Source organism: Pedobacter ginsengiterrae, assembly GCF_039537385.1.
Classification (GTDB): Bacteria; Bacteroidota; Bacteroidia; order Sphingobacteriales; family Sphingobacteriaceae; genus Pedobacter; species Pedobacter ginsengiterrae.
This window is the reverse complement of sequence record NZ_BAABAK010000004.1, coordinates 177275-234945: the sequence shown is the minus strand read 5'-3', so window position 1 is coordinate 234945 and position 57671 is coordinate 177275. Positions and strand designations below refer to the sequence as shown.

The following is a 57671-nucleotide window of genomic DNA, read 5'->3' as shown; positions in this document are numbered from 1 at the left end:
AAATTTACAGTTTTCTATTCTGGCAATCCTGTTATTGCAAAGCGCCCACCTTGGGATGGTGGATTCATTTTCAAAAAAGATTCAGCAGGTAACCCTTTCGTATCTGTTGCCTGCCAGGGTTTTGGAGCAAGCTCATGGTGGCCAAATAAAGATCACCAAAGTGATGAAGTTGACAGCATGAAAATTAGCATCAGCATACCAAAAGATTTACAGGAAACATCCAATGGAAGATTACTAAATGTTGTCGATCAGCCAAATGGCTATAAACAATATAATTGGTTAGTAAGTAACCCAATAAATAATTACGATGTTACTTTTTACATTGGTAAATATTCACACTGGACAGATAGTTATGATGGCGAGGCGGGAAAATTAAGTCTGGATTTTTGGGCTTTGCAAACCGATAGCGCTAAAGCTCGCCCGCATTGGGATGCTGATGTAAAACCAATGATTAAATGTTTTGAATATTGGTTTGGTTCCTATCCGTGGTACAAAGATGGTTATAAATTAGTTCAGGCACCTCATTTAGGTATGGAACATCAAAGTGCAGTTGCCTACGGTAATCAATTTAAAAAAGGCTATTTGGGTAGGGATTTAAGCGGAACGGGACATGGTTTAAACTGGGATTTTATTACGATCCACGAAAGCGGTCATGAATGGTTTGGAAACAGCATTACAGCTAAAGACATTGCCGATATGTGGATTCACGAAGGATTTACCAATTACTCTGAAGTTTTATATGTTGAATGTACTGAAAATAAACAAGCAGCAAATGAATATGTTATTGGTTTACAAAAAATAATATCGAATGATATTCCCGTTATTGGCCCTTATGGTGTAAATAAAGAAGGATCTGGCGATATGTATCCAAAAGGTGCAAATTTGATTCATACCATCCGCCAGCTGATTAACAACGACGAAAAATTCAGACAAATATTACGCGGATTAAATAAAACCTTTTACCATAAAACAGTAACGACAGCAGAAATTGAAAACTATATTACCAAACAAAGTGGTTTAAGCCTTAGTAAAGTTTTCGACCAATATTTACGTCACACCAATATCCCTGTTTTAGAATACAAAGTTAACAAAGGCGAACTTTCTTATCGTTGGATTACCGATGTTAAAGGATTTGACATGCCTGTTAGGGTTACACTTAAAGATGGTTCGTATACTTTAATTAAACCAACAAACAATTGGAAAACAATAAAAGTAGATTCGAGCATTACTGCTGAAAACTTTAAAAACGACCCACTTTTCTATATCAAAACAAAAAAAGGCTAGTATTTATAAAGTACGTGCTTGGTTATTTGATCAATTTTTAAAAAAATTAAACAAGAATTGCAAAGTGGTGCAACTTTTCGAAAAAACCATCGTCTTATAAATAAAACCTAATTAACCCGTTTTAATTTTCGAAAATTAGAACGCTAATATTCTACAGTTATGAAAAAAGTATTATCAATTTTATGTGTGGCTTTATTGTTCACATCATCATTCAGCGCAATAGCTAAAACTGAAATTACCATTAGCTCATCTAAAAGAGCCGACGACAGAGATGTAAGAAACTTTAATGGTGTGGCAGCGGGCGGACCAATTAATGTGGTTATTACCTTAGGTAATACCGAAAGTTGCAGATTAGAAGGTGACGCAGAGGCATTAGAAACATTAATTACTGAGGTAAAAGGAAATATACTAATTATCCGCCCTCAAAACAGCTGGAAAAGTTGGGAGAGAAAATACGAGAACAAAGAGATTACAGCTTATGTAACTACAAAGTCGCTCAAAAGTTTAACCATGAGTGGTTCGGGTAGCATGGTTGTAAATGGTGCTGTTAATTCGAAAGATTTATCTGCAACATTAAGTGGTTCAGGAAGTATTAAAGCAACTGCCGATGTTGACAATTTTACTGGCGTAATCAGTGGTTCTGGAAATTTAACTGTTTCAGGCAAAGCTGATGATGCTACCATCACATTAAGCGGTTCTGGAACCTTTGCTGGCCGTGGTTTTTCTGTAAACGATTTATCTACTCAGGTTAGTGGGTCAGGTACAGTAAACATTAAAGCTGATAGAAAAATTGATGCCGTAATTAGTGGCTCAGGAAATGTGAATTACTCAGGTAATGCGAGTGTAGATAAAACAGTTGTAGGTTCAGGAAAAGTTCGCAAAATATAATTCAGATTAACACACAAATGAATTAGAAAGCGTTTCGAATTACTCGGAACGCTTTTTTTATGGATAGGGAAAATATAAATTGCTAATTTTAAGTACTAATAAATTAACATGTTAACCAAAACCCTAAAATCGCTTTTTATAAGAGATTTGAATAAACTTAAAACAGAGATAACGACTTATAAAGCCGAATCAAACATTTGGATTGTAGACCAGACCATATCTAATTCAGCTGGAAATCTTTGCCTACACTTAATTGGAAACCTAAATACTTACATTGGTGCTACTTTAGGTGGTACAAATTATATACGCAATCGACTGCTTGAGTTTTCATTAAAAAATATACCGCGGGCAGAACTTATTCAAAAAATTGATGAAACCTTAACTGTTGTTACCACTACTTTAGATTTGCTTACAATCGAACAAATAGAAAATGAATACCCATTATTGGTTTTGGAAGAAAAAACATCAACAGAATTTTTCCTGGTTCATCTTACAACACACCTAACTTATCATTTGGGTCAAATAAATTACCACAGAAGGCTTCTAGATTTGTAAGTGTAGCTTTATAAAATTTTATAGATTGATTTAAAGGAAAACCTGATTCAGCAAATAAAAATCTATTACAGAGATTTTAAATCAAAAAAGAAGGCTTATGCCTCCTTCAAATATTTTTTTTAGAATTGTACACCAATTACCCACATATTTTCCAGGTAATTAATTTTCTGGCTTGCTTTATCTAAATCATCCCAACCTGTGGTGTGTACGTTAGTTAAATTCGTTGCGCCAAACTTAGTCGTATTTTGAAGGTATATATTTTTCCATACATAAAATTTCAAACCAATTTTAGCCGAAACGCCATATCCAGAAATACTAAAGTGATTGTTTCTCCCTTGTCCAAATAAACGAACATCAGAACGTGGAACCATTAAACCCGCACCTAAACCAGTTTCTAAGGTTAACGAAGTATTTCCACTTGGTGCAACCCAAATATCGTCATAGCGCTCTACTTCTACATTCGCATAGTTAAAACCATCTGTATGTTCGTAAGTAAGCATGCTTTCCTTAACATTAATCATTTGTCCGTTGTAATCGCCAGCTAATGCTCCTGTTGGGGCATTATCATGAGAAATATTTGGACCAATATGACCAGATATTGCCACCGTTTGCGGAATATCCATAACATATTTCATGTGATCCCAACCGATTGAAATGCTGTAATTATCTTTAATAAAATAACCTAAACGAATATTGTATTGAGGAACAGTTATTAATCCAGGGTTTAAATATTGCCAGCTCAACTTCGATTGACGATCATGTGCTACAACATCTTTTAAGGTAAAATCATAATTAGGACCTTGAAATCTGATATCGCTCTTGCCATACCAAGAGCTATTGTAGCCCCAGTGAAAATAAAAATCACCTTTGCGACTGTCTTTTCTTTTGTGTTCAGGATTGAATAAACTTTTTGAGGTCGGTGCAATATCAGTTGAAGAAGTTGTAACTTCCTGGGCTTGCATCCGCTTGCCAAACAATAGCGCTAAAAATAATATCGAAACTTTTTTCACGCGGCAAATTGAGCAAAAACCACTGTCATTTACAACATCTTTAACATTTTGTAATAGTTGGGCTACAAAAAATGACTTTGAAACATTAAAACCTGGTTAGAATCTTGTATAAAACGCCAATTGAACAATGTTATTAACGGTGTTATTTGTGAGTCCGTTTACGGTTTGATTCATATAACCAGCTTCTATATCCATTTTTTTAGAAAATCGATATCCCAAAGCCAAATAAGCCCTATTCTGATCAAAAACACTATTATTTAGCTGCTTCTTATTTTGCAGGTTAAGAAAAACTTCATTTTGTAAAGCTACATAAGCACCTTTTGTAAAAGTTGGCTGCGTTTTTTGTAATGGCTGTATCAACCTAAAAAAATAACGGAAACGCTGAGAAAAAAGATCTTCATTTCCAATTCTTTCGATAAACCGCTGTTCTACTCTTAATCGATGACTTGCAAATACCGAACTGATTTTATGGTTATAAATATATTGCTCAAAAATACGGTGCTCATTTAAAGATATATATTCATCGGTTTCAACTCGTTTAACACGGGTAGTTTGCCAAAGATAGCCCAAAGCTACATTACTATTTTTATTGATAAAATATTGTAATGCAGGCCGTACCAAGGTGTTTCTAACATGCTCCCAATCATCGGCAGATCGAATTTGCACATCGAATTGCAAACCCCATTTTTCGTTAAATTTAGTATTGTTAAGAAAGAAAAACCAGCCTGTATTTTGGTGTTGGGTTTGTGCATAAAGCTTTCCGAATGCCATTAGTAAAACTGCGGCAAGCAATAGTATTTTTTTCATAAAGAATTATCTGGTATTATCTGTGTTTGCTAAATTAACAGAATTTAGATAAAGCTTAATATTTAACTTTAAATTAATACATAATTTAAAAGCCAAACAACTTTTTGAATGCATATTAAATTGTCTTTATTTAAATTTCATTTACTGTTAAGCGATTAAAAATTTATCTTCGTTAAAGATTTGAGCATTTCGTTTAATTTAAACGGTGAAAATTTGCTCTGGTTTTAAAATTACAAAACGTAAAAAAGAACAAAATGATTATTGAACCAAGAATGAGGGGCTTTATCTGTTTAACATCGCATCCAGATGGTTGCGCTCAAAACGTAAAGAACCAAATTGAATATGTAAAATCTAAAGGCGCTATTAACGGCCCTAAAAAAGTTTTAGTAATTGGTGCATCAACAGGTTTCGGTCTGGCATCAAGAATTACTGCTGCTTATGGCTCTGGCGCATCTACAATTGGTGTCTTCTTCGAAAAAGCACCCTCTGAAGGTAAAACAGCATCTCCAGGTTGGTACAATAGCGCAGCTTTCGAAAAAGAAGCACATGCTGCTGGTTTATACGCAAAAAGTATTAACGGCGATGCTTTCTCGAAAGAGATTAAAGAAAAAACCCTTGCAACCATTAAGGCCGATTTAGGTCAGGTAGATTTAGTAATTTACAGTTTGGCCTCTCCTGTTAGAAAACACCCTGATACTGAAGTTTTACACCGCTCTACTTTAAAACCAATTGGATCAACATATACCAACAAAACTGTCGATTTCCATACAGGTAATGTAACCGAAATTTCTATCGAGCCTGCAAACGAAGACGATATTGCAAATACAATAGCCGTTATGGGTGGCGAAGATTGGACAATGTGGATCGACGCTTTGAAAGCAGAAAACCTATTGGCAGAAGGTGCCACAACTGTAGCTTATTCTTACATTGGCCCAGCTTTAACCGAACCAGTTTACCGTAAAGGAACAATTGGCCGTGCTAAAGATGATTTGGAAGCAACTGCATTTACCATTGCCGATAAATTAAAAGATATTAACGGTAAAGCTTACGTTTCGGTTAACAAAGCATTGGTTACACAAGCAAGCTCTGCGATTCCAGTAATTCCTTTATACATCTCTTTATTATACAAAATAATGAAAGAAGAAGGCATTCACGAAGGAACGATCGAGCAAATTCAACGTTTATACGCAGAAAGGCTATATACAGGTGGCGAAGTTCCTGTTGATGAAAAAGGAAGAATCAGAATCGATGATTGGGAAATGCGAGAAGATGTTCAGGCTAAAGTTGCAAAACTTTGGGAAGAAGCAACAACAGAGACATTGCCTTCAATTGGCGATTTACCTGGTTATCGTTCAGATTTCTTAAGCTTATTTGGTTTCGAAATTGATAAAGTAGATTATCAAAAAGACACCAATGAAATTGTAGCAATTGAAGGATTGGTAGATTAATTTTAAAGTAAAACATTTTATCAATTGAGGCTGGCTTTTAGCCAGCCTTTTTTTATACCGCACTAAAATGAAATTCGAACTACAACCTACTCTGGAAAACGACTTAATTAAAATTGTTCCATTAAAAGCCGATGATTTTGAAAACCTTTATGCCGTAGCATCCGACCCTTTAATTTGGGAGCAACACCCCAACCAAGACCGTTATAAAAGAGAGGTTTTCGAAAATTTCTTTAAGGGCGCGATAGAATCCAGTGGTGCTTTCTTAATTTACGATAAAAAAACCGGACAAATTGTTGGAAGTTCGAGATATTATGAATTAGATGAAGAGCAAAATTCGGTTGCAGTTGGCTACACTTTTATAGGCCGCCAGTTTTGGGGAAAAGGCCACAATGCAGCACTAAAAAAATTGATGTTAGATTATGCTTTTCAATCAATAGATAAGGTAATATTACACATTGGGGCAACAAATTTTCGTTCGCAAAAGGCTACCGAAAAGCTCGGTGCCATAAAAATTGCCGATTTAGAAGTTGCCTATTATGGCGAACCCCTAAAATGGAATTTCGTATATCAAATAGACAAACAAAAGTGGAACGGTAAATAATTGATAAGCAGACCTTAGCGGAATAAAATCGTATTTCTGCTTTAGTATTCTTATATTTGTATAATTCTACAATTCACTCACCTTTCTAAAAACAAAACAATTATATATATATGGCTAAATCTCAGGCAACATACAGTAAAAAAGAGAACGAAAAAAAACGATTAAAAAAACAAAAAGACAAACAAGAGAAAAAAGAAGAGCGTCAATCTAATGCAAAAAAAGGTTTAGCTCTAGAAGAAATGTTTGCGTACGTTGATGAGAATGGTAACATTTCGTCTACTCCACCGGATCCAAAAAAGAAGAAAGTATTCAACATTGAGGATGTACAAATCGGTATAACAAGACAAGAAGATATTATCGATGAAAATCCGGTAAAAAAAGGTACAGTTACTTTCTTTAACGACAGTAAAGGTTACGGTTTTATTAAAAACACCGAAACTCAGGATAGCATTTTCGTACACGCAAACGGTTTGGTAACACAAATTAAAGAAGGCGATAAAGTTACGTTCGAGGTAGAAATGGGCCAAAAAGGACCAACTGCTGTTAAAGTATCGAAGGTTTAATTACCTCAAAAAACGCTCCAGTTGCTTTATTCAAAAAAGCAACAAGATAAAAATTCTGCAGAAAATTTCTGCTGCGCCAGGTTTTATAACCATTTATAATTCCGTCTATTTAAGCATAAAACCTAGCGCAATTTTTTCTTTTCAGAGAAAAAATCTACAAATTTTAATTTCAAACATCAGAAAATCAGGCTTCTGCTCGCTTCGGTTATTTCAATCCCGCCATCGCTTATAGTCCTCATTTCGCTTCGCTTTCATTCCGGGCTATTCCGCTCTATCGGGTTTAAGTTGCAGTGGCTATAGTTCTTTTTCTAAAAAAGCAACAGGCCATTTAAGTTCCATCGTAAGAAAATAAAAACAAAAAAGGGATATGCAAATTGCACATCCCTTTTAGCAACTCATAAATGAAAATTGCTTCATTCCTCGCAATAACGAGAAATGCTTAGTAACGGTATTCGTCTGACTTAAATGGACCTTCTACTGGTACCCCGATATAATCAGCTTGGTGTTGATCTAAAATATCTAATTCTACACCGATTTTAGCTAAGTGTAAACGAGCAACTTTCTCATCTAAATACTTAGGTAAAACGTAAACTTTGTTTTCGTATTTATCTGTGTTAGTCCAAAGTTCTAATTGCGCTAAAGTTTGGTTGGTAAATGAGTTACTCATTACAAAACTTGGATGACCAGTTGCACAACCTAGATTTACTAAACGACCTTCAGCTAATAAGATAATATCTTTACCTTCGATAGTATATTTATCTACCTGAGGTTTGATTTCAACCTTAGTTGAACCATATTTCTCGTTTAACCAGGCTACATCGATTTCGTTATCGAAGTGACCGATATTACAAACGATTGCTTTATCTTTCATTGCTAAGAAATGCTCGCCACGAACGATGTCACGGTTACCAGTTGTAGTTACAATAATATCTGCTTCTTTCACAGCTGTAGCGAATTTTTTAACTTCATAACCTTCCATTGCAGCTTGTAAAGCACAAATTGGATCAATTTCAGTTACAATTACACGCACACCTTGTGAGCTTAAAGATTCAGCTGAACCTTTACCAACATCGCCATAACCACAAACAACAGCCACTTTACCAGCCATCATTACATCAGTTGCACGACGGATTGCGTCAACCAATGATTCACGACATCCGTATTTGTTATCGAATTTAGATTTAGTTACAGAATCGTTAACGTTGATTGCAGGTAAGTGCAATGTTCCGTTTTTCATTCTCTCGTATAAACGGTGTACACCTGTAGTTGTCTCTTCTGATAAACCTTTGATTGCAGCAATTAACTCAGGGTATTTATCAAAAACCATATTAGTTAAATCGCCACCATCATCCAAAATCATATTTAATGGTTGTTGCTCAGGTCCGAAGTGTAAAGTTTGCTCAATACACCAATCAAATTCTTCTTCGTTTAAGCCTTTCCAAGCATAAACCTGAATACCAGCAGCAGCAATTGCAGCAGCAGCATGATCTTGTGTTGAGAATATATTACAAGATGACCAGGTAACTTCAGCACCTAAAGCCACTAATGTTTCGATTAATACAGCCGTTTGGATGGTCATGTGCAGACAACCTGCAATACGAGCACCTTTTAGCGGTTGTGTTGGACCGAATTCTTCACGTAAACTCATTAAACCTGGCATTTCTGCTTCGGCTAATTCGATTTCTTTACGGCCCCATTCTGCCAGTGAAATGTCCTTAACTTTGTAAGGGATGTAAGTTGTCTCTACTGATGACATATTATAATTGTTTAAATTGTTTTAAATCAATAATTTGCGAAATATAAAATCTAATTTATATGCTATTTGCATACGTTTTCGAAAAGTAATTATTTCTAACGCACAAAATTACACAATACTTTAGCTAATATCAAAAGCTTGAGTATTAATTGACTCAATGATTATTTGAGGTTGATTGTTGTGCGCTCTAAGCCACCTTTGCTCGCTTCGCCAAATCATTAATTTTTAACAGCACTATGGGTTCAATGCTACTATTGTCTTCTGCCACAAACAATCCGTTGGCTTCGACTAAATGACCTTTTTCTATGCCATCGATAAATATTCGGCATTTAGTTTTGATTTGGCTAATCTGTCTAAGGATGACAACGCTCCCATTGATCAAAATTATTCTTGTATTACTTTTTGTAAACATAAAATTATTTTAGGTAGATACCCAGATCTTTGCAACTCGCATACCGTAATTTCATCGAAAACTCAACCAATTCAAACAGAAAAAGAATAATGCAGCTTAACACGCCTCTTAGTGTATAATATACACAACCAAAAGGAGTTGTTTTATCAAAACCTCATTCTTGCGTTAAGAACCCCAATTGTCTTCCAGATATACATTATTTGTGCCCCTGTGTCATAAATAATAGAATAACGAAATAAATTTTGTCTCAAATCAGAAATTGGATGGCAATTGGGGCAAATGGTCTTTTTGTCCGTTTCAGAAAGCAGTTTTTTATCATTTAAAAAAAAGAAACTGGCAATACTTAATAAAAAAAAGAAGGCTAACATTATTGTCAGCATTTTTCTGGATTCATTAGGCAAATTGTTCATACATTAAATTTAGAACTTCCAATTATTAACTATTAGAGTAAAATCACCCTTTTTTAAAGGGTAAATGTGCCAATATTTAAAGTGAAAAATCTCACCATAACAACCAATATCCATAAGAAATAAAATATTGATTTACAGTTTATTATTTCTTAAATTCAAGTAACCAAATTAAACTAATTATGAAAACTGTAAAACAACTACTTGACACAAAACAGGTAAGAATAATTTCTGTTACAGAAAATACTTCTGTTTTAGATGCTCTAAAAGTAATGACCGAAAAAAACATTAGCGCTTTACTTGTAATGGAAGGTTCAGAATTATTAGGAATTTTTACAGAACGTGATTACGCCAGAAAACTTATCCTTCAAGGTAAATCCTCAAAAGATACTTTGATTAAGGAAGCAATGACCGCCGATCCGATAACGATAAATCTCGCAGATACGATTGATAAATGCATGGAAATTATGACCGAGAAACACATCCGTCATTTACCGATTGTTGTAAATGCAGAAGTTAAAGGAATGATATCGATCGGAGATTTGGTTAAATTTATTATTGAGGATCAAAAACAAACTATTTCCCAGTTGGAAAGCTATATCAGTGGATAGGATGAGGTGAGTTTTACTGATTGTTAGAGTTTAAAGTTAAAGCCCGTCATTCCGATTAAAAAGAAGTCTAGTAAAGATTTCTCTGCTTCAATTGAAATGACGGGTTTGAAGTACAATAAGCAAAAAACTATTTCCACCTCCACTCACCAGCAATGGTTAATGGCTCTTTTAAGTTTTGAGATTCTAAAAATGCTCTTAACTCTTCTTCTCCCTGCACACCAACTGGAATTTTCGGTGTATTGGCTAAGGCATACGTAAGCATTGCACTATAACGAACCGTATTTTTTAAACCCTGTTCATCTACCAATTTAAAACTATCACCATCAGAATGATAATATGGGCCAGAGTTGTTTGGTAGTTTACCACCAGCACCACCGCCTGTTGGAATACCTTCTAACATAAACGGCTGATGATCGCTGTGTAAACCTGCGCCTGCGTTAAATAAATTTTTAAATCCCGTATCAATTTTCACAATATCTGCTCCCCAGGCTGTAAATAAAGTTTTCATTTCAGCTCTCGAAGTGGAAAATCCTTTCGGATCGTTTGTCATATCATAATTAAGCATAAACTTTACCTGACCAATATTTCCTGCCTTTTTTGCTTGCTCTACATAAGCTTTTGAACCTAGTAAGCCCTGCTCCTCACCCATAAACAAAACAAACTCTACAGTGCGTTTAGTTTTTAAATTTAGTTTTTTAAAAGTACGGGCCATATCCATAATTGCGAAAGAACCGATACCATTATCTATAGCACCAGTTGATAAATCCCAGCTATCCAGGTGCCCACCAACAACAATTTTATCTTTTGGCATTTCGGTTCCTTTAAAAGTTGCCACAACATTTCTGGCCTTAATTAAGCCCGAAAAATTAGTCATGGCGATGTGCGCAACCTGTACCTGAGTTTTTAATTTTTCTTTTAATGCTAAGCCATCTTCCAGGCCAATACAAACCGCAGGAATAGGAATTAATTTACCTGTAACCGATGCTGTACCCGTTAATAAAACACCATTTTTTACGGTATTGATGATAATTACACCAGTTGCGCCATACTTTGTAGCAATAGCTGTTTTTTCTGAACGATGTAATGATTTTGTTCCAGCTGGCGAGCCTGGTAAAACACCTAGATAGATCAGTGCAATTTTACCTTTAAATTTATCAGGGTTAGCTAGATAATCAACTTCAAGCCCATTACCTGCATCAACAATATCTCCGCTGATATCTGCACTTACTGGCGAATGAGCTAGTGTAACAGCTTTCATTTTCGAAAGACTGTTTTTAGTAGCGCCGATTTCTACATCGATGGTTTTTCTTGCCCAGCTTTCTACTTCAAAAGGTTGAAATTTAACTTCGCAACCATAAGATTTTAATAAATCGAATGCATATTGTTCGGCCTTAGCACCATTAGTCGAACCCGTTAAACGGTGTCCGATGGTTTCGGTTTCGTATTTAAGGGTTTGGTAGGCTTTTGAGTTTTGCTGAACTTCAGTATTAATTTTGGTAAATACATCGGCAAATTTATCTTGTGCATTGGCTAAAGATGCGGCACAAATAATGGCAGCAGAGAAAAGGTACTTCATAAGAAAGTGGTTTGGTTGGTTGATTTTAATTTGATGAAATTACAAATTATTAAGGAACCCAAAGCGCTGTAACGTTTATTTTGCTTTCTATGCATTTTGCAGCTTGGCATAAGAATTACCAATTCTTATTAAACAAACCTGATAGAAACGAAAATACTTTTGTTGTCGTAACCTGAGTTTACCCAAAACCAAAGGCAAAAGATTGAAGAGAATAGCAGGACTAACGCATAAATGGAACGCAGTCTTTGCTTTTCTAATATTTTTTAAAGTATTAAAAATTTACTTTAAATGTTCTCAAATTCTTATATTTCGTTATAATCCCTATTCAGTAACAGGCTTTTTTTCTTCCTCATCTACAGGAGTTTCAACCGTTGGATCGGTAATAATTTCTGCATTACCGTCATCATCTTTTTTGGCAAAGAGTATTGGATAAAGCATCCAAAGAGCCCCAACCATAACCAAAATACCTGCTAATACTTGTAGGTAACGTGCTCCGCTAACTTCTGATGCATCTAAAATGAGATACAAAATATAAGAAACCACACCAGCGATAAGGACAAGTACAGCTTTTTGCAATTTGAGAAGCTTGATCATAAGGTTTTCCTTTTTAATTTGATGATATGAAGTAGAACAAAAACTAACCCAATTAGTTCTAGCAAACCGCAGAAATAAAAGCTGTATAAAACGAAATCGCGGTTGGCAGGGTTAATTACTGCCACTACAGGTAAGGCGATTACCGCCACAACCATTAATGTTAAACCTATATTAAATAATTTCACGTTAAAAGTATTTACATCTAAACTACCAAATTTGAGCGAAAAACTTTAACTTTGCATCCTTAATTTTTTGAGGTACTTGATTGATGTATAGCGAATTTAAACAATTAGACCTTGCCAAAATAGGGCAAGAAATACTGGATTTTTGGAAAAAGGAAGACATCTTTGAGAAAAGTATTTCTTCTCGCCCAAAATCTAATCCGTTTACTTTTTACGAGGGTCCACCGTCTGCCAATGGTATGCCAGGGATTCACCACGTAATGGCCCGTGCTATTAAAGACATTTTTTGCCGCTACAAAACAATTAAAGGTTACCAGGTTAAAAGAAAAGCTGGCTGGGACACGCATGGCCTGCCCGTTGAACTTGGAACCGAAAAAGAATTGGGCATTACCAAAGAGGATATTGGTAGAACCATTTCTATTGAAGATTACAATGAAGCCTGTAAAAAAACAGTAATGCGCTACACAGATGTGTGGAACGATTTGACTGAAAAGATGGGCTATTGGGTAGATATGGATAACCCGTATATTACATACAAATCGAAATATATGGAGTCGGTTTGGTGGCTTTTAAAACAGATTTACGATAAAGGATTAATCTATAAAGGTTACACTATACAACCTTATTCGCCAAAAGCAGGAACAGGTTTAAGTTCTCACGAGGTAAACCAACCTGGTGCCTACCGCGATGTTACCGATACTACAATTGTTGCTCAGTTTAAAGCATTGACTGATACTTTGCCAGCCTTTTTACAAGGTTTCGGCGATATCTATTTGATGGCATGGACGACAACTCCATGGACTTTACCATCGAATACAGCGTTAACGGTCGGCCCAAAAATCGACTATGTTTTAATTAAAACTTTTAACCAATATACTTTTTTGCCAACGAATGTTATTCTGGCTAAAAACCTGGTTGGAAAACAATTCAGCAAAACTTTCTTCGAAAGTAATGAGGCTGATGATTTTGCTAATTTCAAAGCTGGCGATAAGAAAATTCCTTACCAAATTCTTGCTGAATGTAAAGGAACTGAATTGGTTGGCATTAGATACGAACAACTTTTAACTTACGCTTTACCATACAACAATCCTGAAAATGCTTTCCGAGTAATTTCAGGAGATTTTGTAACTACCGAGGATGGTACTGGTATTGTACACACTGCTCCTACTTTCGGTGCTGATGATGCTAAGGTTGCCAAAGAAGCTATTCCGGAAATTCCCCCAATGTTGGTGTTGGATGACAATGATATTCTTGTTCCGCTTGTAGATTTGCAGGGTAAATTCACTAAACATGTTGGGCCTTTTGCAGGTAAATATGTTAAGAATGAGTATTATGATGCTGGCAAAGCACCCGAAAAATCGGTTGATGTAGAAATCGCGATTTTATTAAAAGAAGAAAACAAAGCTTTTAAGGTTGAGAAATATGTACACAGTTACCCACACAGCTGGAGAACTGATGAGCCACTTTTATATTACCCTTTAGATTCGTGGTTTATTAAAGTTACTGATATTAAGGACAAAATGTTTGACCTTAATGAAACCATTAACTGGAAGCCGAAAGCTACTGGTGAGGGTCGTTTTGGTAACTGGTTAAAAAATGCCAACGACTGGAATTTATCGCGTTCGAGATATTGGGGCATTCCTTTGCCAATTTGGAGAACAGAGGATAAAAAAGAAGAAGTATTAATTGGTTCGGTTGAAGAACTTTATAATGCCATCGAAAAATCTATCTCGGCTGGTTTCCAAAAAGAAAATCCTTTTAAAGGATTCGAAATTGGCAACATGTCTGAAGAGAACTACGATCTGATTGATTTGCATAAAAATGTAGTAGATCAGATTACTTTGGTTTCTCCATCAGGCAAACCAATGACTCGTGAAACCGATTTAATTGATGTTTGGTTTGATTCAGGTTCAATGCCTTATGCACAATGGCACTACCCTTTCGAAAACAAAGAAACCATTGATTCAAACGAAGATTTCCCTGCAGATTTTATTGCTGAAGGTGTAGATCAAACCCGTGGTTGGTTTTATACATTACATGCTATTTCTACGCTTGTTTTCGATAAGGTAGCTTACAAAAATGTGGTTTCAAACGGATTAGTGCTCGATAAAAACGGGCAGAAAATGTCTAAACGTTTAGGAAACGCTGCAGATCCATTCCAAACCATTAACGAATATGGTGCCGATGCAACACGTTGGTACATGATTTCGAACGCAAATCCTTGGGATAACTTAAAGTTTGACATCGAAGGAATTGCTGAAGTTCGCCGTAAATTCTTCGGTACGCTTTACAATACTTATGCCTTCTTCGCATTATATGCTAATATTGATAAGTTCGAAATCGATAAAAATAACCTAAGCAAGGTTGAAGACAGAACGGAATTAGACCGTTGGATTTTATCGTTATTGCAAAACTTAATTAACGAAGTTGATGAAAGTTACAATACTTACGAACCAACCAAAGCTACCAGAGCAATTCAGGCCTTTGTTGATGAGCATTTAAGTAACTGGTACATCAGACTAAGTCGCCGCCGTTTCTGGAAAGGCGAAATGACTGATGATAAACGTGCTGCTTACGAAACGCTTTATACTTGTTTAGAAACTTTAGCACAGCTGATGAGTCCTGTTGCACCTTTCTTTGCCGATTGGTTGTACAGAAACTTAACCGTTACCGATAAAACTGCTGAGCAATCGGTTCATTTAACTTTATGGAAAGAAGGCGATGCAAGCTTAATCGATACCGATTTAAACGAACGTATGCTTTACGCTCAGGATATTTCTTCGATGGTTTTATCACTACGTAAAATTTCGAAAATTAATGTTCGTCAGCCTTTAGAAAAAATCTTAATCCCATCGTTAAATGGCGATTTCGAGCAAAAAATTTCAAAAGTTGCCGATTATATTCTTTCAGAAACAAATGTTAAACACATCGAATTTATTACCGATACGCACGGCATTGTAATGAAAAAGCTTAAACCTAATTTTAAATCATTAGGTAAAAAAGTTGGTAAGGATATGAGCCTTGTAAAAAGCGCATTGGAAGAGATGAATCAGGACGATATCCAGCGTTTGGAAACGGATGGCTTCATCAATGTTTTCGGCAGCAATGATGTTCAATACAAGATCGATTTAAACGAAGACGTTGAGGTTTTTGCAGAAGATATTCCAGGATGGCAGGTTACTAATTTAGGCAGTTTAACCGTTGCCTTAGATGTAACCATTTCTGAAGAATTGAAACAGGAAGGAATTTCTCGCGAATTGGTAAACAGAGTTCAGAACCTACGTAAAGAATTAAACTTCGAAGTAACCGATCGAATTAAAGTTTCATTACAAAATGATAACTTAATAGCTAATGCAGTTGCTAAAAACAAGGCTTACATTTGCGCTGAAATTTTAGCAGACGAATTTGAATTAACGGATACTGAGATAAACGCAAACAAAATCACTATCGATGATGTTGAGTTAAGCATTTCAGTAACTAAAATATAAATCCATATATTAGAAAACTAAATTAAAAACATGGAAAACAGTAACAAAACACGCTACTCAGACAGTGAACTACAGGAATTTAAAGAATTAATTCAAGATAAATTACGCAGTTCTAAAGAAGAACTTAATGCTTTAACTTCATCATTAAGTAACCCAAATGCAAACGGAACAGAAGATACGTCTGGTGCTTACAAAACATTAGAAGATGGTTCTGCGACGATGGAAAAAGAGCAAATCAATCAATTAGCTGCCCGTCAGAAAAAATTTATTGATAACCTGGAAAATGCATTAGTTCGTATCGAGAACAAAACTTACGGAATCTGCCGCGAAACTGGTAAATTAATTCAAAAAGAACGTTTACGTGCGGTTCCTCACGCTACTTTAAGCATGGAAGCTAAATTAAAGCAGAGTTAATGAAAGGCTATACAAAACCTTTATTAGTTATATTTTTGGTTTTACTTGCCGATCAGGCACTTAAAACTTGGATTAAAACCAACATGTACCTTGGTCAGGAATTTAAAATCATTGGCCAATGGTTTATCATTCATTTTACAGAAAATAATGGTATGGCCTTCGGTATGGAATTCGGTGGTGAGTTTGGAAAACTAGCTCTATCATTGTTTCGTATTGCTGCTGTGGGTGGTATTGGATACGGTTTACACTATTTAATTAAGCACAAATACCACCGTGGTTTAATTTTAAATGTTGCCCTTATTTTTTCAGGTGCTTTAGGAAATATCATCGATTCGGTTTTCTACGGAAAAATTTATGGTTATGAAACCTGGTTTCATGGTCGCGTTGTAGATATGCTATACTTCCCAATTGCCGAAGGACATTTTCCGAGCTGGATACCAATTTGGGGTGGCGATGAATTCGTTTTCTTCAGACCCGTTTTTAACCTTGCTGATGCTGCGATATCCGTTGGTGTAATACTTATACTGATCTTCCAAAAAAATTACTTTAAAGAAGATGTAAAAGATGATGTAAGCATTAACAGCGAGATTGTAGAGGATTAAGGGGAATTACGATTTCAGATTGACGACTTACGATTTCTTAGCCTAAATATTATATGCCCATTTCTTAATTGAAGTGGGCTTTTTCTTTAATATATAAAGTTGTCATTGTGAGGCACGAAGCAATCCTAAAGCATTAGTTATTAAACCTATTTATCAAATTGCTTCGCCACTAGCTGTGACAATTGTAGTAATTATTTCTTGAAAGCAACCTTCTACCAAAATCAAGGCCACTTCCCGCTATCCTTACTGCCAATGAAACCTGTACTTTAACCAAGTTTTATCGAAAAATTCACGTCAGAATTACATTGCATTGGCATTCATACTATCGGGTTTAGTAACTTTGGATACCATAAGAAACAAAAGCCGCAAAACGCCTAGAAATGATAAATTTTCTTGATATATCTTATCTAAAAACAGGAACCGAAAGACAAAGAAAAGCTTATCAGGTTTTAACTGAACGTGCAATTCTGGAAAACCTCGCTCAATATAATCCAATTTTAACTGGTACAATCCCGATTAATATAGACATCGAAAACAGTGATTTAGATATAATTTGTTCCGCCCAGGATGATAAAAAATTTGAAAATGACTTGACATACCATTTCAAACATGAGCGAGGCTTTAATATTACGAAAAACAAAAAGTTTAACGCTCTAAAAGCAAATTTCTTTATAGATGATTTTGAAATCGAAATCTTTGGCCAAAATATTCCAACAAAACAGCAAAATGCTTACCGCCATATGCTAATTGAGCATAAAATACTTCAAGAACAAGGCGAAGATTTTAGAATGCAAATCATTGAATTAAAAAAACAAGGACACAAAACAGAGCCAGCCTTTACCAGGTTATTGAATTTGCAAGGAGATCCTTACGAGGCGCTGTTGAGGATGCAGATTTAAATTTCTCTATCATTTAAAACGAGAGTGAGATTAATCTTTTGGATGCGGCAACTTTGAATATTATGTAATATTGAAACAAGAAGCATCAGCAACTAATGAAACAGATTCTTCGTTCCTCTGAATGACAAATTATTACCCATTTCAATCCTTAAAAAACAAACAAATCAAATAACCTACAAAGTAGGCCAGCAAATCATAAACAGTAAAATAAGTACCTAAAACTGTACTCCAAAACTTATTATTCTCCAAGCCAAACCAATTAACATAATGCAAGCCTTGCAAAAACTCAATTACAAAAGAAAAAATCAACACACCTAGAGCTAGCTTTTTATTATTTGTTTTGAGAAAAATCCTAAAGAAAGCATATATCAGAACCACTACCAAAACATCCCCTCCAAAAGGACGAATAAAAGCATCATTAAGGTATTTGGCAATCAAAACTTCAACAACGAAAATTGTGATAAAAATGATTAGGAATTTTAGATTGAAAGTAAATTTCATGCGCTAATATAATAGTTGTATCGTCATTTTTAGCAAAGCCAAGAAATCTTAGGAATAAGATAAAAATTATCGATTCGGCATTTTCTCACTTGAAATGACAGCTTGAAAAGCTAATGAATAATGGTGTATGTGTTGATCATTTTGGGGCACGAAGCAATGACGGGTTTACATTTGTATAAAAAAAGCCCTAACAAAAAATGTTAAGGCTTGTAGTATGAATGTTCTTAAGATATTACTGGGATTAAACGCCCAATAATAATCTAGCTGGATCTTCTAGTAATTGTTTTACACGAACCAAGAAACCTACTGATTCACGTCCGTCGATAATTCTGTGGTCGTAAGATAAAGCAACATACATCATCGGACGAATCACAACTTCACCTTTTTCAGCAACAGGACGCTCAATAATATTATGCATACCTAAAATGGCCGACTGTGGCGCATTAATAATAGGTGTAGACATCATCGAACCAAAAACACCACCATTAGTGATTGTAAATGTACCGCCAGTCATTTCTTCGATTGTTAATTTACCATCGCGAGCCTTAAGAGCTAGAGCCAAAACAGATTTTTCAATTTCAGCTAAACTCATGCTCTCTGCATTACGAATAACTGGTACAACTAAACCTTTTGGAGCTGAAACTGCAATCGAAACATCAGCAAAGTTATTATAAACAATCTCCTCGCCATCAATACGAGCATTTACAGCGGGGAAATCTTTTAATGCCTCAGTCACCGCTTTGGTGAAGAAACTCATGAAACCTAAACCAACACCATGTTTTTCTTTGAAAGAATCTTTGTATTTACCACGTAAATCCATGATTGGTTTCATGTTAACCTCGTTAAAAGTAGTTAACATTGCTGTTTCATTTTTAACAGCAACCAAACGTTTTGCTACGGTTTTACGTAATGGCGACATTTTTTCGCGACGCTCAGAGCGTGCGCCTGCAGGAGCAGCAACAACTGGAGCGTTAGCTTTTGGAGCTTCAGCCTTTTTACCAGCCTCAGCATTTACAGCATCATCTTTAGTAATACGACCATCAATGCCAGTACCTTTTACAGCAGCAGCATCAATACCTTTTTCAGCAAGAATTTTACCAGCTGCAGGAGATGGAGTTCCTGTAGCGTAGCTTTCACCAGATTTTTCAGCAACTGGTGCTGCTGTTTTATCTTCAGTAACTACTGCCTTTTCTTCTGTTTTAGGAGCATCAGCTTTTGCAGGCGCTGCGCCACCATCTTCAATTTTACAAACTACTGCGCCAATAGCTAAAGTATCGCCTTCAGCAGCTATGGTTCTTAAAGTTCCAGCTTGCTCTGCAGTTAATTCGAATGTAGCCTTATCTGATTCTAACTCAGCAATAACTTCATCCATTTCAACAACATCGCCATCGTTTTTTAACCATTGCGATAAAACAACTTCGGTTATCGACTCACCAACTGGTGGAACTTTTATCTCTAAACTCATATTTTTAAAATTGTATTTTCTTTGATGTTTTGTCTAAATTCAATATGTAAGCTATTGATAGGAAACCTTCAACCCTACACCTTTTCACCCTCAACCTTAATCGGCTTCTGCTAGGTTTTTACTCGCTTTTTTAGTTGCACTTTTAACTTCTTCCTGTTTTACAGAAACTTCTAATGCCTTCGCTAAAATATAAGCTTGTTGATTAGCATGTTGTTTTGCAAAACCTGTTGCAGTACTGCTGCTTTCTCTTCTAGAAATTACATCAATACCTTTTAAACCAGTTTTATACAATTTGCGGAATAAGTACGGCCATGCACCCATGTTTTCTGGCTCTTCTTGTACCCAGAAAATCTCATCTGCATTTTTATATTTTTTCGTAATCGCTTCCATCTGATCAACAGGTGTTGGATATAACTGCTCAACGCGAACAATTGCAACATGTTTAACTTTATCCGTCTGTTGTTTTTCAAGTAATTCGTAATAGATTTTTCCACTACAGAAAACTACACGAGTTACATCTGCAACTTTAACATTTACATCATCAATTACTTCTTTGAAACCCCCTTCTGTAAACTCTTCTAATTTAGAAACACAAGCTGGGTGACGCAATAAACTTTTTGGTGAGAAAACCACTAACGGTTTACGGAAATCGCGTTTAAACTGGCGACGTAAAACATGAAAGAAGTTTGCAGGTGTAGTACAATTCACAACTTGCATATTGTAATCTGCACAAAGCTCCATAAAACGTTCGATACGTGCCGATGAATGTTCAGGACCCTGACCTTCGTAACCGTGAGGCAATAACATTACCAAACCATTTTCTCGTTGCCACTTCGTCTCTGCACTCGCAATATACTGATCTACAACAATTTGTGCCCCATTAAAGAAATCACCAAATTGTGCTTCCCAAATGGTTAAAGCATTCGGGTTAGCCATTGCATAACCATATTCGAAACCTAAAACTCCATACTCTGATAAGTGTGAATTATAAATATCAAATGGTGCTTGCTGATCTGAAATGTTTGCTAATGGTACATATTCTTCTTCGCTATCTTCTAAAGTTAAAACCGCATGACGGTGAGAGAAAGTACCACGTTCTACATCCTGGCCACTTAAACGAACTCGCTTACCTTCTGATAACAAAGTACCATAAGCCAATTGCTCGCCCATTGCCCAATCAAAAACATTAGTTTCATTAACCATTTTACTGCGTTCAGCAAATAGCTTTTCAATCTTTTTGAAGAATTTTTTATTTGTTGGTAAAGTTGTAATACGTTTACCAATTTCTAATAAAGTAGATTTTTTAACTGCTGTAATAGGAGAAGTTTCGAAATCTTTTGGAGTTGCCATACGCAGGTCTGCCCATGCACCGCCAAATTTAACTTCAGTGTCTCCAGCAACAAATTCTTTTGCTTCATTTAAACGTTCTTGTAAAATTCCACGGAAATCCTTTTCCATTTCTTTTGCCAATCCCGCTTCCAATTTACCTTCTTTGGTTAATTGCTCAATATATATTTCCCTTGGATTAGGGTGTTTTTCAATTGTTTTATACAATAAAGGCTGCGTGAATTTAGGCTCATCAGACTCATTGTGACCGAAACGACGGTAACATAAAATATCAATGAAAACATCATTTTTGTATTTCTGACGATATTCCATTGCCAGATTAATAGCATAAACCAAAGCTTCAGGATCATCGCCATTTACGTGAAATACTGGCGATAAAGTTACTTTAGCAATATCTGTACAGTATGTACTTGTACGGGCATCTTTATAGTTTGTAGTAAAACCAATTTGGTTGTTAATTACCAGGTGAATGGTTCCACCGGTTTTATAACCTTCCAAACCAGCCATTTGAATTACTTCGTAAACAATACCTTGACCAGCAACAGAGGCATCACCATGAATCAAAATTGGAGCTAAACGACTGTTATCGCCGCCATATTTGAAATCGATTTTAGAACGACTCATGCCTTCTACCACACCATCAACAGTTTCTAAGTGCGATGGATTTGGGCAAAGACTTAAGTGAACGCTTTTACCTGCATTAGTAGTTACATCGGTAGAATAACCTAAATGATATTTTACATCACCTCCAAAAGGTGTTTCTGGATTATAACTCTTACCTTCAAACTCAGCAAAAATATCTTTGTAAGTTTTTTGCATGATATTCGCTAACACGTTTAAACGACCGCGGTGCGCCATACCAATTACAAATTCTTCAATTCCCAATTCTGCACCTTTTTCGATAACCGAATCTAAAGCTGGGATTAAAGCTTCTGCACCTTCTAACGAGAAACGTTTTTGTCCTAAGAACTTCGTCCCTAAAAAATTTTCGAAACTTACAGCTTCATTTAGTTTTTTAAGGATACGTTTTTTCTCCTCGATTGAAAAGTTTGGCGTGTTACGTGCGCTTTCCATTTTACCCTGAATCCAGTTTAAAACTTCTGGTGTACGTAAAAATTTAAATTCTGCACCAATTGAATGTGCATAAGTTTGTTTTAGGAAAGCAACAATATCCTTCAATTTTGCTGCACCGATACCAATTTCAACACCAGAGTTGAAAACGGTTTCTAAATCTGCATCAGATAGGCCAAAATTAGCCAAATCTAATGTTGGTAAATGTTTACGTCTTTCGCGTACCGGATTGGTATGCGTAAACAAGTGACCGCGACTACGATAGCCATCAATCAGATTTAAAACATTAACCTCTTTTAAGAATTGTTCTGGAGTTTCTACGGTTACTGCAGTGGTTTCAGATCCTCTTCCAAAATCAAAACCTTCAAAAAACTTTTGCCAACCAAATTCAACTGATTCAGGATCCTGCTGATACGACTGATATAAAGAATCTATATATTCGGCGTTTTCGCCATTAAGATAAGATAAACTACCCATTATTAACTGTTTACTATAAGCATTACAAAATTAGAATTTTACCTTATATAATTGGTAAAAAACTATATTAAAATGAGATTTTTTGAATTATAGAATTATTATTGATAATAATTGAATTCTTGATCTTTAAATGCAAGAACAATACCATCCCGAAGAAGATTATTATATTATTCAAATTCACTCAATCGATTATTTTTAAGAAGCCCAAATTGTGGCGTAATTTCCTTTTGGATCAAGATTTTTTATGTTTTTATCCAAATCAAAAGCACTCTTCGTTTTTTGATCGTTCCCTACACCTGCCATATTTGCCCAATTACCCCAATTGCTTGCCGGATTATAATCAATTAATTTTTCTTCAAAATATGCCGCACCTAAAATCCAGCTTACTTCTAAATTATTTATTAAGAATAAAGCCGCAGTTTGTCGGGCAATATTAGATATATACCCCGTTTGATTTAATTCATTCATAACTGCGTCAACTACCGCGAACCCAGTTTGCCCAGTTTTCCAGTTATTGAAATTCTCAACTGCATTAGCCTCATCTACCACGCCCTGACTACCAAAACCATTAGGTTTAAAAAAAGTATTACCATATTTTTTAAACATAAACCGGAAATAATCTCTCCAAAGCAAACCAAGTAATACATGGTTAAACATGGCCTTGGTGCTTGGTGTGCTTTCCATTTTTTTGATTTCCCAATAAACTTTTCTCGGCGATAAAGTTCCCATTGCCAGCCAGGCTGATAGTTTTGAGGCAAGAATTAAGTTTTTTGTGGTAGCAGCTTGTTTCATGGCTATTATAACCTTTTGCAATGTGCTTATCCCCTCACTTTCACCCCCAACAAACTCAAAATCAGATCGTATATCCTTTTCTTTAATAGCTAAACCTAAATCGGCTAAACTTGGAATATTTCCCCAATCAATTACTTCAGCAACGTTAATTCTATCGGGCGCTAAAAAACAGGGTTTAATAATTGCATCGCGTTCAATTTTCTTTTTAAACTGATTAAATGCATCCGGAATATCTTTAATCGGGAAAGGTAAATCCTCCTTATTGTATAAAGTATGACCAATAAAGTGTTTAAGATTAATACGCAGCTTCCAAAGTCCATTTTCTACCAATGTTGATACCTGGGTTTCTTCATCAGCAACTTCGCGGTGATGATAAACTTCGTTAATTTCATATTCCTGAGCCAAAGCTGGAATAATTTCTTCGGGTTCGCCTTTAGCAATTAAAAGATTGCCTCCAATTTGTTTTAATGAATTTCTTAAAGCACCAACGCTTTCGAGTATAAATTGCGCTCTGATGCTCCCAGTTTTTAATGTGCCGTATTTAGTTTCTTCAAAAATACGTGGATCAACAATGTAAACTGGCAAAATTGAATCTGACTTAGCAATTGCCTCCACCAACATTTCATTATCGTGTAAGCGAAGATCGTTTCTAAACCAAACTAGAATTTTTTTAGACATCGTTATGTAGAAAAGTGTGTTAAAGACCGTAATTACAAATTTATTGTATTTTTTCTCCGCATCAAAAACATGTCGAATTCTTTACAAATCCTCAACAAAATATTATTTTCTTATGGAATCTCATTTGCTGGCGCATCATTGCTCTAAAATTTAAACTTAACACAAACACAAAATGAAACGATTTTTAACGATATTCTTATTCCCCTTAAGTGTTTATGCTCAACAGCAAATAAAAAGTAAAGCCGCTTTAGAAAGCGTAACAGTTTACAATAATGGCGCACAACTAACGCATACTGGAAAAGTTAATCTCCCATCAGGAACATCAGAAATTGTAATCAATAATATTTCGGGTCGTGTTAACGAAAGTTCTATACAAGTGGGAGTTTCTGCAGGTGTAACCATTTTAGCTGTTCAGTTTAATCGCGATTTCTTAAATACTGATGCTGCAAATCCCGAAATAAAACTTTTAAACGACAGCATTAAAACAGTAAATACTGAGCTTTCTAAAACAAAAAATGCAAAAACCATTGAAGAACAAACTTTGGTTTTGCTAGATGAAAATAGAAAATCTGGCGGTTCCAATACAGGTACTAATGTTGCTGAGTTAATTAAACTTGCAGAGTATTATCGGGCAAAGAGCACCGAAGTCCGTAATTCTATATTGGCAATTAGCGCAACCGAAGAGAAACAAACCCGAAAATTAAATGCTTTACAACAGCAATTGGCAGAGTTAAGAAACAATCCCAATCAGCAACTCGGCCAGTTGGTTTTACAACTCCTGGCAAAAGAAAACGTAAATGCGAATTATAATATTACTTATGTTACGCCAAACGCTAATTGGTTAGCAAGCTACGATGTTAAAGCTATTAATACTTCAACTCCTTTGGGGATTGTTTACAAGGGTGCAATTACACAAAATACTGGTTTAGATTGGAAAAAAGTGAAGCTTTCCTTATCAACAGGAAACCCGAATTATAATATTACCGCACCTACTTTAAATCCTTGGTTTGTTTCAGTTTATTCGCCTGCTCAACAAAGCCTAGCAGGAAGTTCTTCGGGTGTAAGAATTAGAGGAATGGCATCGCCTCTTGGAGAAGCGAATATGCTGAACGATGTTGTAGTTGTTGGATATGCAAAAGCCGAAAAAAAAGCAATCGCAGCATCCGTTTCTACGGTAAACAATTATACATCAGTTAACGAAAGTCAACTTGGCGTAACTTTCGATATCGATATTCCGTATGATATTAATAGCGACAATAAGCCTCATACTGTTGCTTTTAAAGAATATGAAGTTCCAGCAAAATATAAATATTATGCAGCTCCAAGATTAAGTTTAGATGCTTATTTATTAGCAGATGTTTTAGATTGGGAAAAGCTGAATTTACAGGCGGGCAATGCAAATATTATTTTCGAAGGAACTTATACGGGGAAATCCTTTATCAACCCAGCAAATATTTTGGATACTTTGAGTTTAAGCATGGGTAAAGACAAAAAAATCATCATTACCAAAGAAAAACAAGAAGATTATAGTAGCACAAAGTTTATTGGCAGTAATAAGAAACAGGCATTTACTTATCTGATAAAAATTAGAAACACAAAGAAAGAAGCTATTGAATTGTCTCTTAAAGACCAATATCCATTATCAACACAAAGTGATGTAGAAATTGAATTATTAGAAAGTAGTGGTGCAGAAGTAAATAAAGAAACCGGAATGCTTTCGTGGAATTTAAAGATAGCACCAAACGAAACTAAAACTATTAAACTAAGTTATTCAGTAAAAGCACCAAAAAGCAAAATTTTAGCAGGAATGTAATCTTCGAGGCGATCAGGTTTCCACGTAAGTATAATAGCTATTTTACGTGGAAACTTTGTTTAATGCAGAATTGATTTTTACAAATTTCTCTCTAATTATTACAACTCTAAATAATACCACAGCTCAAACCCTTTCGTATCTTTAGTGTTTTAAAAGAATGGTGAAAAAGATTCTAATTACGGGAGCGAGCGGACTTGTGGGCACTGAACTTAAAAAGCATTTGATTACCAAAGGCTATAAAGTAAACACACTTTCCCGAAAAAAAACCAATGACCCAAATAACTATGTTTGGGATATTTTTAAAGGCCAAATTGATTACAATTGCCTAACGGATGTAGATTCTGTTGTACATCTGGCTGGTGAGCCTGTAGCAGATAAAAAATGGACAGCAGAACAGAAAAAACTAATCATTGATAGTCGTGTAAAATCTACGGAATTACTTTATAAAGCCATTAAAGCATCTGGAAATCATAACATTAAGTCTTTTATTTCGGCATCGGCGGTTGGTTATTATGGCGATTGCGGCGATGAAATTCTTACAGAAGAAAGCCCGAATGGTTTTGGTTTTTTAGCTAAATGCTGCAAACTTTGGGAAAATGCTGTAGACCAAGGCAAGAAACTGAGCCTGAGAATAGTAAAACTTAGGACTGGAATTGTAATAAGCAAACGTGGTGGTGCATTACCGCAATTGGCTTTGCCTGTAAAATTATTTGTAGGTTCGGCAATTGGTTCGGGCAAACAATGGGTGCCATGGTTGCACCACGAAGATATGGTTGAAATGTATATTGACGCTATAGAGAATCCGAAAATAGAAGGTAATTACAACGCCTGTGCTCCTTTTCCTGTAACTAATTCCGCTTTAACAAAAGCGATAGCGAAACAACTTCATCGCCCGTTTTGGCCAATTAAAGTTCCAAAAAGAGTTGTCGAATTATTACTGGAAGAAAGAGTTGAAGCCGTTTTAATGAGTAATAATTGCTCTGCACAAAAACTTCTTGACGCTGGTTTTAAATTCAAATTCACCAGAATCGAAGATGCATTAAAAGACATTTACAAATAAGTTTATCAATGAACTGAATATCATAATTTTCCCAATTAAACAATTTACTCGCTTTACCTAATAAAAATGCACCCTATTAATATTTTATGGCTTCGCCGCGATTTACGTTTGGAAGATAATGCAGCACTTTACCATGCCCTAAAAAGTGATTATCCAGTCCTACTGTTATTTATTTTTGATAAAAACATATTAGACAAATGCGCTAAAGATGATGCCCGTGTAACCTTTATCTATCAAACATTAGAAAACATCAAAAAAGAACTTCGAGCTAAAGATTCTGACTTGTTAGTTAAGTACGGTACTCCAGAAAAAATATGGACAGAAATATTAAAAGATTATGAGGTAAAAGAAATTTACACCAATCACGATTATGAGCCTTATGCTCGCGAACGTGATGATAATATGGCTGAGTTTTTAACTAGCGAAAAAATTGCGTTTAAAACCTATAAAGACCAGGTTATTTTTGAAAAAGGCGAAATTTTGAAAGCCGATAAATCGCCATACACGGTTTTTACACCTTTTTATAAACAATGGCAGGCTAAGCTAGATGGTTTTTACACAAAATCTTATCCTACAAAAAAGTATTTCAAAAACCTGTTTAAAACAAAAAACCTTTCATTTCCATCTTTAAAAGAGATGGAATTTGAAGAAAGTAAACTAAACTTCCCTGAAATTAGCTACAAGAATAAGCTGGCAGATTATGGGCAGGAAAGAGATTTTCCTGCTAATGATGGAACAACTCATATTGGATTACACTTAAGGTTTGGCACTTTGAGTATTAGAAAAGCTGTGCAAGACGCCATTAAGGAAAAATCAAATGTTTGGCTTTCGGAATTAGCCTGGCGGGAATTTTATATGATGATTCTTTGGCATTTTCCATACGCTGCTTTCGATTCGTTTAAAAAGCAATACGATAAAATTAAATGGCGAAATAACGAGGCAGAGTTTAAGTCTTGGTGTAAGGGTAATACGGGTTATCCGATTGTAGATGCAGGTATGCGTCAACTAAACGAAACTGGTTGGATGCACAATCGCGTTCGTATGGTTGTGGCCAGTTTTTTATCCAAACACTTGTTAATAGATTGGCGTTGGGGCGAGGCTTACTTTGCCGAAAAATTGCTTGATTATGAAATGGCAAGCAATGTTGGTGGTTGGCAATGGGCAGCAGGTTCGGGCAACGATGCAGCACCTTATTTCAGGGTTTTCAATCCCGAATTACAAACCAAAAGATTTGATTCGAAATTTGAATATATTAAAAAATGGGTACCAGAATATGGTACAAAAAAATATGCCCAACCAATAGTTGAGCATACATTTGCACGCGAAAGAGTGCTTAAAGTTTTTAAGGAAGCGCTTAATTCGTAACGCTCACAATTTCAATGTCGAAATCCAGAACAGCATTACCAGGAATTGTGCCATTACCAGCTGGACCATAACCTAAATCTGATGGAATAAATATTCTAACTTTTGTTCCTGCTTTAAAATTTCTTAAAATATCCCAGCCTTTTATAGTTCCAGACAAGGGTAACGATGATGCTGTACCTTCCGTAGCGTCAAAAACACTTCCACTTAGAAGTCTGCCTGTGTAATTTACCGACAATGTACTTGAGCTTGAAATCGGGTCTACACCTGTCCCCTGCTGTGTAACAATATATCTAACCCTTGACAAATCTCTGATGGCAGTTAAACTATTTGCTTTTAAGAAATTATCAATTTCCAATTCGTCTATTTCATGTCTGGTCGACTGAGTATATATTCCTAAATCAACACGAATATTTTCATTTGATTCAACTCCAAGTGAGGGTATTCCATTTTTACCGAAGGCCATGTTTGAAGGTATAATCACCGTAGCAGTTCCACCTCTTTTTAATTTTGACAAAACCTCTCTTACTGGAACAAAATCAAATGGTGAAGAGTTTATTGTAAATCTATCAGTATAACCTAAAAAAGTTCCTGGTATCATAACATCCGATGATTGATTAAGAATTTGGCCATTCAAGGACTTAAAAGTGAATGAATAAAAAACAGAATCAGAATTTTTTAAATCTGCACCAGCACCTGGAGTTAATACATTATAATAGTAGCCCGAAGGATCTTTAGTAAATGTTAGATTATTACGTTTAATGTAAGCTTGAATAGCACTCTCATCTACCGATTGAATAGACTCATACTCCTTTTTACAAGATGTAAATAATATAGTAGCCAGTAAAAAAGTAAACAGGCTAAGTTTTGTAAAGTTCTTCATTAATTATTGTACGTTTATCAATTGTATCGTAAAATCTAAAACCGAATTTGCAGGTACAGGCCCCGTAGCCTGGCTTCCATAAGCTAAATTAGACGGAATAATCAATCTAATTTCACCACCTTTCTGAATAAGTGGAATACCTATTCTCCAGCCTTCTATTAACTGCGCCAGCTGAAAGGTATTTTCAACACCATTACCATTATCAATTACAGTTCCATTTAATAACCTGCCTTCGTACTTAATTGTAATTTTAGTACTCGATGGATAGGTAAATGATCCTGAACCAGGTTTAATAATTTGATAATATAAGCCAGAGGAATGTTTTGTTGCACTAATATTATTGTTTTGAATAAACTCCGCAATTTGTTCATCAGCGTTTTCATCCTTTTTGCAGGAAGTAAATAATACTGAAATAAGCAAAAAGCTAAAAGCAGCAAATTTTAATAAATTTTTATTCATTTAGTTTGGGATATCGTTAAGAGTGATCGTAAAATCCAATATTGAATTTGCAGGGATTGATCCATTTGCGGCATTACCATACCCATAATATGAAGGGATGAAAAGCCTAATTTGCCCACCTTTTTGTATATAAGGAATTCCAATTTGCCATCCAGGAATAAGTCCTCCCAATGTAAATTGTGGTGAAGTCCCTTTAGAAGCATCAAAAATTGTCCCATTAAGTAATCTACCTTCATAATCTACTTTAATTTGGGTAGTTGAAGTATAGGTAACATTTCCAGCACCTGCAGCAATAATTTGATAGAAAACGCCATATTGCTCGTTTTTTAAGACTGCAATATTATTTGCTTTAACGTAAGCTCTAATTGCTGTAGTATCTGCCTTAAATTGCGGAACAGGATCATACACATCACCTACATCTGTTTTTTTACAGGCAACAAAACATCCAGCAATGCATACCAGCAATAAAAAGTGCTTAATCTTAATCATAGTCCGCAAAAATAAGCTTTTAATACGGATGCCACAATTTTTAACCAAATTTAACAAATAGACAAAGTTAAAAAGACCAAAGATAAAAGACTATTAACCACCAATGATACCAATTCGGTTTTTATACCGCATTAGTTCTTTCAGGTTTTGTCTTTTTGCTTTGGTCTTTAATTTTTGAGCTTTAAAGCCTTAAAAAATATATTTATTTGCTTCAATTAATTTCTGAGCGACTCTTTGACGAGCATCTTTAACATTAAAAGGTTCTACCTTGGTAAAACGACGTAAACCCACCAACATCATGCGTTGTTCATCACCATCGGCAAATGCCCAAAGTGCTTCTTTACCCGCTTTGGCAATGCCATCAACAGCCTCAACCATATAAATTTTCAATAAATCTAACTGACCCGCTGAAGCTTCTTCGCCGCGCAACGAAACCAATTTCTCGGTTCTTAGCAAAGCTGATTCCAGTACATAAACATAGCCTGCCATGTCTGCAATGTTCATTAAAATCTCTTGCTCTTTACTTAAAGTCATCATTAGTTTTTGAACCGCAGCACCAGCAACCATCAAAGTCGCTTTTTTTAGGTTCGCTAAAACTTTTTTCTCAGAAGCAAATAATGTAGTGTCTTCTTCGCCAAAATCAGGAATGCTCATTAATTCGGCAGCAACAGCAGTGGCTGGCCCCATTAAATCCAATTCGCCTTTCATGGCTCGCTTCAACATCATATCAACGGTTAGCAATCGATTAATTTCGTTCGTTCCTTCGAAAATTCTGTTAATACGAGCATCACGATAAGCCCTGTCCATTGGTGCGTCTGCACTGAAACCCATTCCACCATAAATTTGAACACCTTCATCTACAGTATAATCCAACGCCTCAGAACCCCAAACTTTTAAAATGGCACATTCAACCGCAAACTGCTCTACAGACTTTAATCTTGCTTTACCTGATTCCATTCCACCTGCAACCAATTGATCATAAGTATCATCAATATTTTGTCCTGCACGATAGTTCGCTGCATCAACAGCATAAAGCTTCGAAGCCATTTCGGCAATTTTGAAACGAATAGCCCCGTATTTAGAGATCGAACGGCCAAATTGGCTACGTTCATTTGAATAATTAATTGCTGTGCTTAATGTTGCTTTTGAGGCACCAATTGCCGCAGCTGATAATTTTATACGACCAATGTTTAAAATGTTAACTGCGATTTTGAAACCATTTTCCCGATCACTCAACATATTTTCAACTGGAACTTCGCAATCGTTAAAGAAAACCTGACGCGTTGAAGAACCTTTGATTCCCATTTTATGTTCTTCTGGATTCATGGTAATGCCACCAAAATCTTTCTCTACAATAAAAGCAGTTAAGTTTTTATCATCATCAATTTTTGCAAAAACGATAAAAATATCTGCGAAACCACCGTTGGTAATCCACATTTTTTGCCCGTTGATGATGTAATGTTGACCGTCAGCACTTAAAACGGCTTTGGTTTTTCCAGAATTTGCATCTGAACCTGAATTAGGTTCCGTTAAGCAATAAGCTGCTTTCCATTCGCCAGAACCCAATTTTGGAATGTATTTGGCTTTCTGTTCTTCGTTTCCGTAATAAAGGATTGGCAAAGTACCAATTCCGGTATGCGCCGAAAGCGCCACTGCAAATGAGTGCCCAGCACCAACTACATCAGCAACCAACATCGAAGTGTTAAAGTTTTTACCAAAACCTCCGTACTCTTCAGGAACAGAAACCCCAAGAATCCCCAATTCGCCAGCTTTGGTTAAAAGCGTTGGCATTAACTCTGGGTCTTCCTGTTTATCAATTTTATCTAAATTTGGATAAACTTCAGCTTCTAAAAAATCGCGACAAGTTTGCGCAATCATTTGTTGCTCTTCATCAAATTCTTCAGGAATAAAGATATCCTGGTAAACCGTTTCTTTAATTAAGAATTCGCCGCCTTTAATTGTTTTTTTTTCAGTTGTTTCCATTTTAATAGTATCTAGTAGCGAGTATCAAGTGAATCGCTTAATTTTATTTTATGGCCTTTTCTTTTGCCTAATACGGTCGTCATTGAGTGGCATAAAGTTATCCTAAAACCATCGTTATTATCAGCATAAAGCATTAAGATTGCTTCGTAACTCGCAATGACGATATGCCTAAAACAGCTCAAAAATCCCTGCTGCGCCCTGCCCGGTACCTACGCACATGGTAACCATACCATATTTTTTATTCTGTCTTTTTAATTCGTTAAGCATTTGTACCGATAATTTAGCCCCTGTACATCCAAGCGGATGGCCCAATGCAATTGCTCCACCATTTACATTAATGATATCAGGATTTAAATCCAATGTTCTGATAATTGCTAAAGATTGTGAAGCAAAAGCCTCGTTCAATTCAATTAAATCAATATCGTCTTGCTTTAACCCCGCTTGTTTTAATGCTTTCGGAATTGCCTCAATCGGACCTATCCCCATAATCCTTGGCGGAACACCAGCCACTCCATAACTTACTAACCTCGCGATTGGCTCTGCATTTAATTCTTTCATTTTCTTTTCAGAAACCACCAAAACAAATGCAGCACCATCAGATGTTTGCGATGAATTACCTGCTGTAACACTTCCAACCGCATCAAAAACTGGTTTCAATTTTGCCAGTTTTTCTAACGTCGTATCAGCACGCGGACCTTCATCTGTATCCACTACATAAGAGCGTGTTTTCTTTTTCAAGTTCTCATCCAGGTAATTTTCATTCACTGTAATGGGCAAAACCCCATCTTTCAAATGACCATTTTTAATAGCCTGAATCGCCTTTTCATGAGATTTCAAAGAAAACGCATCCTGGTCTTCGCGACTCACGTTATATTCTTTTGCAACCGCTTCGGCAGTTAAACCCATCCCCCAATACCAATCTGGATTGTTCTTTGCAACCTCCGCATTCGGCACTAATTTCCAGCCACCGAAAGGCATTCCACTCATCACTTCCACACCGCCTGCGATGATGCAATCCGCCATTCCAGCTTTAATTTTCGCAACCGCAGTCGCAATCGTATCTAAACCCGATGCACAATAACGGTTTACCGTAACACCTGGAACTTTGTCCGTATCCAAGCCCATCAGCGAAATCATACGGGCAATATTTAAGCCCTGTTCTGCCTCTGGTGTAGCATTACCTACAATTACATCGTCAATTTGTTCCTTATCTAAATTCGGAACCGATGCTACCAAAGCTCTAATCACTTCTGCAGCCAAATCATCAGCTCTCGTAAAACGGAATACGCCACGGGGCGCCTTGCCCACTGCTGTACGATATCCTGCTATAATATATGCTTCCATTTTATTTAGTATTTCTTATGGCGCTAGCCAATATTATGTTTTTATTATACGCATTTTCCTGACTCTTGCCATCATTGCGAGGCACGAAGCAATCTTAATGCAGTAGAAAAACCCTTAGTTGTAAGATTGCTTCGTGCCTCGCAATGAGGAAGTGGCTAAGCAAACCTCATATCTACTATCTAATTCCTCAACGGTTTCCCCTTGGTTATAATCGATTGAATACGTTCTAAAGATTTTCGCTCACCCGCAAGTGATAAAAACGCTTCTCTTTCCAAGTCCAATAAATATTGCTCGCTTACTTCTGTAGGGGATGATAAATCGCCACCACACATTACGTAACCTAATTTTTCAGAGATTTTTTTATCGTGTTCAGAAATGAAATGCCCAGCATACATACTATTTGCACCTGCGTAGACAATTCCTAAACCTTGCTTACCCAATACTTTAATATCTGTACGTTGAACTGGTTTTGTATAACCAGCCTCAGCCAATTCAATTGCCTTGGCTTTTGCGTCGGCCAATAAACGGTTGCGGTTCATCGATATGGAGAATTTATCTTTTTGTAGATAACCCAATTCGTAAGCCTCATAACCAGAAGTAGAAACTTTCGCCATACCAATCGTTAAGAAACGCTCTTTCAAAGCATTTTGAACAATCTGATCGTCCTTATATTCATCAGAAGCACGTAAAGCGAATTCTTTGGTTCCACCTCCACCTGGAATTACTCCAACACCGAACTCAACCAAACCCATATAGGTTTCAGCCGATAACTGAACATGGTCTGCATGTAAGCTAAACTCACAGCCACCGCCTAAAGTTAAATTGTGTGGCGCAACTACAACAGGAATTGATGAATAACGAATGCGCATCGAAGTGTTTTGGAACATTCTGATGGCCATATTCAACTCATCCCACTCCTGCTCAACCGCCATCATGAAAATCATACCCACATTGGCACCAGCAGAGAAATTTGCACCGTCGTTACCGATTACTAAGCCACGGTAATCTTTCTCGGCCATATCGATAGCTTTATTAATTCCAGAGATGACATCCCCACCAATGGTATTCATTTTGGTATGGAATTCTACATTCAGAATGCCATCGCCTAAATCAATAATCGAAACACCAGAGTTTTTCCAAAGGGTTTTATTCTCGCGGATATTATCCAGAATGATAAACTCATCGGTTCCTGGTAAAGCTTTGTAAGATTTTGTTGGAATATCATAATACTTCTTAACACCACCTTCTACTTTGTAAAATGCATCATTTCCAGCATCAAGCATTTCCTGAACCCAAGCCGCAGCTTTATTTCCGTACTGCTCCATTCCCTCAATCGCTTCTTTCACACCAACGGCATCCCAAAGCTCAAACGGACCAAGTTCCCAACCAAAACCTGCACGCATCGCGTCATCAATACGATACAATTCGTCAGAAATCTCAGGAATCCGATCTGATACATATTCAAATAAACCGAAAGAAGAATGGCGGAATAATTCGCCCGCTTTATCTTTTCCTTTGGCGAAAATCTTCATGCGTTCACGAAGATTTTCAACAGGCTTGGTCATTTCTAAAGTAGCCGATTTTACCTTTTGCTGAGGTTTATATTCTAAGGTTTTTAAATCCAACGCAAGGATTTCGGTCTTTCCTTCAGCAGTTTTAGTTTTTTTATAGAAACCCTGTTTGGTTTTATCACCAAGCCATTTGTTCTCCTCCATTTTTTTAACATACTCAGGAAGTTTAAACAGCTCATGCGCTTTATCTTCAGGACAATTATCATATAGTCCTTTAGCTACCTTAATCATGGTATCCAAACCAACCACATCCGAAGTACGGAAAGTTGCCGATTTCGGTCTGCCCAAAGCTGGACCAGTGAATTTATCAACTTCTTCAACAGTTAAATCTAGTTTTTCAACCAAATGTAGCAGTGCCATTATGGAATAAACCCCAACTCTGTTTGCAATAAAAGCAGGCGTATCATTACATAAAACCGTGGTTTTACCTAAAAATTTATCACCGTAATGCATCAAGAAATCAACAATCTCAGGTTTGGTATGTGGCGTTGGAATAATCTCCAATAATTTTAAATAACGAGGCGGATTAAAAAAGTGTGTTCCGCAGAAATACGCTTTAAAATCTTCACTTCTACCCTCGGCCATTAAATGAATTGGAATACCCGAAGTATTAGAAGTAATTAATGTACCAGGTTTACGGAATTGCTCCACCTGTTCGAAAACCTTTTTCTTAATGTCTAAATTTTCGACTACCACTTCAATCACCCAATCAAAGGCGGCAATTTTCGGCATATCATCGTCGAAGTTCCCCGTCTTAATTTTGTTTAATACTTTTTTAGAATAAACTGGAGATGGATTTGTTTTAACAGCAGTTTGCAAAGCTGTATTAACAATTCGGTTTTTTACTACCAGATTATCTAATGCTAGTCCTTTTGCCTGTTCTTCTGGGCTTAGTTCTTTCGGAGCAATATCTAAAAGCAAAACCTCTACACCAATATTGGCGAAGTGGCATGCAATACGCGACCCCATAATACCTGAACCTAAAACGGCAACTTTATTAATGCTTCGTTTCATATTAATCAACAGTATATGCTACAGTTATATCATTTAATTTTATCAACAATGTGATGAAAGTTTCTTTTTCCTTTTTAGAAAAATGTTCATCAAGATATTCATTGAACTTTCGAACAACGCCTTTGGCTAATTGTTTCTTTTCCTTCCCAAAATCAGTTAGAAACACTTTTACTGAACGTTTATCTCCTGCAGAAGTTTCGCGATAAATAAGCTTGGCATCTTCCATATTATTTAACATGCGAGAAAGACTTGTTGCTTTAACACCAAGCAACGCAGCTAAGTTCGAAACTGCTGTGCCATCAACATCATCAATATTAATAAGCATATAACCAATTGCCTGTGTAATACCAAAGCCTGCAGCCATTTGGTTGTACTTATTAAACATGTTTTGCCAGGCAAACTTAACGTGATAATCTAATGTTTGTTGTTGCTTCATTTGGTTAAATTTATTATGCTTGCATAACAAAGCTAATGAATGTATTTTGTTAATGCAATAGCAAAATGAAGAATTTTTGTCAAAAGATTCTTATAATTGAACTGCACAAATGAAAACACTTAGCTATGCTACTTATAAAAAAAATATTATTAATTTTTCCTGTTCTCCTAATCGGCGTAATTTGCAAAGGCCAGGTTTCTTATTTTGGAATTGAGGCAGCGCAAAAAGCAAAACTAGATGGTTTTAAAACAACCACCACACTTTTCACATTACAATATAACGATTATCCGGAATTGGAAAAATTTAATGAAGCGATTAAAAAAGTTTGGACAATTACTCCTTTTAAAATAATTAAGCCTAATGAACTTGCGAAATACGATATAGCTTCTTCCAGCTACTCGTTATTTTATTTTGATGGTTATAGCGAAACTATCGATAACTCCACAAACGTAAACGTTTTTTATGCCCTAAAACTCATTACTCCTTCAGAAAAACCTAAGCAAAAAGAAGAAAGCATATTAGCCACAATAAACTTATCAACCGATGCTTTTACAGATTTACTTGTTAAAGAAATAAGTGGAAGAATGGCTGCAAGAAGAGGGCCTAAATCCGATCTTTTAAATCAATTATACAACAACTCGAAGTTTTACAATTGGTCGCCTGGCTTTTTAGCTGGTTATTTAAAACAGATAAATGATGGATTAAATACGCAAAGAAGTCAATACTTAGATTTTCAATTTTACAATAAAACACGGTTACCTCAACTTTCAAAAGAAACCTTATATGTACCCGAGTATATTAGGCAGCTATTCAGTCTTGCCCGTTCTACTGGGACAAAAAATAATAACAATGAGGTTGCCCAGGAGCCATACACCTACAAGTTAAAATTTGCTTCTTATTCTGAAATGGATAGTTTAATTTTAAACAAAAACACACCAATTAAATACCTAATATACACACAACGCTCTAACGATAAGATCATTAGTGTTTATGATAGCAAGGATAGTCAAATTATTTATCAAAAATTCGTCCCTCAGTCTACAAATTTTGAAATGAACGATTTAATCGAGATCAAAAAGATTATCAAATCTATTCCATAAAAAAAGCGATGTCGATTAAATCGACACCGCTTTTGCAATATATTTTAAACTGACTAGTAAAGCGTAAACTCTACACGGCGGTTTTTCTGACGACCAGCTGCAGTTTTGTTTGATGCAATTGGCTGACCCATTCCGTAACCTGTAGCTTCGATACGAGATGCATTAGCACCTTGAGCAACTAAGTAAGCTTTTACAGATTCTGCTCTAGCTTTAGATAAACGTAAGTTTAATTCTTTTGAACCAGTGTTATCTGTATGACCTGCTAATTTCAAGCTGAAGTTTTTCTGAACTAATAAAGCTGCAACTCTGTTTAACGATGCAAAAGATTTAGCACGAATAGTAGCTTTGTTTAAATCGAATTCTAAGTTTTTAATTGCTTCATTAACAACTTTACGATCTTCTTCTGTAACAACAACTTTTTCAACAACTTTTTCTGGAGTTTTTAAAGGACAACCAGAACCATCTACTACAGTACCTGAAGGTGTTCCAGGGCATTTATCTAATTTATCAGCAACGCCATCACCATCTGTATCTTTCAACAAATCAGCCATTTCTGAACGCAATTTTGCATTTTCAGCTTTTTGAGCATCTAAATCGCCTTTTAATGCGTTTGCAGCATTTTTAGCAGCTAAAGCCTCATCATAAGTTGCTGCAACTGGATTATGGAAAGCTAATTGTTTTCCTTTACCTAATGCAAACTCTAAACCAGCATAAGCATAGTTGTATTTATCGTTATTTCCGTTTTTATATAACCCATCTAAGTTATCTCCATCAACAAAGTTGATAGTCCAACCTAAATCGATATTAACACCATCAGATACTTTAAATTTAGCACCTAAACCAACTGGAATAATTAATTCGCTAATTGCTTTACCACCAGCATAAGCAGATGTTCCACCTGCCGTAGTAACAGTTGGTTTGTAACCTGCTAAACCAGCACCAACAGATGTATAAAGCTGAATTGCATTTTCCTTTTTAAACATATCGATATTAAACATATTAACAACCGCATTTAAGCTTGCTGAATAGTTTAATTTAGTATCGAAAGCAGAAACAGTACTTGTGTTAGTGAAACCACTATCATAAGCTTCGGTATTATCACCTTTTAATTTACCTGCAACTCCATCCAAACGAAGAGAGAAATAATTTGTAATTTGTTTTTTGATATACAATCCGTAACCAAAACTAGTTTTGTTATTACTGAAGTCGTTTCTTCCACCTAGCGGAGAAAGTGGGGTTAACGCTCCTGCGTTTACACCAATAGACCAAGTTCTGAACTGGGGTGTTGTTGTTGCTGGTTCCTGAGCCATAGCAGCAGTACCTACAAATAAACCGGCTAATGCTACCGGCAAGGATTTAAATAAATTTAATTTCATATCTTTTCTAATTAACGTTAACAAGCGTCACACACCTCTAACAACTGTCATACCAAAAAGATTTTTATTAGAAAATAATTTTAAACTTATCAACAATTAGTAACCAATTGCTTTATCATCGCCTCGTGGATCTGCACCTCCCTGATAAGACCCCCACTTTGTTTTCAAAATCGCATCTACCCTTCCAATGGCACCACGGGGAACAATTTTATAACCTTTAGCTTTTAGTTTTTCAGTAGTTAAACTATCCAGAGCGTCTTTTTCTGCATACACTTCGTCTGGCAACCATTGGTGATGGAATTTTTTAGCCGCAACAGCTGATTGCATAGGCATTTCAAAATCTATAACATTTATAATTGTTTGAAACACAGAAGTTATTATCGTCGAGCCACCTGGCGTACCAACCACCATAAATAATTTATTATCTTTTTCTACTATACTTGGCGTCATCGAACTCAGCATCCTTTTATTTGGCGCAATAGCATTAGCCTCACCGCCGACTAAACCATACATATTTGGCGCTCCAGGTTTAACAGAAAAATCGTCCATTTCGTTATTCATCAGAAAACCAGCACCTTTAACAGCTACAAAAGAACCATAAGAGCCATTTAAAGTTGTAGTAATTGAAACGGCATTTCCATCTTTATCTACAATTGAGAAATGCGTTGTTTCTTCGTGTTCCTTACCCTTAACAACGCCAGCTAAAACAGAACTACTTGGAGTTGCTGTTGTCCAGTTGAAAGTAGACATTCTATTTTTATTGTAATCTGCACTTAGCAATTCGTTGTGAGGAACGGCATAAAAATCAGGATCTCCTAAATGCGTTGCTCTGTCTGCATAAACCCGTCTTTCTGCCTCTACAATTACCTGAACTGTGGAATCTGAGTTATGACCCCATTTTTTTAGGGGATAAGGTTCTACAGATTGCAACAGTTGTACCAATGCAATTCCCCCACTTGAAGTTGGAGGCATGGTAATAATTTTATATCCTCTATAGGTTCCTGTAACTGGTTTACGCCAAACAGAGTGATAATTTTTTAAATCTTCTTTTGTAATTAAGCCTTTACCTTTTTGCATTTCGACTACTATAGAATCGGCTACGTTGCCTTCATAAAAACCAGCTCTCCCCTTTTCCTGAATTAATTTTAAGGTATTGGCTAACTCGTTTTGAACCAACAAATCATTTTCCTTCCAAGTTGATTCAAGATTAACAAACGCAGTACCCTGTGGGTTAAATTTCATAAAATTTCTATGCATATTATTTAACTCACTAGCTTGGAGTTTTGTAATAGGAAAGCCGCTTTGAGCTAAATCAATAGCTGGTTGGATAACTGCTGCCCAACTTAATTTACCATATTTTTTATGCGCTTCAACCATTCCATCAACTGATCCGGGAACACCAGAAGCAAGTTGACCATACAAACTCTTAGGCACTATAGGATTTCCAACAGAATCAAGATACATATCTCTGCTTGCATTTGCTGGAGCCTTTTCTCTAAAATCGAGTGCACTGATTTCGCCCTTTGATGAGCGGTAAACCATAAAACCACCACCACCTATATTACCAGCATTTGGATAAACTACGGCCAAAGCAAACTGAACTGCAACCGCAGCATCAACGGCATTACCACCTTTTTTTAGAATTTCTATACCAACTTCTGAAGCTTTGGGATGGGCAGAAACAACCATGCCGTTTTTGTATTCGCCACTATTATTTTTACCTAGCTGACCGCTAACGCAGCCAGATATTAAACAGACAACTAAAAAATAGCTTAAAAAAGAAATACTAATTTGGCGCTTTGTAATCTTCTGCATCTTTATAAATTTTTTCAATTATACTGTTATTTTTTTCAGTAATTACTTTTCGTTTTAAACTTAACTTTGGCGTTAATTCGCCACCATCAATACTCCATTCTTTCGGCAAAAGCACAAAGCGTTTAACTTGCTCCCATTTACCAAAATCAACTCCTGCCACATCTATTACCTCTTTGTACTTAGCTAAAACTTGTTCGTTTTTAATAATTTCTTCGTTTGATGTAAAGGTTATTCCTTTTCTTCCAGCCCAGGTTTTCAACGTTTCAAAATTAGGCACAATTAAAGCTGATGGAAATTTTCTGTTTTCGCCTAAAACCATTATTTGTTCAATAAAAATAGACTCTTTGTATTTATTTTCGAGCATTTGAGGAGCAACATATTTACCTCCCGCAGTTTTAAACATTTCCTTTTTGCGATCTGTAATTCTCAAAAAACGGCCATCAACCAATTCACCAATATCGCCAGTATGGAACCATCCGTCGCTATCGATAGCTTCTGCAGTTAAATCAGGTCGGTTGTAATAACCTTTCATTACTTGATGTCCTCGGGTTAAAACTTCTCCATCCTGTGCAATTTTAACTTCAACCCCTTTAATTACTTCACCAACCGAACCGAACATTGTTCCTCCGAAATGATTAACCGTAATGACTGGAGAGGTTTCTGTTAAACCATATCCTTCAAAAACAGGCATACCTGCTGCCCAAAAAATCCTTGCCAACCGCGGATTTAAAGCAGCACCGCCCGAAACAATTACCACGATTTCTCCGCCCAATGCTTCCTGCCATTTTTTAAATACAAGCTTACGGGCAATTCCCAATTTAAAATTATACCAGGCGCTTGCATCCGTTGTGTATTTCTCTGCCAAAGCAACCGACCAAAAGAAAATTCCTTTCTTAATTCCAGAAAGCGCCTTGCCTTTCTCCATAATTTTATCGTAAACCTTTTCCAATAACCGCGGAACCGTTGAGAAGGAATTAGGTTTAACATGTTGAATATCGGCTACAATTGTATCCATACTTTCTGCATAATAAACAGAAGTACGATTAAATAGATACAGATAGATAATCATGCGTTCAAATATATGAGACAACGGAAGAAAGCTCAATCCCTTGTGTACCCCTTCTGGCATTACAACCGAAGAGTTTACAAAATTTGCGACAAGATTATCGTGTGTTAACATTACGCCTTTAGGTGTTCCTGTTGTACCAGAAGTGTAAATTAAGGTAAGAATATCTTCAGGCTGAATTTTATCACGGTATTCATCGAGGTTAATTTCGGAGCTACTTTTCCCTTCCTCGGTAAGCTTTACCCAGTTATCAGCTCCATTAACTTCATTGAATGTGTATATCTTTACATTCGGGTTAACCGCTTCGACATTTGGTTTAACTTTTTTATACAAATCTTCATCTGCAACAAATATGATTGATATTTCTGCATCTTTTAATATAAATTGGATATCATGATCGGCCAGCGTTGGATAAAGTGGAATTTGATACGCTCCAATTTGATTTGCGGCAAAATCGGCAATATTCCATTCGGGCCTGTTATGAGACATTACTGCAACACGCCCTCCTTTTCCAATTCCCTGCCTTATTAAACCACGACTTAAATTATCAGTTACTTCGCAAAACTCTGCTGTACTATAATTTATCCATTTGCCGTTTATTTTTCCGTTTATGAATTCTTGCTGAGGTTGCTCAAGGCTATATTTTAAGAGATCGAAAACTCGTTTAATTGCTGCAGCCATATGATTTGTAATATTTGGTTAAGTTAAAAAAATCAAACAATAAAAGATATAAATCTTTAATGCCTATTCATCAAAAAAAGTTTTTATCCAGCATAAAAAAGCCTTTACAATTTCGATAAAAAATATTTTAATAAACTTAGCAATAACAAAATTACTATGCAAGCATTGTTTTTATCTAATAAGATTTTTACCTAAAAAAACAGAAACGGCACTAAAGTTGTTAAGGCTGTAATACTTTAAAAAAACATTATAAATCTTTAGATTATGAAAAAATTAATTTTTACTATTTTCGGATGCGCAGCTCTATTTGCTTTGACTACAACAGATGTTAAAGCTCAAAACTATAAAACAGGCGTAGGTTTAGGTATCGATTTTGGTGATGGCGCAACCTTAGTTGGCCCATCGTTAAGACACCATTTCAGCAGACATGCTGCATTACAAGGAGAAGTTTTGTTTGGCGGTAACTCAACGTTCATTCAAGCATTTTTACAATACAATACACCGATTAAAGGAGCAGAAGGCCTAGATTTTTATGCAGGTGGTGGTCCATCTTTACAACTTTATGACGGTGGTTCTAGCTTCTACTTAGTTCCAATGGCTGGGCTTGATTACAAAATTAAAGGTGCACCATTAGCTATTGCATTAGACTGGAGACCGCGTATATATCTTGGCGATAATGGAAGCGATTTTAGTGCTGGCAGATTTGGTTTAGGCTTCAGATATACTTTCTAGGCTTTGAAAGCAACACATTAAAATAAAAAATCCCGTTAGCAAACCTAACGGGATTTTTTGTATTATATAATTAACGAATTGGTTAAATACCCATCCATTTTTTAAGTACAGCCTTTTGTGCTGCTGAAGCATTCTCATCAATAGTAGCTTTTAAGCGCACACTTGGATTTGCTTTCAATGTTAAAGAAATCTCTCTTTCAATTCCATCACGCTTTACCTTAAGCTTTAAAACATCACCAATATTCTTTTTCGAAACAACTGGTAACGATTCTAATGAAACAGCTGGTGTGCGTAATTTAATTGTAGATAATGCATCGCCAACTGAAACATCATCAAGCGAAATAATTACATCGTTTACATTAAGTCCAGCATCCCAAGCTGCAGAGCCTCTTGTGGTAGAGCTAACAGATAAACCATCATTTACCAATTGTGCTGCTGCGCCTGTAACAGGCTTATCTGGTGTTGCATTTTCTGTAGAAACATTAACACCTGCATATCCGAAATATTTAACATATTCTGCATCAACAACGCCATTTACATACTTTGCCCAAAAATCGGTAAAACTAATCCCCGATATTTTTTCAACCATTGCTTTAAATTCGGCATCTGTATAACCGCGTTTTAAAGTTTTGCATTGCAAATACATCGCTTTCATTACGTCATCTAAACTTTTTACTCCTTTTGTTGCATTGATAATTTCTAAATCCATCAAAATGCCAATTACTTCGCCTTTGCTGTAGTAAGAAATTGAGTTGTTTTTTGAGTTTTCATTCGGACGGTAACCTATAATCCATGCATCGTAGCTAGATGAAGCTGCTGATTGAACCTTTGCGCCTGGAGTATTTAATACTGTTGCAGTTGCAGCAGCTAAACCATTTACAAATCCATTAGGATCTTCAAAACCTGCTCTTAAAATATATTTATTTTCGAAGTATGATGTAAAACCCTCTGCCACCCAAAGATTTGTAGTGTAGTTTTCATTATCGTAATCAAATGGACCTAAAGCTACAGGACGTAAGCGTTTAACATTCCACAAGTGATGATACTCATGCGCTACCAAACTTAAAAAGCCTTTATAACCTGCCGCTGTATTATATGCATTTCTTGTTGCACCTAACGTAGTTGAATTTAAATGTTCTAAACCACCGCCACCACGGTTAAAGTTGTGCACGATGAATAAGTAATATTTATTAGGGTTTTCGCCATAAACTGCGGTAGCTTGCTCTACAATTTTGGCCATATCAACCTTCAATTTTTCTTTATCATAATTACCACCACCATACATTGCAACCTCATGGCGAACACCAGATGCCATAAACTCAAATGTATCTTGATTACCAACTTCAATCGGACTATCGTATAACCAATCAAAATCTGGTGCTGAATAAGTAAATTGTTTCCCAGCAACAGGTGTTAAACCTGTAGATACCTTACTCCATGTTTTAAAAGGAATGATTTTTACCGTACTAGGTGATTTAATCATCCCGTCTGGATGCATAAAGATTCCTGTAGGAGACAAAAATGCATGTGATTCATCAATAAATGGTGTGCGAACAGAAATTTCAAAAGCATAAATACTATAATTTATCTTAACATTATTTGCTTTTGCTGAGAAAACTCTCCAGGTGTTTTTCCTAACTTTTTCTACTCTTAAAGCTTTCCCAGACGCTGAAGCGGTAAAGCCCTCAACACTTTTTTCAAACTCGCGTACTAAATAAGAGCCTGGCGTCCATACGGGCATTTTCACATCAATATAATCTTTCGCCAATCCCGAAATGTTCATTTGAACATCAGCATAATGTGCCTGAGGTTCTTTAAAGGAAACCTCGAAACCTATCTTAACTTGCGCCTTCGCTGCCATAATAGATATTAGTAATACTACTAAACTTAAAATCGATTTTTTAATAAACATATTTAGTTTGTTTTGCCACAAATTTATATTTTATGGTCATTGATTAAAATTAAATTATAAAATGTGCTGTAAAATAGTTGTGAAGTTTTAAACTTAAGCATCAAATTGCTGTCGATACTTTATAAGTAACTCTTTCCTCCTTAAATAATTGTTTTATAAGCTGCAATTAAATAAAATTATAAATAATGGATAGGACAATACTACTTAACTAATGGCCAATAACCTATTAACTGATAAACGAATGAGTAACATCCTTAATACAACAATTTTATGCATGAACTTTTGAATATTTTTACAAGCCCTTTTGGAATTTTCATCTATTAACACGCTCAACAGGGGAATATAAACACAAATGAAAAAAAGATACATTATTTACATTGTTTTAGCTTTAGGGCTTGCCTATTTGGTTTACTACCGAATTAATGCAAACAAAAAATTAGAAGGTAAAGGCGCAGGCGCATCGGCTGGGCAAGGAAAAGGCAACAAAGGTGGGAAAGACGGAAAATCTGCTCCAGCTACCACAGTTGATGGTATAATTGTTAAATTATCGAAATTTGATACAGATTTAGAAGTTACTGGAGCTGTAGAAGCAAACGAATCGGTGGTACTTAAAAGTGAAGTTTCTGGTTTAGTAACTGGAATCTACTTTAAAGAAGGAACAACGGTTTCTAAGGGCAGCGTTTTAGTAAAGGTTAACGACAGAGACATTCAGGCACAATTGCAAGATGCTTTAACGAAGCAAAAACTTTCGGCTACAAACGAAAACAGAGCTAAGCAGCTTTTAGAAAAAGGCGCTATCAGTCAGGAAGAATATGATACTTCTTTAGCAGATTTAAGGTCGTTCCAATCTCAGGCTAATTTAGTTAGAGCACAATTAGCAAAAACAACAATTCGTGCGCCGTTTAGTGGCCGTATTGGTTTACGAAGCATATCAGCAGGAACATATTTAACACCAGCTACGGTAATTGCAAATCTGATAAGCACAAATCCTGTTAAGATTACATTCTCTGTACCAGAAAAATATGCGGCACAAATAAAAATAGGTTCCGAAATCACATTTGCTACTGAAGGTTCAGCAAAACAAAATACAGGTAAAATTTACGCCATAGAACCAGGTATAAATGCAGCGACACGTACCTTGCAAATTAGGGCTTTAGCTAAAAACGAGGATAATGCTTTACTTCCAGGCTCATTTGCTAAAATAAAGCTTGCATTAACTACAATGGAAAATGCTATTCTTATCCCCAATCAAGCAGTAATCCCTGTGTTGAAAGGTAAAATTGTTTATGTCCAAAAAGATGGTAAAGCACAAGAAGTACAGGTTCAGGCGGGCACCAGAACTGATGAGAATATTGTAATTACATCAGGCTTAAAAGCTGGTGATACTGTTTTAACAACTGGCTCTATGTCGTTAAAGAAAGATGCACCTGTTAAAGTTCATTTGGTTAAAGAATAATTATGAGCATTTCGACCACGAGTATAAAAAGGCCTGTTCTTGCCATAGTTATGAACCTCTTGATTGTCCTTTTTGGGATAATCGGGTATAACTTTTTGGGGGTTCGCGAGTATCCATCTATTGATCCAACTGTTGTTTCTGTGAGAACATCTTATCCAGGTGCAAACTCAGATATTATCGAATCGCAGATTACCGAACCATTAGAAAAATCTATTAACTCAATTGATGGTATTCGTAATATATCATCATCAAGTAATCAGGGAACAAGTAATATTACAGTAGAATTTAACCTCGATAAGAATATTGAAGAGGCTACAAATGATGTTCGCGATAAGGTTTCGCAAGCAGCAAGAACACTTCCAAAGGATATTGATGGTTTACCAACAGTGAGCAAGGCTGATGCAAACTCTGATGCGATTCTTTCTATGACCATTCAGAGTGATAAAAGAAACACCCTTGAATTGAGTGATTTTGCAGAAAATGTAATTGCAGATCGTATTCAAACCATTCCTGGTGTAAGTAGTGTTCAAATTCAAGGCCAGCGAAAATATTCTATGCGTATTTGGATGGACCCCAATAAGCTGAGTGCTTATGGTTTAACATCACAAGATATTGTTACCGCACTGGATAATGAAAATGTAGAACTTCCATCGGGTAAAATTACTGGCGCAACAACAGAATTAACAGTTAAAACGCTCGGAAAACTAACCAATGAAGAGCAGTTTAATAATCTAATTTTAAAAGCCGACAGCAACCAGGTTATTAAGCTAAAGGATGTTGCCAATGTTGTACTTGGCTCGGAGAATGAAGAAACCATTTTAAGAGAATCGGGTAAACCGATGGTGGCAGTGGCAATTGTACCGCAGCCAGGTGCAAATTATCTGGATATTACCAAAGAATTTTATAAGCGTTTTGATAAGCTCAAAGCAGATATACCTAAGGATATTAAGTTAAATGTTTCTTTGGATAATACACTTTTCATTAAGCGGTCGGTTACCGAAGTTGCAGAAACTATTGGTTTATCGCTGGTTTTGGTAATCTTAATTATCTATCTTTTCTTTAGAGATTGGGGAATTGCTTTCCGACCGTTAATCGATATTCCAGTTTCATTAATCTTCACCTTTTTTGTGATGTACATTTTCGGTTTCTCGATTAATGTATTGAGTTTACTTGCAATTGTTTTAGCAACAGGTTTGGTAGTTGATGATGGTATTGTGGTAACCGAAAATATTTTCAAGAAAGTTGAAGAAGGCATGTCGCCCTTTGAAGCTGCGATTAAAGGCTCCAACGAAATTTTCTTTGCGGTTATTTCAATTTCGATTACCCTTGCTGCAGTATTTTTACCAGTAATATTTTTACAAGGCTTTGTTGGACGCTTATTTAGGGAATTTGGTGTTGTAATTGGAGCAGCAGTATTAATTTCGGCATTTGTATCCTTAACTTTAACACCAATGCTTAATGCCTATTTAATGAAAAAAGGCGGGCATAAACCATCAAAATTCTACAATTGGACTGAACCATATTTTGTTAAATTAAATGATGCTTACCAAGCAAACCTTAATAAGTTTTTAGATAAAAGATGGTTATCGATACCAATTATTATTGTTTGCATGGGCATGATTTTCTTATTCTGGAAGGTTTTACCAAAAGAAACAGCGCCATACGATGATCGAAGTGCAATTAATATGAATGTAACTTTACCAGAAGGTGCATCTTTTACTTCCACCGATAATTTCATCATGAAGATTAACCAAATGGTTATCGATTCGGTTCCTGAAAAAAATGTTAACATTACAATTACATCTCCAGGATTTGGTGGAGCTGGATCAACAAACTCTGGTTTCGTGAGAATGGGCTTGGTTAATACCGAGGATCGAGAACGTTCGCAAAAGGAAATTGCAGATATGCTTACCCGAATTACGAAAAAATATAGTGAGGGTAAAGTTATCGTTAACCAGCAACCTACAATTTCTGTTGGTCGCCGTGGCGGATTACCCATCAGTTATATTATACAGGCTCAAAATTTCGAGAAACTTCGTGAAAAGGTGCCTTTATTTATGGATGAAGTTGCCAAAGATCCAACCTTTACTGTTTCTGATGTAAACTTAAAATTTAACAAACCCGAAATTAATTTAACAATAGATCGGGATAAGGCAAAAAACCTTGGTGTTTCAATTGCTACAATTGCACAAACTCTAAACCTGGGCTTAAGCGGGCAACGTTTTTCTTATTTCTTTATGAATGGAAAACAATATCAGGTTATTGGCCAGTTTGATAGAACGAATAGAAAAGATCCATTGGATTTGAGCTCGGTTTATGTTAGAAATGATAAAGGAGCATTGGTTCAGTTAGATAATGTAGTTACCGCAAAAGAAGAAAGTAGCCCGCCGCAATTATATAGAAACAATCGTTTTATTTCGGCAACGGTTTCAGCTGGTTTAGCCCCAGGAAAAAGCATTGGCGAAGGTATAGATGCTATGGATGCTATTGCTAAGAAAGTTTTAGATGAAAGTTTTTCTACAGATTTAAGTGGCGAATCACGTGATTTTAAAGAAAGTTCTTCTAATACCTTCTTCGCCTTTGGCTTGGCTTTATTATTAGTTTATTTAATCCTTTCGGCACAATTCGAAAGCTTTAAAGATCCTGTTATAATTATTTTAACTGTGCCAATGGCTGTGGCTGGTGCGTTTTTATCTTTATGGCTATGTGGTCAAAGCTGGAACATTTTTAGCCAGATTGGTACAATTATGTTAATCGGTTTAGTAACCAAAAACGGTATTTTAATAGTAGAGTTTGCCAATCAGCTTAAAGAAAAAGGAGTGCCAATTCCTGAAGCTATTCGCGAAGCTTCAGTTTCTCGTTTAAGGCCAATTTTAATGACCAGCTTGGCTATTGCCATTGGAGCTTTACCTATTGCACTTGCTTTAGGTGCAGCAGCAAAAAGTAGAATGAGTATGGGAACAGTTATCGTTGGCGGAACCATGTTTTCACTAATTTTAACCTTATTTGTTATCCCTGCAATTTACTCTTACTGGGCAAAACCACATAAACCTAACAAAGATTTAAAAGAAGCCGAACGCTTCGAAAAAGAAGCCCTGGAGCATCAATAAAACTGAAATGATTAAAAAAATAAATCTGTTTATATTGTTATTGAGTATTTTTTCTTTTGCATTAAAAGCACAAGAAAAGTTGACTTTGCAAGATGCAATTACTATTGCTATGCAGAATAACTACGATATTAAAATAAGCCAAAACGAAGTAAAAATTGCCAAAAACAATGCTAACATTGGGAATGCTGGTATGCTACCTAATTTAACGGCTACATATTCAAATGGTGGAAGTGTTCAAAATACCCGTCAAACACCTGCAACTGGACCAGATAGAGTGATAACTGGAGCAAAAAGCACAAACAATGATTTAGGTGCCGATTTAAATTGGACTGTTTTTGATGGCTTTAGCATGTTTGCCAATTATGATCGCTTAAAAGAATTACAGAAACAGGGAGAACTAAATGCCCGCCTGGCTATACTTACCACTATTGCTGATGTAATTTCTGCTTATTATGATGTTGTTAGACAACAAAAATTAGTTGTCGCGGCCGACAGCGCTATTGATATTTCTGTTTTCAGAGAAAAAATTGCCAAAACAAAATTGCAGTTAGGCCGTGGTTCTAAACTCGATGTATTAACTGCTCAAGTCGATTATAATACGGATACATCAAGTTATCTTCAACAAAAAAACAATTTACAAGTAGCTAAAGTTCGCTTAAACCAATTATTGGTTAGAAATGTAAATCTCACATTTTCGGTAGATAATGATATTAATATAGATCAAGCTCTAGTTTATAGCCAGCTGGCTGAATTGGCTGAAAAGCAAAATCCGAATGTGCAAAATGCCTTTATCAACCAAAGAGTTGCATCTTTAAACTTAAAATCGATTAAAGGAGCAAGATACCCTGCTGTGAGTTTAAACTCAGGTTATAGCCGTACGAACAGCACAAGTCCAACGGGTTTTAATCAAAAGTTTGCAGCTAATGGTTTTACCTATGGCTTAACAGCTAGCCTAAATATTTTTAATGGCTTTTTGCAAAGGCAACAAGAACGAAATGCCAAAATCGATATCGAAAATTCTTCATTAAACTTAGAGAAAACAAAGCTCGATGTTAGCTCACAATTACTTACCGCATTCCAAAATTACAGTACCTTTTTGGATTTAGTTAAACTCGAACAAAGAAATGTAGATATTGCAAAAGAGAATCTTGATATAACTTTAGCAAAGTATCGTTTGGGAAGCATCGCTCCTATTGAATTGAGAGAAGCACAAAGAAACTCTATTAATGCTCAAAACCGTTTTATAGAGATGCAGTTTCAAGCAAAATTAGCAGAAATCACTTTAAAAGAAATAAGCGGAAATATAAATTTATCTAATTAATTTTTATATTTATTCCATGATACTCGTAGCAGATAGTGGCTCGTCTAAAACTGATTGGATGGGTTATTTTAATGGTGAAACTATTAAGTTTAACACTCAAGGCATAAACCCCTACTTTTTAAATGAACAAGAGATTAGTCGAATAATTTCTAAAAATGAAGTTATAGCACCACTTGCTAAAGAAGTTAAAGAAATCTATTTTTTTGGTGCGGGCTGTTCTTCTCCAGATAAACATGAAGTTGTTTCAAACGGTTTATCGGCTGTTTTTACAAATGCTTTTATTTCTGTAGAACACGATCTGCTAGGTTCTGTTTATGCTACCTGTGGCGATTCTGAAGGACTTAATTGCATTTTAGGTACAGGCTCTAACATTTGCTACTTTGATGGAAAAAAAATTCAAGACGGCCACCATGGCTTAGGCTACGTTTTGGGCGATGAAGGATCAGGTACGTTCTTCGGTAAGAAGGTTTTGCTAAGTTATTTGTATAAAAAAATGCCAGCAGAACTAGAATCAGAATTTAAAAAAACCTTTCCTGCAGAAAAAGAACAAATCATTACAAACGTTTACCAGAAACCATTCCCAAATATTTACCTTGCTAGCTTTAGCAGATTTTTAGCCAATAATTACGAACATCCTTTCATTCATGATATTCTAAAAAAGGGCTTCCAGGAATTTGTCGATACCAATATAAAAGACTATCCAAATCACAAAGCCGTTCCTTGCCATTTTGTAGGTTCAATAGCTTACTATTACCAGGATGTATTAAAAAGCGTGCTGGAAGAAAATGGAATTACCACTGGAAAAATTCTGCAAAAACCAATTGAAGATCTTTTCAATTTTATTTTACAAAAGGAAGGCGTTGTAAAACAAGCTATTTAAGCTAAAGTGGATTATTTTTTATATTAATAAAATCTTAAAAGAATATAAACATAACATCAATCATTTTGTTATTATTACAAAAGCATTTAAATGCTACAAGAATATGAAGAGAATACTGGTCGTAGACGATGATATTGAGGTTTTAGAAACCATACAATTAATACTTGAAATAGGCGGTTTTAAAGTTTCGGCACTTAATAACGGTGAAGAAGTTTTTGATAGAATTGAAAGTTTTAAACCAGATTTAATTCTGCTTGATATTTCGCTTGGGCATATTGATGGTCGTGTGCTGTGCGAGCAGTTAAAATCAATCGATGCTACTTCTAAGATTCCAATTTTATTAATTTCGGGCTTGTATGATCCTAAAGATTTTACAACACTTAATTACGGACAGGATGATTTTTTATCTAAACCATTCCAAATGGATGTATTGTTAAAGAAAATCAGTAAAATTCTTTCATTAGAAGAAGATACCTCTTTCCATTTAAATTAATCAGATACAGATTTCAAAATAATTCAATAAGGCAGATTGTTAAAGCAATGTGCCTTTTTTATTTTTGATCAATTAAAACTAACATCAATAAATTGAAAACATTGATGTTAATATATAAGTTGCTTCCCGATTCATTATAAATACAGATTCCTTGAGATGTTTATTTAAGGAAATTGCTTCTCAATTTAACGCGATGGCTTAAGTTTATAAACCCGATAAAATGGAAAACACGGATTGCATTTTTTCAATGCAAACGGCTTTGGAATGATAGCGGGACTAACGTAAATAGAAATATAGGCCTTGCTTTCCAAAATCAATTTGTGAGAAACAATAAATTAGAAAACTACATCGATTAAGTGAGATTGCCGTAGGTATGAAAGTTGGCCTTGCAACGATGAAAGTTAATCTGTCATTTTGGCAAATAAATCGCTTTGGAACAAGCCTTGTTAGGCTAAATGTAGATTAAACAATTTATTTACATATGAGCATACAGGAAAAAGGAAATATATCGATACATACCGAAAATATTTTCCCGATAATTAAAAAGTTTTTATACTCTGATAACGAGATTTTTCTTCGTGAGTTGGTTTCTAACGCGGTAGATGCGGTTCAGAAAATTAAAAGACTAGGTTCATTAGGTCAATTTAATGGCGAAGTAGGCCAACCTTTGGTACAAGTTGCCGTTGATAAAGAAGCAAAAACCATTACCATTAGCGATAATGGCTTGGGTATGACTGCCGAAGAAATTAAAAAATACATCAATCAGGTTGCATTTTCTGGCGCAAGTGAGTTTGTAGAAAAATTTAAAGATGCAAAAGATGCCAACGAAATCATTGGTAAGTTTGGTTTAGGTTTTTACTCGGCCTTTATGGTTGCAGATTTAGTTGAAATTAATACCCTATCTTACCAGGATGGCGCAGAACCTGCTCGTTGGGTTTGCGACGGAAGTACTGAATTCGAAATTACTGAAAGCACCAAAACTACTCGTGGTACCGATATCATTCTTCATGTAAACAAAGATTCGGAAGAGTTTTTAGAAGAATCGAAATTACAGGAGATTCTGGATAAATATGCTAAATTTTTACCTGTTCCAATTAAATTTGGCACTAAAACCGAATCTGTTGAAGACGGTGTTGATGAAGAAGGTAAAGCAAAATATAATGATGTAGAAGTTGATAACATTATCAACACAACTAATCCAATCTGGACGAAAGCTCCTGCTGATTTGTCAGATGAAGATTATTTAAACTTTTACCGCGAATTATATCCATTTAGCGAAGAACCATTATTCTGGATTCACTTAAATGTTGATTATCCATTCAATTTAACAGGTGTATTGTATTTCCCTAAGTTGAAAAACGACTTCGAAATGCAACGCAACAAAATCAAATTATATTCTCGCCAGGTATTTATTACTGATGAGGTTAAAGATATTGTTCCAGAGTTTTTAATGTTGTTACATGGCGTAATCGATTCTCCAGATATTCCGTTAAACGTATCGCGTAGTTTCTTACAGGCTGATAGCAACGTTAAAAAAATCAACAACTACATTACTAAAAAGGTTGCCGATAAATTAGCAGAGTTATTTGCTAAAGACCGTAAAGCTTACGAAGATAAATGGAAAGACATTGGTATTTTTGTAAAATACGGAATGATTAGCGAAGAGAAATTTTACGATAAAGCTAAAGATTTTGCATTACTTGGAAACACAAAAAACGAGCTTTTCACTTTGCCAGAATACAAAGAAAAAGTTGCACCATTACAAACCGACAAAAACGGAAGTGTAGTTTATTTATACACTAATGATGCTTCTAAACAAGATGCTTTTATTCAATCGGCTAATAAAAAAGATTATGATGTTTTAGTTCTAGATTCGCCAATTGACAACCATTTTATCCAGCAATTGGAACAAAAACTTGAAAAAACATCAATCAAACGTGTTGATTCTAGTGTAGCTGATAAACTGATTGAAAAAGATGAGGTTAATGAGCACGTTTTAAGCGAAGAACAGGTAAAAGAAGTAACTACAATTTTCGAAAAGGCGATCACTAAACCAGGTATGCAGGTAGAAATTGTGGCTTTAAACCCAGATGAATTACCAGTAACGATTACGATGGATGAATTTATGCGTCGTATGAAAGACATGGCTGCGATGGGTGGTGGAATGGGCTTCTATGGCCAAATGCCAGATAGTTATAAAGTTGCTATTAATGGCAACCATAAGTTGGTAAGCAAAATTTTAAAAGCAGAAGGCGAAGAGCAAAGTAACCTAGCTAAACAAGCTATCGATTTAGCCCTATTAGCACAGGGCATGCTAACTGGAGCAGAATTAACTGCTTTTGTAAGTAGAAGTGTTGAGTTAATTTAATTAACAGCAATTTTTATATTAAAAAAGGAGAAACTCATAAGGTTTCTCCTTTTTTTTGCCTGTTAAGCAAAAAAAGGTTCTAATGTAAATTAGAACCTTTTTTATATCTCTATTATAAAAAACTTAACTTGCTACATTTTGCTTAACATTAAAGTAATCTTTATGCTCTTCCAACAATTTCGCAATTGTAGCCGCTTTTGTATCTTTAATATTAAATTCGAATAAGGGCTCTTGATTTTTTTTACTTCTAACCATTTTTTCAGTGTAGAATCGGTAAACTAAACCATTTGTTAGTAAGCCATATTTAGCTTTAGTTTTACGGAAATATTTTGATAAACGAGAATCATGAATATCAAGGCTATCTTCGTGATGCTTACACTCTACCAAAATGGCTGGTTCGCCATCTTTCATAATTGTGTAATCAACTTTTTTACTTTTTTTAACACCGAAATCTAAAACAGCCTCTGATTGTACTTCAGATGGATTGAAAACATCGTAGCCCAATATCTGGATAAAAGGCATAACCAATGCATTTCTAGTTAAATCTTCTGATTGAACTTGAGGAAGCATTTTCTTAATTCTAACGGCAAACTGCCCGATTTCGTCTTTAAGTTCCATGTTAATTATGTTTTTTTTAGGTGTTTGTAGCTTGGTAATCTTATTGTTTAAACATAAAAACATCAGCTAGTTTTTAAAATCCCGATGTGTGTATGACCTGCAAATTTGTTTTTACAGGCTACACAAACATTGGGCAGGCAGATGTTTTTTAACTAAAAATCGGATACAATATATATATTGCAACCTCCTTTTAATTATTCGTTTTTGGCAAACAGTAATAAAGATTAAAAAAGGATTAAAATATATGTTAGTTTTTTACACGAACCTGTTGAAATATTACACCAAACCAGAAGATTTTAGCCATAAAAGCAAAAAAAGATTTTTTATACAGATATATGAAGAAGTTCTTTTTTTAGCTAACTTGCATTCAAATCATTCCAAACACACTTAGTAAACATCATGAATTTAAAATGCGTTGTTATTGACGATGAACAACATGCTATCGAGGTATTAACTGACCACATAGCGGAAATGCCCGGTTTAACTGTGTTTAAAACTTTCACAAGTCCGGTGCAGGCACTTACTGAAATTAGCGTAGGCGATGAGATTGATTTGTTGTTTATGGATATTGATATGCCCGGAATAAATGGTTTAGAACTTGCTAAAAATATTAGAGAGAAAGCTAAATACCTTATTTTCACTACAGCGCATCCAGATTACGCATTACAGGCTTTCGATGTTCAGTCAGATCAATATCTGCTTAAACCAATTTCATTCGCCAAATTTGCATTGGGCATTGATAGAATTTTGAAGAAAGAAGCTAATAACGCCAAAAATGCGGCTAAAGAAGCGGATCAGGTTGCAGCACTTTATATCAAAGGCGACCATAAATATGCTTTCTCGAATATTTTAATTGATGATATTTTATATATCAGGGCCTTGCAGAATTATATTCAGATAATTACAAAAACCGAAACCAACACAACTTATCTTACTTTAAAGGAAATTGAAAAGGCTTTAGAGAATCACGCATTTATTCGTGTTAACAAATCAAATATCGTTGCTAAAGCAGCCATTAAAAAAGTTGACGGCAATATTATTAGATTGGTAAATAACGAAATGATTCAGATTGGGGAAGGCTATAAAGAAGCTTTTTTCGCCTATATACAAAGTAGCTTGTTAAAATCTGGTAGAAGTTAGTACTACTTGTTAAAGATGTTTGACATTGACGATTGTGTCAATAAAACAGAATTTGCAGTTGGATCCGTGCTGAAAGAATTTTGAGCTTTTACATTTTTATAAACAAATGCGATATTCTTTTTCAGTTTGCTAATGTTATTGGTTTTCATACTGCTATTTATCAAATAATTTCGACAATTACTAAATTATTTTTAATAATTATTTGTTGAAGATGTTTGACATCGAAGATTGAGTGATTAAAACAGAGTTTGCAGTCGGATCAGTACTAAAGTTATTTTGACCTTTTACATTTTTGTAAACAAATGCAGTGTTCTTTTTTAATTTGATGTTATTTTGAGTTTTCATGGTAGCAGCTATTATTTATTGAAGATGTTTGACATCGAAGATTGAGTGATTAAAACAGAGTTTGCAGTCGGATCAGTACTAAAGTTGTTTTGACCTTTTACATTTTTGTAAACAAATGCTGTGTTCTTTTTTAATTTGATGTTATTTTGAGTTTTCATGGTAGCAGTTATTATTTGTTGAAGATGTTTGACATCGAAGATTGAGTGATTAAAACAGAGTTTGCAGTCGGATCAGTACTAAAGTTGTTTTGACCTTTTACATTTTTGTAAACAAATGCAGTGCTCTTTTTTAATTTGATATTATTTTGAGTTTTCATGGTAGCAGCTATTATTTATTGAAGATGTTTGACATCGAAGATTGAGTGATTAAAACAGAGTTTGCAGTCGGATCAGTACTAAAGTTGTTTTGACCTTTTA

47 protein-coding genes (1 of these 47 cut by a window edge) are annotated in these 57671 nt (G+C 35.5%); 23 read left to right on the top strand and 24 right to left on the bottom strand.

All coding sequences use genetic code 11. The features are described 5' to 3' along the window. From ABD692_RS05735 to ABD692_RS05725, 3 genes are all read left to right on the top strand, one after another. Window positions 1–1284, top strand: partial view of a M1 family metallopeptidase gene (locus tag ABD692_RS05735; RefSeq protein ID WP_344765753.1) — the 3' portion only. The gene continues 369 nt to the left of window position 1, outside the view; only the last 1284 of its 1653 coding nucleotides appear in the window; its start codon lies off the left edge, out of view; the stop codon is at window positions 1282–1284. A 159-nt stretch (window positions 1285–1443) separates the two neighbouring features. After that, window positions 1444–2172, top strand: a complete 729-nt coding sequence (locus tag ABD692_RS05730; protein ID WP_344765751.1) for a head GIN domain-containing protein — start codon at window positions 1444–1446, stop codon at window positions 2170–2172. 108 nt (window positions 2173–2280) lie between these two features. Next, window positions 2281–2727, top strand: coding sequence for a DUF1572 family protein (locus ABD692_RS05725; RefSeq protein WP_344765750.1), 447 nt, complete (start codon window positions 2281–2283; stop codon window positions 2725–2727). A gap of 119 nt (window positions 2728–2846) precedes the next feature. On the opposite strand, the gene ABD692_RS05720 is transcribed toward ABD692_RS05725, so the two are convergent. Continuing rightward, complete coding sequence (locus ABD692_RS05720; RefSeq protein WP_344765748.1) at window positions 2847–3737, bottom strand: hypothetical protein; 891 nt, start codon at window positions 3735–3737, stop codon at window positions 2847–2849. A gap of 96 nt (window positions 3738–3833) precedes the next feature. After that, a complete protein-coding gene (locus tag ABD692_RS05715) occupies window positions 3834–4544 on the bottom strand; it encodes a DUF2490 domain-containing protein (protein WP_344765746.1) in 711 nt (236 codons plus the stop codon). A 254-nt stretch (window positions 4545–4798) separates the two neighbouring features. Between ABD692_RS05715 and fabV the strand changes: the two genes are divergently transcribed. The 3 genes from fabV to ABD692_RS05700 all read left to right on the top strand — a co-directional run bounded on the left by fabV (window position 4799) and on the right by ABD692_RS05700 (window position 7156). Then, window positions 4799–5992 carry an enoyl-ACP reductase FabV gene (gene fabV / locus ABD692_RS05710; protein ID WP_344765744.1) on the top strand — a complete coding sequence of 398 codons (1194 nt, stop codon included), beginning with the start codon at window positions 4799–4801 and terminating at the stop codon, window positions 5990–5992. A gap of 67 nt (window positions 5993–6059) precedes the next feature. After that, complete coding sequence (locus ABD692_RS05705; protein WP_344765742.1) at window positions 6060–6593, top strand: GNAT family N-acetyltransferase; 534 nt, start codon at window positions 6060–6062, stop codon at window positions 6591–6593. A gap of 110 nt (window positions 6594–6703) precedes the next feature. Continuing rightward, on the top strand, window positions 6704–7156 hold the full coding sequence (locus ABD692_RS05700; RefSeq protein ID WP_109926476.1) for a cold-shock protein: 453 nt from the start codon (window positions 6704–6706) through the stop codon (window positions 7154–7156). A 439-nt stretch (window positions 7157–7595) separates the two neighbouring features. Here the strand turns inward: ABD692_RS05700 and ahcY are convergent, their stop codons facing one another. After that, the gene (gene ahcY, locus ABD692_RS05695) at window positions 7596–8912 is read right to left on the bottom strand and encodes an adenosylhomocysteinase (protein ID WP_316764719.1); all 1317 of its coding nucleotides are present in this window, start codon (window positions 8910–8912) and stop codon (window positions 7596–7598) included. 187 nt (window positions 8913–9099) lie between these two features. Continuing rightward, window positions 9100–9324 (bottom strand): hypothetical protein, encoded by a 225-nt coding sequence (locus ABD692_RS05690; protein ID WP_344765736.1) that lies wholly within the window; start codon window positions 9322–9324, stop codon window positions 9100–9102. A gap of 589 nt (window positions 9325–9913) precedes the next feature. Here ABD692_RS05690 and ABD692_RS05685 point away from each other — a divergent pair. Continuing rightward, window positions 9914–10342: a CBS domain-containing protein gene (locus ABD692_RS05685; RefSeq protein WP_316764722.1), complete on the top strand. Its 429-nt coding sequence runs from the start codon at window positions 9914–9916 to the stop codon at window positions 10340–10342. 127 nt (window positions 10343–10469) lie between these two features. On the opposite strand, the gene ABD692_RS05680 is transcribed toward ABD692_RS05685, so the two are convergent. Further along, window positions 10470–11918: a M28 family peptidase gene (locus ABD692_RS05680; protein WP_344765733.1), complete on the bottom strand. Its 1449-nt coding sequence runs from the start codon at window positions 11916–11918 to the stop codon at window positions 10470–10472. Window positions 11919–12239: 321 nt separating this feature from the next. Further along, complete coding sequence (locus ABD692_RS05675) at window positions 12240–12512, bottom strand: isoleucyl-tRNA synthetase (protein ID WP_344765731.1); 273 nt, start codon at window positions 12510–12512, stop codon at window positions 12240–12242. Window positions 12513–12780: 268 nt separating this feature from the next. Here ABD692_RS05675 and ileS point away from each other — a divergent pair, with 268 nt between their 5' ends. The 4 genes from ileS (at window position 12781) to ABD692_RS05655 (ending at window position 18097) form a co-directional block, all read left to right on the top strand. After that, entirely contained in the window at window positions 12781–16182 is a 3402-nt protein-coding gene (gene ileS / locus ABD692_RS05670; protein WP_344765729.1) for an isoleucine--tRNA ligase, read from the top strand. A 30-nt stretch (window positions 16183–16212) separates the two neighbouring features. Then, window positions 16213–16596, top strand: coding sequence for a TraR/DksA family transcriptional regulator (locus tag ABD692_RS05665; RefSeq protein ID WP_029286865.1), 384 nt, complete (start codon window positions 16213–16215; stop codon window positions 16594–16596). Continuing rightward, a complete protein-coding gene (locus tag ABD692_RS05660) occupies window positions 16596–17198 on the top strand; it encodes a lipoprotein signal peptidase (protein WP_316764744.1) in 603 nt (200 codons plus the stop codon). The genes ABD692_RS05665 and ABD692_RS05660 overlap by 1 nt, the downstream gene beginning before the upstream one ends. A 380-nt stretch (window positions 17199–17578) precedes the next feature. Continuing rightward, window positions 17579–18097, top strand: coding sequence for a DUF4269 domain-containing protein (locus tag ABD692_RS05655; RefSeq protein WP_344765723.1), 519 nt, complete (start codon window positions 17579–17581; stop codon window positions 18095–18097). A gap of 141 nt (window positions 18098–18238) precedes the next feature. Here ABD692_RS05655 and ABD692_RS05650 read toward each other — a convergent pair whose 3' ends face one another. The 4 genes from ABD692_RS05650 to ABD692_RS05635 all read right to left on the bottom strand — a co-directional run bounded on the left by ABD692_RS05650 (window position 18239) and on the right by ABD692_RS05635 (window position 24428). Beyond that, window positions 18239–18598, bottom strand: coding sequence for a ribosomal maturation YjgA family protein (locus ABD692_RS05650; RefSeq protein WP_344765721.1), 360 nt, complete (start codon window positions 18596–18598; stop codon window positions 18239–18241). 241 nt (window positions 18599–18839) lie between these two features. Beyond that, on the bottom strand, window positions 18840–20063 hold the full coding sequence (gene odhB, locus ABD692_RS05645) for a 2-oxoglutarate dehydrogenase complex dihydrolipoyllysine-residue succinyltransferase (RefSeq protein ID WP_344765719.1): 1224 nt from the start codon (window positions 20061–20063) through the stop codon (window positions 18840–18842). A gap of 96 nt (window positions 20064–20159) precedes the next feature. Further along, entirely contained in the window at window positions 20160–22958 is a 2799-nt protein-coding gene (locus ABD692_RS05640; RefSeq protein WP_316764756.1) for a 2-oxoglutarate dehydrogenase E1 component, read from the bottom strand. A gap of 195 nt (window positions 22959–23153) precedes the next feature. Then, window positions 23154–24428, bottom strand: coding sequence for a DASH family cryptochrome (locus tag ABD692_RS05635; protein ID WP_344765714.1), 1275 nt, complete (start codon window positions 24426–24428; stop codon window positions 23154–23156). Between the two features lie 172 nt (window positions 24429–24600). Here ABD692_RS05635 and ABD692_RS05630 point away from each other — a divergent pair, with 172 nt between their 5' ends. The 3 genes from ABD692_RS05630 (at window position 24601) to ABD692_RS05620 (ending at window position 28666) form a co-directional block, all read left to right on the top strand. Beyond that, window positions 24601–26241, top strand: coding sequence for a DUF4139 domain-containing protein (locus ABD692_RS05630; protein ID WP_344765712.1), 1641 nt, complete (start codon window positions 24601–24603; stop codon window positions 26239–26241). Between the two features lie 157 nt (window positions 26242–26398). Continuing rightward, window positions 26399–27301: a TIGR01777 family oxidoreductase gene (locus ABD692_RS05625; RefSeq protein ID WP_344765710.1), complete on the top strand. Its 903-nt coding sequence runs from the start codon at window positions 26399–26401 to the stop codon at window positions 27299–27301. A gap of 66 nt (window positions 27302–27367) precedes the next feature. Continuing rightward, window positions 27368–28666, top strand: coding sequence for a cryptochrome/photolyase family protein (locus tag ABD692_RS05620; RefSeq protein WP_344765708.1), 1299 nt, complete (start codon window positions 27368–27370; stop codon window positions 28664–28666). On the opposite strand, the gene ABD692_RS05615 is transcribed toward ABD692_RS05620, so the two are convergent. The 7 genes from ABD692_RS05615 to ABD692_RS05585 form a co-directional block, all read right to left on the bottom strand. Beyond that, window positions 28656–29546: an FKBP-type peptidyl-prolyl cis-trans isomerase gene (locus tag ABD692_RS05615; protein ID WP_344765706.1), complete on the bottom strand. Its 891-nt coding sequence runs from the start codon at window positions 29544–29546 to the stop codon at window positions 28656–28658. The two genes, ABD692_RS05620 and ABD692_RS05615, sit on opposite strands and share 11 nt — an antisense overlap. 3 nt (window positions 29547–29549) lie before the next feature. Continuing rightward, window positions 29550–30005: an FKBP-type peptidyl-prolyl cis-trans isomerase gene (locus tag ABD692_RS05610; protein ID WP_344765704.1), complete on the bottom strand. Its 456-nt coding sequence runs from the start codon at window positions 30003–30005 to the stop codon at window positions 29550–29552. Then, window positions 30006–30494: an FKBP-type peptidyl-prolyl cis-trans isomerase gene (locus tag ABD692_RS05605; protein ID WP_344765702.1), complete on the bottom strand. Its 489-nt coding sequence runs from the start codon at window positions 30492–30494 to the stop codon at window positions 30006–30008. Window positions 30495–30683: 189 nt separating this feature from the next. Further along, window positions 30684–32477: an acyl-CoA dehydrogenase family protein gene (locus ABD692_RS05600; protein WP_344765700.1), complete on the bottom strand. Its 1794-nt coding sequence runs from the start codon at window positions 32475–32477 to the stop codon at window positions 30684–30686. Between the two features lie 168 nt (window positions 32478–32645). Beyond that, window positions 32646–33821, bottom strand: coding sequence for an acetyl-CoA C-acyltransferase (locus ABD692_RS05595; RefSeq protein WP_344765697.1), 1176 nt, complete (start codon window positions 33819–33821; stop codon window positions 32646–32648). A 179-nt stretch (window positions 33822–34000) separates the two neighbouring features. Next, on the bottom strand, window positions 34001–36406 hold the full coding sequence (locus ABD692_RS05590; protein ID WP_344765695.1) for a 3-hydroxyacyl-CoA dehydrogenase/enoyl-CoA hydratase family protein: 2406 nt from the start codon (window positions 36404–36406) through the stop codon (window positions 34001–34003). A gap of 1 nt (window position 36407) precedes the next feature. Next, on the bottom strand, window positions 36408–36842 hold the full coding sequence (locus tag ABD692_RS05585; protein ID WP_316764786.1) for a MarR family winged helix-turn-helix transcriptional regulator: 435 nt from the start codon (window positions 36840–36842) through the stop codon (window positions 36408–36410). 125 nt (window positions 36843–36967) lie between these two features. Between ABD692_RS05585 and ABD692_RS05580 the strand changes: the two genes are divergently transcribed. Beyond that, a complete protein-coding gene (locus ABD692_RS05580) occupies window positions 36968–37942 on the top strand; it encodes a hypothetical protein (RefSeq protein ID WP_344765693.1) in 975 nt (324 codons plus the stop codon). 53 nt (window positions 37943–37995) lie between these two features. On the opposite strand, the gene ABD692_RS05575 is transcribed toward ABD692_RS05580, so the two are convergent. The 3 genes from ABD692_RS05575 to ABD692_RS05565 all read right to left on the bottom strand — a co-directional run bounded on the left by ABD692_RS05575 (window position 37996) and on the right by ABD692_RS05565 (window position 42880). Further along, the gene (locus ABD692_RS05575; RefSeq protein WP_316764790.1) at window positions 37996–39318 is read right to left on the bottom strand and encodes a DUF6089 family protein; all 1323 of its coding nucleotides are present in this window, start codon (window positions 39316–39318) and stop codon (window positions 37996–37998) included. 96 nt (window positions 39319–39414) lie between these two features. Continuing rightward, window positions 39415–41133, bottom strand: coding sequence for a gamma-glutamyltransferase (ggt, locus tag ABD692_RS05570; RefSeq protein WP_344765690.1), 1719 nt, complete (start codon window positions 41131–41133; stop codon window positions 39415–39417). Next, window positions 41105–42880 (bottom strand): AMP-dependent synthetase/ligase, encoded by a 1776-nt coding sequence (locus ABD692_RS05565; RefSeq protein ID WP_344765688.1) that lies wholly within the window; start codon window positions 42878–42880, stop codon window positions 41105–41107. Before ABD692_RS05565 ends, ggt begins: the two co-directional genes overlap by 29 nt. Before the next feature lie 264 nt (window positions 42881–43144). Here ABD692_RS05565 and ABD692_RS05560 point away from each other — a divergent pair, with 264 nt between their 5' ends. Further along, a complete protein-coding gene (locus ABD692_RS05560) occupies window positions 43145–43612 on the top strand; it encodes a hypothetical protein (RefSeq protein ID WP_344765686.1) in 468 nt (155 codons plus the stop codon). Between the two features lie 82 nt (window positions 43613–43694). Here ABD692_RS05560 and ABD692_RS05555 read toward each other — a convergent pair whose 3' ends face one another. After that, window positions 43695–45524, bottom strand: a complete 1830-nt coding sequence (locus tag ABD692_RS05555; RefSeq protein ID WP_344765684.1) for a M61 family metallopeptidase — start codon at window positions 45522–45524, stop codon at window positions 43695–43697. Between the two features lie 352 nt (window positions 45525–45876). On the opposite strand from ABD692_RS05555, the gene ABD692_RS05550 reads away from it, so the two are divergent. The 6 genes from ABD692_RS05550 (at window position 45877) to htpG (ending at window position 55152) form a co-directional block, all read left to right on the top strand. Further along, window positions 45877–46980: an efflux RND transporter periplasmic adaptor subunit gene (locus ABD692_RS05550; RefSeq protein ID WP_316764803.1), complete on the top strand. Its 1104-nt coding sequence runs from the start codon at window positions 45877–45879 to the stop codon at window positions 46978–46980. A 2-nt stretch (window positions 46981–46982) separates the two neighbouring features. Next, on the top strand, window positions 46983–50090 hold the full coding sequence (locus tag ABD692_RS05545) for an efflux RND transporter permease subunit (protein ID WP_344765681.1): 3108 nt from the start codon (window positions 46983–46985) through the stop codon (window positions 50088–50090). A 7-nt stretch (window positions 50091–50097) separates the two neighbouring features. After that, window positions 50098–51411 carry a TolC family protein gene (locus ABD692_RS05540; protein ID WP_316764808.1) on the top strand — a complete coding sequence of 438 codons (1314 nt, stop codon included), beginning with the start codon at window positions 50098–50100 and terminating at the stop codon, window positions 51409–51411. A gap of 16 nt (window positions 51412–51427) precedes the next feature. Further along, the gene (locus tag ABD692_RS05535) at window positions 51428–52291 is read left to right on the top strand and encodes an N-acetylglucosamine kinase (protein WP_344765678.1); all 864 of its coding nucleotides are present in this window, start codon (window positions 51428–51430) and stop codon (window positions 52289–52291) included. Window positions 52292–52394: 103 nt separating this feature from the next. After that, on the top strand, window positions 52395–52784 hold the full coding sequence (locus tag ABD692_RS05530; RefSeq protein WP_316764812.1) for a response regulator: 390 nt from the start codon (window positions 52395–52397) through the stop codon (window positions 52782–52784). A gap of 481 nt (window positions 52785–53265) precedes the next feature. Then, window positions 53266–55152, top strand: coding sequence for a molecular chaperone HtpG (gene htpG / locus ABD692_RS05525; protein ID WP_344765676.1), 1887 nt, complete (start codon window positions 53266–53268; stop codon window positions 55150–55152). Window positions 55153–55275: 123 nt separating this feature from the next. On the opposite strand, the gene ABD692_RS05520 is transcribed toward htpG, so the two are convergent. Next, the gene (locus ABD692_RS05520) at window positions 55276–55770 is read right to left on the bottom strand and encodes a type I restriction endonuclease (RefSeq protein ID WP_316764814.1); all 495 of its coding nucleotides are present in this window, start codon (window positions 55768–55770) and stop codon (window positions 55276–55278) included. A 399-nt stretch (window positions 55771–56169) separates the two neighbouring features. Here ABD692_RS05520 and ABD692_RS05515 point away from each other — a divergent pair, with 399 nt between their 5' ends. Continuing rightward, window positions 56170–56910, top strand: a complete 741-nt coding sequence (locus tag ABD692_RS05515; protein ID WP_269417051.1) for a LytR/AlgR family response regulator transcription factor — start codon at window positions 56170–56172, stop codon at window positions 56908–56910. 198 nt (window positions 56911–57108) lie between these two features. Here the strand turns inward: ABD692_RS05515 and ABD692_RS05510 are convergent, their stop codons facing one another. Both ABD692_RS05510 and ABD692_RS05505 read right to left on the bottom strand, forming a co-directional pair. Beyond that, window positions 57109–57255, bottom strand: a complete 147-nt coding sequence (locus tag ABD692_RS05510) for a hypothetical protein (protein WP_344765673.1) — start codon at window positions 57253–57255, stop codon at window positions 57109–57111. 11 nt (window positions 57256–57266) lie between these two features. Continuing rightward, window positions 57267–57413 carry a hypothetical protein gene (locus ABD692_RS05505; protein WP_344765673.1) on the bottom strand — a complete coding sequence of 49 codons (147 nt, stop codon included), beginning with the start codon at window positions 57411–57413 and terminating at the stop codon, window positions 57267–57269. Window positions 57414–57671 lie beyond the last annotated feature (258 nt).

Bases quoted from the DNA above. Each gene is read 5' to 3' on its own strand.
- ABD692_RS05605 (WP_344765702.1), bottom strand. From the start codon at position 30,494: ATGATTAAGATTAAGCACTTTTTATTGCTGGTATGCATTGCTGGATGT.
- ABD692_RS05630 (WP_344765712.1), top strand. From the start codon at position 24,601: ATGAAACGATTTTTAACGATATTCTTATTCCCCTTAAGTGTTTATGCT.
- ABD692_RS05510 (WP_344765673.1), bottom strand. From the start codon at position 57,255: ATGAAAACTCAAAATAACATCAAATTAAAAAAGAACACTGCATTTGTT.
- ABD692_RS05595 (WP_344765697.1), bottom strand. From the start codon at position 33,821: ATGGAAGCATATATTATAGCAGGATATCGTACAGCAGTGGGCAAGGCG.
- ABD692_RS05545 (WP_344765681.1), top strand. From the start codon at position 46,983: ATGAGCATTTCGACCACGAGTATAAAAAGGCCTGTTCTTGCCATAGTT.
- ABD692_RS05635 (WP_344765714.1), bottom strand. From the start codon at position 24,428: ATGTCTAAAAAAATTCTAGTTTGGTTTAGAAACGATCTTCGCTTACAC.
- fabV (WP_344765744.1), top strand. From the start codon at position 4,799: ATGATTATTGAACCAAGAATGAGGGGCTTTATCTGTTTAACATCGCAT.
- ABD692_RS05685 (WP_316764722.1), top strand. From the start codon at position 9,914: ATGAAAACTGTAAAACAACTACTTGACACAAAACAGGTAAGAATAATT.
- ABD692_RS05665 (WP_029286865.1), top strand. From the start codon at position 16,213: ATGGAAAACAGTAACAAAACACGCTACTCAGACAGTGAACTACAGGAA.
- ABD692_RS05715 (WP_344765746.1), bottom strand. From the start codon at position 4,544: ATGAAAAAAATACTATTGCTTGCCGCAGTTTTACTAATGGCATTCGGA.
- ABD692_RS05690 (WP_344765736.1), bottom strand. From the start codon at position 9,324: ATGTTTACAAAAAGTAATACAAGAATAATTTTGATCAATGGGAGCGTT.
- ABD692_RS05620 (WP_344765708.1), top strand. From the start codon at position 27,368: ATGCACCCTATTAATATTTTATGGCTTCGCCGCGATTTACGTTTGGAA.
- ABD692_RS05700 (WP_109926476.1), top strand. From the start codon at position 6,704: ATGGCTAAATCTCAGGCAACATACAGTAAAAAAGAGAACGAAAAAAAA.
- ABD692_RS05615 (WP_344765706.1), bottom strand. From the start codon at position 29,546: ATGAAGAACTTTACAAAACTTAGCCTGTTTACTTTTTTACTGGCTACT.
- ABD692_RS05530 (WP_316764812.1), top strand. From the start codon at position 52,395: ATGAAGAGAATACTGGTCGTAGACGATGATATTGAGGTTTTAGAAACC.
- ABD692_RS05585 (WP_316764786.1), bottom strand. From the start codon at position 36,842: ATGAAGCAACAACAAACATTAGATTATCACGTTAAGTTTGCCTGGCAA.
- ahcY (WP_316764719.1), bottom strand. From the start codon at position 8,912: ATGTCATCAGTAGAGACAACTTACATCCCTTACAAAGTTAAGGACATT.
- htpG (WP_344765676.1), top strand. From the start codon at position 53,266: ATGAGCATACAGGAAAAAGGAAATATATCGATACATACCGAAAATATT.
- ABD692_RS05725 (WP_344765750.1), top strand. From the start codon at position 2,281: ATGTTAACCAAAACCCTAAAATCGCTTTTTATAAGAGATTTGAATAAA.
- ABD692_RS05505 (WP_344765673.1), bottom strand. From the start codon at position 57,413: ATGAAAACTCAAAATAACATCAAATTAAAAAAGAACACAGCATTTGTT.
- ABD692_RS05680 (WP_344765733.1), bottom strand. From the start codon at position 11,918: ATGAAGTACCTTTTCTCTGCTGCCATTATTTGTGCCGCATCTTTAGCC.
- ABD692_RS05610 (WP_344765704.1), bottom strand. From the start codon at position 30,005: ATGAATAAAAATTTATTAAAATTTGCTGCTTTTAGCTTTTTGCTTATT.
- ABD692_RS05535 (WP_344765678.1), top strand. From the start codon at position 51,428: ATGATACTCGTAGCAGATAGTGGCTCGTCTAAAACTGATTGGATGGGT.
- ABD692_RS05705 (WP_344765742.1), top strand. From the start codon at position 6,060: ATGAAATTCGAACTACAACCTACTCTGGAAAACGACTTAATTAAAATT.
- ABD692_RS05675 (WP_344765731.1), bottom strand. From the start codon at position 12,512: ATGATCAAGCTTCTCAAATTGCAAAAAGCTGTACTTGTCCTTATCGCT.
- ABD692_RS05600 (WP_344765700.1), bottom strand. From the start codon at position 32,477: ATGGAAACAACTGAAAAAAAAACAATTAAAGGCGGCGAATTCTTAATT.
- ABD692_RS05575 (WP_316764790.1), bottom strand. From the start codon at position 39,318: ATGAAATTAAATTTATTTAAATCCTTGCCGGTAGCATTAGCCGGTTTA.
- odhB (WP_344765719.1), bottom strand. From the start codon at position 20,063: ATGAGTTTAGAGATAAAAGTTCCACCAGTTGGTGAGTCGATAACCGAA.
- ABD692_RS05550 (WP_316764803.1), top strand. From the start codon at position 45,877: ATGAAAAAAAGATACATTATTTACATTGTTTTAGCTTTAGGGCTTGCC.
- ABD692_RS05515 (WP_269417051.1), top strand. From the start codon at position 56,170: ATGAATTTAAAATGCGTTGTTATTGACGATGAACAACATGCTATCGAG.
- ABD692_RS05625 (WP_344765710.1), top strand. From the start codon at position 26,399: ATGGTGAAAAAGATTCTAATTACGGGAGCGAGCGGACTTGTGGGCACT.
- ABD692_RS05660 (WP_316764744.1), top strand. From the start codon at position 16,596: ATGAAAGGCTATACAAAACCTTTATTAGTTATATTTTTGGTTTTACTT.
- ABD692_RS05520 (WP_316764814.1), bottom strand. From the start codon at position 55,770: ATGGAACTTAAAGACGAAATCGGGCAGTTTGCCGTTAGAATTAAGAAA.
- ABD692_RS05650 (WP_344765721.1), bottom strand. From the start codon at position 18,598: ATGAAATTTACTTTCAATCTAAAATTCCTAATCATTTTTATCACAATT.
- ABD692_RS05640 (WP_316764756.1), bottom strand. From the start codon at position 22,958: ATGGGTAGTTTATCTTATCTTAATGGCGAAAACGCCGAATATATAGAT.
- ABD692_RS05655 (WP_344765723.1), top strand. From the start codon at position 17,579: ATGATAAATTTTCTTGATATATCTTATCTAAAAACAGGAACCGAAAGA.
- ABD692_RS05590 (WP_344765695.1), bottom strand. From the start codon at position 36,406: ATGAAACGAAGCATTAATAAAGTTGCCGTTTTAGGTTCAGGTATTATG.
- ABD692_RS05560 (WP_344765686.1), top strand. From the start codon at position 43,145: ATGAAAAAATTAATTTTTACTATTTTCGGATGCGCAGCTCTATTTGCT.
- ABD692_RS05555 (WP_344765684.1), bottom strand. From the start codon at position 45,524: ATGTTTATTAAAAAATCGATTTTAAGTTTAGTAGTATTACTAATATCT.
- ABD692_RS05580 (WP_344765693.1), top strand. From the start codon at position 36,968: ATGCTACTTATAAAAAAAATATTATTAATTTTTCCTGTTCTCCTAATC.
- ileS (WP_344765729.1), top strand. From the start codon at position 12,781: ATGTATAGCGAATTTAAACAATTAGACCTTGCCAAAATAGGGCAAGAA.
- ABD692_RS05730 (WP_344765751.1), top strand. From the start codon at position 1,444: ATGAAAAAAGTATTATCAATTTTATGTGTGGCTTTATTGTTCACATCA.
- ABD692_RS05540 (WP_316764808.1), top strand. From the start codon at position 50,098: ATGATTAAAAAAATAAATCTGTTTATATTGTTATTGAGTATTTTTTCT.
- ABD692_RS05565 (WP_344765688.1), bottom strand. From the start codon at position 42,880: ATGGCTGCAGCAATTAAACGAGTTTTCGATCTCTTAAAATATAGCCTT.
- ggt (WP_344765690.1), bottom strand. From the start codon at position 41,133: ATGCAGAAGATTACAAAGCGCCAAATTAGTATTTCTTTTTTAAGCTAT.